General features: G+C 71.7%; 44 protein-coding genes and 1 tRNA gene (1 of these 45 running past the window's edge). 30 read left to right on the top strand and 15 right to left on the bottom strand.

The window, feature by feature from the left end; genetic code table 11:
- Positions 1-1,812, bottom strand: the 5' portion of a protein-coding gene (valS, locus tag BIU98_RS07620) for a valine--tRNA ligase (protein WP_071274250.1). It extends 786 nt beyond the left edge of the window; 1,812 of the gene's 2,598 nt are visible here — the first part of the coding sequence; the start codon lies at positions 1,810-1,812; its stop codon lies off the left edge, out of view.
- 259 nt (positions 1,813-2,071) lie between these two features.
- On the opposite strand from valS, the gene proP reads away from it, so the two are divergent.
- Positions 2,072-3,655 (top strand): glycine betaine/L-proline transporter ProP, encoded by a 1,584-nt coding sequence (gene proP / locus BIU98_RS07615; RefSeq protein ID WP_254787820.1) that lies wholly within the window; start codon positions 2,072-2,074, stop codon positions 3,653-3,655.
- Between the two features lie 183 nt (positions 3,656-3,838).
- Here the strand turns inward: proP and BIU98_RS07610 are convergent, their stop codons facing one another.
- From BIU98_RS07610 to BIU98_RS07595, 4 genes are read right to left on the bottom strand one after another with little or no spacing between them, the layout of a single operon-like run.
- Positions 3,839-5,545, bottom strand: coding sequence for an ABC transporter ATP-binding protein (locus tag BIU98_RS07610; protein WP_071274247.1), 1,707 nt, complete (start codon positions 5,543-5,545; stop codon positions 3,839-3,841).
- On the bottom strand, positions 5,542-6,411 hold the full coding sequence (locus BIU98_RS07605) for an ABC transporter permease (RefSeq protein ID WP_071274244.1): 870 nt from the start codon (positions 6,409-6,411) through the stop codon (positions 5,542-5,544). Before BIU98_RS07605 ends, BIU98_RS07610 begins: the two co-directional genes overlap by 4 nt.
- Positions 6,408-7,415 (bottom strand): ABC transporter permease, encoded by a 1,008-nt coding sequence (locus BIU98_RS07600; protein WP_254787819.1) that lies wholly within the window; start codon positions 7,413-7,415, stop codon positions 6,408-6,410. The genes BIU98_RS07605 and BIU98_RS07600 overlap by 4 nt, the downstream gene beginning before the upstream one ends.
- 4 nt (positions 7,416-7,419) lie before the next feature.
- Positions 7,420-9,063, bottom strand: coding sequence for an ABC transporter substrate-binding protein (locus BIU98_RS07595; RefSeq protein WP_083393080.1), 1,644 nt, complete (start codon positions 9,061-9,063; stop codon positions 7,420-7,422).
- A gap of 997 nt (positions 9,064-10,060) precedes the next feature.
- On the opposite strand from BIU98_RS07595, the gene BIU98_RS18450 reads away from it, so the two are divergent.
- From BIU98_RS18450 to BIU98_RS07575, 3 genes are all read left to right on the top strand, one after another.
- On the top strand, positions 10,061-11,473 hold the full coding sequence (locus tag BIU98_RS18450; protein WP_175481312.1) for an alpha/beta fold hydrolase: 1,413 nt from the start codon (positions 10,061-10,063) through the stop codon (positions 11,471-11,473).
- Positions 11,470-12,042 (top strand): hypothetical protein, encoded by a 573-nt coding sequence (locus BIU98_RS18900; protein ID WP_139200617.1) that lies wholly within the window; start codon positions 11,470-11,472, stop codon positions 12,040-12,042. Before BIU98_RS18450 ends, BIU98_RS18900 begins: the two co-directional genes overlap by 4 nt.
- A 390-nt stretch (positions 12,043-12,432) precedes the next feature.
- A complete protein-coding gene (locus BIU98_RS07575; RefSeq protein WP_071274235.1) occupies positions 12,433-13,032 on the top strand; it encodes a TetR family transcriptional regulator in 600 nt (199 codons plus the stop codon).
- A 75-nt stretch (positions 13,033-13,107) separates the two neighbouring features.
- Here the strand turns inward: BIU98_RS07575 and BIU98_RS07570 are convergent, their stop codons facing one another.
- Entirely contained in the window at positions 13,108-14,139 is a 1,032-nt protein-coding gene (locus BIU98_RS07570; protein WP_071274232.1) for a cation diffusion facilitator family transporter, read from the bottom strand.
- A gap of 247 nt (positions 14,140-14,386) precedes the next feature.
- Between BIU98_RS07570 and ileS the strand changes: the two genes are divergently transcribed.
- The 4 genes from ileS to ndk are packed head-to-tail and all read left to right on the top strand — an operon-like array spanning position 14,387 to position 19,983.
- A complete protein-coding gene (ileS, locus tag BIU98_RS07565) occupies positions 14,387-17,641 on the top strand; it encodes an isoleucine--tRNA ligase (protein WP_071274229.1) in 3,255 nt (1,084 codons plus the stop codon).
- Complete coding sequence (locus BIU98_RS07560; RefSeq protein ID WP_083393077.1) at positions 17,638-19,116, top strand: folylpolyglutamate synthase/dihydrofolate synthase family protein; 1,479 nt, start codon at positions 17,638-17,640, stop codon at positions 19,114-19,116. The genes ileS and BIU98_RS07560 overlap by 4 nt, the downstream gene beginning before the upstream one ends.
- Before the next feature lie 41 nt (positions 19,117-19,157).
- Positions 19,158-19,529, top strand: a complete 372-nt coding sequence (locus BIU98_RS07555; protein WP_083393076.1) for a DUF4233 domain-containing protein — start codon at positions 19,158-19,160, stop codon at positions 19,527-19,529.
- 34 nt (positions 19,530-19,563) lie between these two features.
- Positions 19,564-19,983 carry a nucleoside-diphosphate kinase gene (ndk, locus tag BIU98_RS07550; protein ID WP_071274223.1) on the top strand — a complete coding sequence of 140 codons (420 nt, stop codon included), beginning with the start codon at positions 19,564-19,566 and terminating at the stop codon, positions 19,981-19,983.
- A gap of 145 nt (positions 19,984-20,128) precedes the next feature.
- Here the strand turns inward: ndk and BIU98_RS07545 are convergent, their stop codons facing one another.
- Both BIU98_RS07545 and BIU98_RS07540 read right to left on the bottom strand, forming a co-directional pair.
- A complete protein-coding gene (locus BIU98_RS07545) occupies positions 20,129-20,995 on the bottom strand; it encodes a thioredoxin domain-containing protein (RefSeq protein ID WP_071274220.1) in 867 nt (288 codons plus the stop codon).
- 124 nt (positions 20,996-21,119) lie between these two features.
- Entirely contained in the window at positions 21,120-21,719 is a 600-nt protein-coding gene (locus tag BIU98_RS07540) for a vitamin K epoxide reductase family protein (protein WP_071274217.1), read from the bottom strand.
- 328 nt (positions 21,720-22,047) lie between these two features.
- Between BIU98_RS07540 and BIU98_RS07535 the strand changes: the two genes are divergently transcribed.
- Positions 22,048-25,089 (top strand): Rne/Rng family ribonuclease, encoded by a 3,042-nt coding sequence (locus BIU98_RS07535; protein WP_071274214.1) that lies wholly within the window; start codon positions 22,048-22,050, stop codon positions 25,087-25,089.
- Between the two features lie 2 nt (positions 25,090-25,091).
- Positions 25,092-25,904, top strand: coding sequence for a hypothetical protein (locus tag BIU98_RS07530; protein ID WP_071274211.1), 813 nt, complete (start codon positions 25,092-25,094; stop codon positions 25,902-25,904).
- 85 nt (positions 25,905-25,989) lie between these two features.
- On the opposite strand, the gene BIU98_RS07525 is transcribed toward BIU98_RS07530, so the two are convergent.
- Positions 25,990-26,262, bottom strand: coding sequence for a DUF4031 domain-containing protein (locus tag BIU98_RS07525; protein ID WP_071274208.1), 273 nt, complete (start codon positions 26,260-26,262; stop codon positions 25,990-25,992).
- 175 nt (positions 26,263-26,437) lie between these two features.
- On the opposite strand from BIU98_RS07525, the gene rplU reads away from it, so the two are divergent.
- The 15 genes from rplU to BIU98_RS07450 all read left to right on the top strand — a co-directional run bounded on the left by rplU (position 26,438) and on the right by BIU98_RS07450 (position 42,363).
- A complete protein-coding gene (gene rplU / locus BIU98_RS07520; RefSeq protein WP_071274205.1) occupies positions 26,438-26,746 on the top strand; it encodes a 50S ribosomal protein L21 in 309 nt (102 codons plus the stop codon).
- A 14-nt stretch (positions 26,747-26,760) separates the two neighbouring features.
- Entirely contained in the window at positions 26,761-27,021 is a 261-nt protein-coding gene (gene rpmA / locus BIU98_RS07515; protein ID WP_071274202.1) for a 50S ribosomal protein L27, read from the top strand.
- A gap of 117 nt (positions 27,022-27,138) precedes the next feature.
- A complete protein-coding gene (obgE, locus tag BIU98_RS07510) occupies positions 27,139-28,656 on the top strand; it encodes a GTPase ObgE (protein ID WP_071274199.1) in 1,518 nt (505 codons plus the stop codon).
- Positions 28,657-28,663: 7 nt separating this feature from the next.
- Positions 28,664-29,473, top strand: coding sequence for a glutamate 5-kinase (gene proB, locus BIU98_RS07505; RefSeq protein WP_071274196.1), 810 nt, complete (start codon positions 28,664-28,666; stop codon positions 29,471-29,473).
- Positions 29,474-29,547: 74 nt separating this feature from the next.
- Positions 29,548-30,813, top strand: a complete 1,266-nt coding sequence (locus BIU98_RS07500) for a glutamate-5-semialdehyde dehydrogenase (protein WP_071274193.1) — start codon at positions 29,548-29,550, stop codon at positions 30,811-30,813.
- Between the two features lie 42 nt (positions 30,814-30,855).
- Positions 30,856-31,056: a hypothetical protein gene (locus BIU98_RS07495; protein ID WP_071274190.1), complete on the top strand. Its 201-nt coding sequence runs from the start codon at positions 30,856-30,858 to the stop codon at positions 31,054-31,056.
- Positions 31,057-31,067: 11 nt separating this feature from the next.
- On the top strand, positions 31,068-31,667 hold the full coding sequence (gene nadD / locus BIU98_RS07490; protein WP_083393075.1) for a nicotinate-nucleotide adenylyltransferase: 600 nt from the start codon (positions 31,068-31,070) through the stop codon (positions 31,665-31,667).
- Positions 31,664-33,205, top strand: coding sequence for a hypothetical protein (locus BIU98_RS07485; RefSeq protein WP_071274187.1), 1,542 nt, complete (start codon positions 31,664-31,666; stop codon positions 33,203-33,205). Before nadD ends, BIU98_RS07485 begins: the two co-directional genes overlap by 4 nt.
- 120 nt (positions 33,206-33,325) lie before the next feature.
- Positions 33,326-33,721, top strand: coding sequence for a ribosome silencing factor (gene rsfS / locus BIU98_RS07480; RefSeq protein WP_071274184.1), 396 nt, complete (start codon positions 33,326-33,328; stop codon positions 33,719-33,721).
- 95 nt (positions 33,722-33,816) lie between these two features.
- Positions 33,817-33,889 (top strand) — tRNA-Ala (locus BIU98_RS07475).
- Positions 33,890-33,986: 97 nt separating this feature from the next.
- Entirely contained in the window at positions 33,987-34,910 is a 924-nt protein-coding gene (locus tag BIU98_RS07470) for an aldose 1-epimerase family protein (protein WP_071274181.1), read from the top strand.
- Positions 34,889-36,391 (top strand): anthranilate synthase component I family protein, encoded by a 1,503-nt coding sequence (locus tag BIU98_RS07465; RefSeq protein ID WP_071274178.1) that lies wholly within the window; start codon positions 34,889-34,891, stop codon positions 36,389-36,391. Before BIU98_RS07470 ends, BIU98_RS07465 begins: the two co-directional genes overlap by 22 nt.
- Positions 36,392-36,456: 65 nt before the next feature.
- Complete coding sequence (locus BIU98_RS07460; RefSeq protein WP_175481311.1) at positions 36,457-37,293, top strand: hypothetical protein; 837 nt, start codon at positions 36,457-36,459, stop codon at positions 37,291-37,293.
- A complete protein-coding gene (locus BIU98_RS07455; protein ID WP_083393073.1) occupies positions 37,290-38,912 on the top strand; it encodes a DNA polymerase Y family protein in 1,623 nt (540 codons plus the stop codon). The genes BIU98_RS07460 and BIU98_RS07455 overlap by 4 nt, the downstream gene beginning before the upstream one ends.
- 13 nt (positions 38,913-38,925) lie before the next feature.
- Positions 38,926-42,363: an error-prone DNA polymerase gene (locus BIU98_RS07450; protein ID WP_071274175.1), complete on the top strand. Its 3,438-nt coding sequence runs from the start codon at positions 38,926-38,928 to the stop codon at positions 42,361-42,363.
- Positions 42,364-42,891: 528 nt separating this feature from the next.
- On the opposite strand, the gene BIU98_RS07445 is transcribed toward BIU98_RS07450, so the two are convergent.
- Both BIU98_RS07445 and BIU98_RS07440 read right to left on the bottom strand, forming a co-directional pair.
- Entirely contained in the window at positions 42,892-44,373 is a 1,482-nt protein-coding gene (locus BIU98_RS07445) for a cell wall metabolism sensor histidine kinase WalK (protein ID WP_083393072.1), read from the bottom strand.
- Positions 44,374-44,383: 10 nt separating this feature from the next.
- The gene (locus BIU98_RS07440) at positions 44,384-45,061 is read right to left on the bottom strand and encodes a response regulator transcription factor (protein WP_071274172.1); all 678 of its coding nucleotides are present in this window, start codon (positions 45,059-45,061) and stop codon (positions 44,384-44,386) included.
- Between the two features lie 181 nt (positions 45,062-45,242).
- Between BIU98_RS07440 and BIU98_RS07435 the strand changes: the two genes are divergently transcribed.
- On the top strand, positions 45,243-45,560 hold the full coding sequence (locus BIU98_RS07435; RefSeq protein ID WP_071274169.1) for a hypothetical protein: 318 nt from the start codon (positions 45,243-45,245) through the stop codon (positions 45,558-45,560).
- Between the two features lie 107 nt (positions 45,561-45,667).
- On the opposite strand, the gene BIU98_RS07430 is transcribed toward BIU98_RS07435, so the two are convergent.
- On the bottom strand, positions 45,668-46,723 hold the full coding sequence (locus BIU98_RS07430; protein ID WP_071274280.1) for an aromatic acid exporter family protein: 1,056 nt from the start codon (positions 46,721-46,723) through the stop codon (positions 45,668-45,670).
- Between the two features lie 69 nt (positions 46,724-46,792).
- Between BIU98_RS07430 and BIU98_RS07425 the strand changes: the two genes are divergently transcribed.
- Both BIU98_RS07425 and BIU98_RS07420 read left to right on the top strand, forming a co-directional pair.
- Positions 46,793-48,049, top strand: a complete 1,257-nt coding sequence (locus BIU98_RS07425; protein ID WP_139200615.1) for an aminoglycoside phosphotransferase family protein — start codon at positions 46,793-46,795, stop codon at positions 48,047-48,049.
- A 501-nt stretch (positions 48,050-48,550) separates the two neighbouring features.
- The gene (locus BIU98_RS07420; protein ID WP_071274163.1) at positions 48,551-50,677 is read left to right on the top strand and encodes a DEAD/DEAH box helicase; all 2,127 of its coding nucleotides are present in this window, start codon (positions 48,551-48,553) and stop codon (positions 50,675-50,677) included.
- A 147-nt stretch (positions 50,678-50,824) separates the two neighbouring features.
- Here the strand turns inward: BIU98_RS07420 and BIU98_RS07415 are convergent, their stop codons facing one another.
- Positions 50,825-51,097, bottom strand: a complete 273-nt coding sequence (locus BIU98_RS07415; RefSeq protein WP_071274277.1) for a mycoredoxin — start codon at positions 51,095-51,097, stop codon at positions 50,825-50,827.
- Between the two features lie 59 nt (positions 51,098-51,156).
- Here BIU98_RS07415 and BIU98_RS07410 point away from each other — a divergent pair, with 59 nt between their 5' ends.
- The gene (locus BIU98_RS07410) at positions 51,157-52,686 is read left to right on the top strand and encodes a CYTH domain-containing protein (protein WP_071274160.1); all 1,530 of its coding nucleotides are present in this window, start codon (positions 51,157-51,159) and stop codon (positions 52,684-52,686) included.
- Positions 52,687-52,817: 131 nt separating this feature from the next.
- Here the strand turns inward: BIU98_RS07410 and BIU98_RS07405 are convergent, their stop codons facing one another.
- Complete coding sequence (locus BIU98_RS07405) at positions 52,818-54,989, bottom strand: S9 family peptidase (RefSeq protein WP_071274157.1); 2,172 nt, start codon at positions 54,987-54,989, stop codon at positions 52,818-52,820.
- Positions 54,990-54,998: 9 nt separating this feature from the next.
- Positions 54,999-56,300, bottom strand: coding sequence for a Fic family protein (locus BIU98_RS07400; protein WP_071274154.1), 1,302 nt, complete (start codon positions 56,298-56,300; stop codon positions 54,999-55,001).
- Between the two features lie 110 nt (positions 56,301-56,410).
- Between BIU98_RS07400 and BIU98_RS07395 the strand changes: the two genes are divergently transcribed.
- The gene (locus BIU98_RS07395; RefSeq protein WP_071274274.1) at positions 56,411-57,610 is read left to right on the top strand and encodes an amidohydrolase; all 1,200 of its coding nucleotides are present in this window, start codon (positions 56,411-56,413) and stop codon (positions 57,608-57,610) included.
- Positions 57,611-57,671: the final 61 nt, after the last annotated feature.

Raw genomic sequence — 57,671 nt, 5'->3', positions numbered from 1 at the left:
CTCGAGCACGGCCATCGGCGTGACGACGTTGCCCTTCGACTTCGACATCTTCTTGCGGTCGGGGTCGACGATGAAGCCCGAGATCGAGGCGTTCTTCCACGGCACGACGTCGGCTTCGAGCTGGCTGCGGAGCACGGTCGTGAAGAGCCACGTCCGGATGATGTCCTGGGCCTGCGGGCGGACGTCGTACGGGTACACCAGGTCGTAGAGCGCCGGGTCGGTCTCCCACTTGCCCGCGAGCTGCGGGGTCAGGGACGAGGTCGCCCAGGTGTCCATGACGTCCACCTCGCCGACGAAGCCGTTCGGCACGCCGCGCTGGTCGGACTGGTAGCCGGGGGCCGGCTCGGAGGACGGGTCGACCGGCAGCTGGGCCTCGGTCGGGACGATCGGCTGGTCGTACACGGGGTTGCCATCGGCGTCGAGCGGGTACCAGACCGGGATCGGCACACCGAAGAAGCGCTGTCGCGAGATGAGCCAGTCGCCGGACAGGCCGCCGACCCAGTTGTCGTAGCGGACGCGCATGAAGTCCGGGTGGAACGCGATCTCCTCGCCGCGGGCACGGAGCTTCGCCTTGAGGTCCTCGTCCCGCGCGCCGTTGACGATGTACCACTGGCGGGTGGAGACGATCTCGAGCGGCTTGTCGCCCTTCTCGAAGAACTTCACCGGGTGGTTGATCGTCTTCACGTCACCCACCAGGTCGCCGGACGCGGTCAGGGCGTCCACGACGACCTTCTTGGCGGAGAACACGGTCTTGCCGGCGAGCTCGGCGTAGAGCTCCTGGCCCTGCTCGGACTCGATCCAGGCGGGCTGCTCGGAGCGGACGCGGCCGTCGAAGCCGATCACCGCGCGGTTCGGCAGCTGCAGCTCGCGCCACCAGACGACGTCGGTGGTGTCACCGAACGTGCAGACCATGGCGATGCCGGCGCCCTTGTCCTTCTGCGCGAGGTGGTGTGCGAGCACCGGCACCTCGACGTCGAACAGGGGGGAGCGGACCGTCGTGCCGAAGAGGTCCTGGAAGCGCTCGTCGTCCGGGTGCGCGACGAGGGCGACGCACGCGGGGAGCAGCTCCGGGCGGGTGGTCTGGATGACGATGTCCCCGGAGCCGTCCGACTTGTGGAACGCGATGCCGTGGTACGCGCCCGGCATCTCCTTGTCCTCGAGCTCGGCCTGGGCCACGGCGGTGCGGAAGGTCACGTCCCAGAGCGTCGGGGCGTCGGCCTGGTAGGCCTCGCCGCGCTCGAGGTTGCGGAGGAAGGCACGCTGCGCGCTCGCACGGGAGGTCTCGTCGATCGTGCGGTACGACTGCGTCCAGTCGACCGACAGCCCGAGGGTGCGGAAGAGCTCCTCGAACTGCTGCTCGTCCTGCACCGTGAGCTGGTCGCACAGCTCGATGAAGTTGCGGCGGGAGATCGGCAGCTGGTCGGCGGCCTTGCTCGACTTGCCGTCGCCGCCCTCGAACGGCGGGGTGAAGTCGGGGTCGTAGGGGAGCGACGGGTCGCAGCGGACGCCGTAGTAGTTCTGCACGCGACGCTCGGTGGGGAGACCGTTGTCGTCCCAGCCCATCGGGTAGAAGACGTGCTTGCCGCGCATGCGCTCGAACCGCGCCTTGAGGTCGGTGTGCGTGTACGAGAACACGTGGCCGATGTGCAGCGAACCGGAGGCTGTCGGCGGCGGGGTGTCGATCGAGTACACGGCGTCGCGGTGTCCGGCGGCGTCGCGGTCGAAGCGGTAGGTGCCGTCCTGGTCCCAGACCGGTCCCCAGACCTGCTCGAGTCCGTCCACCGTGGGCTTGTCGGGCATGGGCTTGGTCATGGCTGCGCCTTTCGATCGGTATGTGCGGCACCGAGTCCGTGATGAGGTGCCTGAGTGTCCCGCGCGTGCTGCGCAGGTCGGTCAATGCTACCGGCCGTCACCGCCGCGTCTCGAGCGGGTAGCACACCCTCGTTTCGGGTCTGCCCGGAAGCCTGGTAGTCTTCCGGGGTTTGTCCGGCGAGCGCGGAGCTCGCAAGTGCTGCACCGTTGCCGTCCCGCCGGACGCCCGAAGGACGCTCAGCACACCGGAGGAACGAACTTGGCACCGAACACCGCACCCCACCAGCACGGCGATCGGCCCGTGCGGTCGAAGGGCGCTGCGAAGCGCGCTCGCCGTGAGATGACGAAGGACGACGTCACCGTCGTCGAGGAGTCGCTGCTCAAGCGTGCCGTGGCCGCCGCTGCGCTCGGCAACGCGATGGAGTGGTTCGACTTCGGCATCTTCGCGTACCTCACCGTCACGATCTCGCAGGTCTTCCTGCCGCAGGGTGACCCGGCGTCGAACATCGTCGCGACCTTCGGGTTCTTCGCGGCCGCGTTCATCGTCCGACCGATCGGTGGCGCCGTGTTCGGCCCGATCGGCGACAAGATCGGCCGGCAGAAGGTCCTCGCGCTGACGATGATCCTGATGGCCGCCGGCACGCTGATGATCGGCCTGATCCCGTCGTACGACACGATCGGCTTCTGGGCGCCGATCCTGCTGCTCGTGGCCCGCTTCGTGCAGGGCTTCTCGACCGGTGGTGAGTACGGCGGCGCCGCGACGTTCATCGCCGAGTACTCGCCCGACAAGCGCCGCGGGTTCATGGGCTCGTGGCTCGAGTTCGGCACCCTGGCCGGCTACGTGCTCGGCGCGTCGATCGTCACCGGCCTGCAGTTCGGCCTGTCCGAGGACGCCCTGCTCAGCTGGGGCTGGCGCATCCCGTTCATCATCGCCGGGCCGCTCGGCCTGATCGGGCTCTACCTCCGCCTCAAGCTCGAGGAGACCCCGGCCTTCCAGAAGCAGCAGGAGCAGGCCGCCGAGCGCGAGTCGCAGAAGACGCCGTTCCTCAAGCTCTTCGCCGAGAACTGGCGCTCGCTCATCATCTGCATCGGGCTGGTCCTGGTCTTCAACGTGACCGACTACATGCTCCTGTCGTACATGCCGACGTACCTCGAGCAGAACCTCGGCCAGAACGCCACGTTCGGGCTCATCCTCATCGTCGTCGTGATGCTGCTCATGATGGTCGTCATCACGTTCGGTGGCCGGCTGTCGGACCGCTTCGGCCGCCGTCCGGTGCTCGCCGCCGGCTGCATCGGCTTCATCCTGCTGTCCTGGCCGGCGCTCAAGCTCGTCCAGACGGGCACGGGCATCGGGGTCTTCTCCGGCCTGCTCATCCTCGGCGTGGTCCTGGTGACCTTCACCTCGACGATGCCGTCAACGCTGCCGGCGCTGTTCCCGACGATCATCCGCTACGGCGCCCTGGCCATCGCGTTCAACGTGTCGGTGTCGCTCTTCGGTGGGACCACCCCGCTCGCGACCGCCGCGCTCATCAACGGTGCGAAGGACGCCGGCTACGGCTGGGCCGAGGACATCCCCGCCTTCTACCTGATGCTCGCCGCCGTCATCGGCCTGGTCGCGGTGCACTTCACCAAGGAGACCGCCTCGACGCCGCTCATGGGTTCCGGCCCGACCGTCGGCTCCGAGGACGAGGTCGCCGGCGTCATCGACGACTACAACGACCCGACGTCGGACCTCGCGCAGTCGGACTGGGCCAAGGAGTTCTCGACGAGCGAGATCCCGGTGATCTCCGCCGACGGCTCCGGTCCCGCCGCGGACAAGGACACGGCGACCACCGGTTCCTGAGGCGTCCCGTCCACCGGCCTGGAGGCCCGACCTGCGTGAGCGGGTCGGGCCTCCGCCCGTCGGTGGGTGCGGTCCGGCGCCGAGGCTCGCTCCGGCGGACAGGGTGCGGCCGCGGGGCGGCGCAGGGTGTCCGGCTGGCCGAGTCTCGGCCAGGCACGCCGCGCGCTGCGCGGGCCCCGCGCGCTACGCGGCGGGACCCGCCGCCAGCCGCTCCGCGGCGGCGAGCAGCGCGACGGTCACGGGGTGGGTCGGGTGGGCGAAGACCTCGTGTGCGGGGCCATGCTCCACCGCGGCCCCGTCGTGCATCACCAGCAGGTCGTCCGCGATGCGTCGGACCGCCCGCAGGTCGTGCGATACGAACACCATCGCGACGCCGGTCCGCTCCCGCAGCCGTTCCAGCAGCGCCAGCACCGCGTCCTGCACGGTCGCGTCGAGCGCGGTCACGGGCTCGTCGAGCACGAGGACCGCCGGTTCGGTCGCCAGCGCCCGGGCGATCGCCAGCCGCTGCCGCTGCCCGCCGGAGAGCGTCAGGGGAGAACGGCTCCGGAGCGCGGGGTCGAGCTCGACCTGCCGCAGCGCCTGGTCCACCCGGTCGCCGAGGTCGCCCGTCGCACGTCGGGCAGCGCCGTTCGTCAGCGCGTCGGCGAGCACCCGCTCCACGCTCCAGCGTTCGTCGAAGGTCGCGCCCGGGTCCTGCACGACGGCGGAGACCCGTCGGCGCCGGGGTCGACGGTCCCGTTCGGGCAGCGGTGCCCACGGCTCGCCGTCGAGGGTCACGGTGCCGGTGTCGGGGTCCTCGAGGCCGAGGAGCATCCGGACGACGGTCGTCTTGCCCGAGCCCGATGCCCCGACGACGCCGAGTGACCTCCCGCGCTCGATGCCGAACGACACCCCGCTGACAGCGTCAACGCGGTCGTAGGCCTTCCGCAGGTCCTGCGCCGCGAGCACGGCCGCGCTGCCAGCCGGGTCGTGCGAGGTTGCACACTCCGTGCATGGGTCGGACCCCCGCACGGAGTGTGCAACCTCGCACCGGCCGACAGACCGCGCACCGTGCGCCGCACCCGCACCCGCGCCGGCAGCACCCGCACCGGCACCAGCCGCAGCACCCGCACCGGCAGCACCCGCACCCGCACCAGCCGCCGCGACGAGCGCCCGCGTCACCGGGTGCTCCGGCGCACGCAGGACCCGGTCGACCGACCCCGACTCGACGACCCGCCCGCCGTCCATCACGACGACGCGGTCGGCCCACCCGGCGACGAGTCCCAGGTCGTGCGTCACGACGAGCAGCCCTGCCCCCTGCTGCTGTGCCGCGCGCAGCTGCTCCATCACCCGGACGGCCACCCCGGCGTCCAGCGCCGTGGTGGGTTCGTCGGCCACGACGAGCGCCGGCCGACCGATCGTCGCCGCGGCGATGAGCGCCCGCTGCCGCATCCCGCCGGACAGCGTGCCGGCGAGCCGCCCGTCGGAGGCGATCGCGGGGTCGAGCCCGACGCCCTCGAGCGCGGCACGCACGGCGTCCAGCCGCTCCCTGGCGCTCATCTCGGTGTGCAGCCGCAGGGTGTCGGCGACCTCGCGCCCGACCGGACGCAGCGGGTCCAACGCGCCCAGGGCCTCCTGGCCGACGTAGCCGACCCGCGATCCGCGGACCGTCCGCCAACGCCGCTCGGTGAAGGCGCGGGCGTCGAGCCCGGCGACCTCGAGCCGGTCGGCACGGACGGCGGAGCCGGACGCGGAGAGCCCGAGCAGGGCCCGGACGGTGACGGTCTTGCCGGAGCCGGACGCGCCCACGAGGGCGACGCACTCGCCGGCGGCGACGTGCAGGTCGACGTCGTGGACGAGGGCGGTGCCGCCGATCGCGACCGACAGTCCATGGGCATCGAGGACGTTCACCGCAGCGCTCCTGTTCGTCGGAGTGCCCGGCCGAGCACGGTCACGGCGGTCGCGAGCACGACGATCGCCAGCCCGGGGAAGGTGCTCATCCACGGCGCGGTCAGCAGGTACGTGCGGCCGTCGGCCAGCATCGCGCCCCACTCCGGCGCCGGCGGCGGTGTCCCGACACCGAGGTAGCTCAGCGCCGAGGCCCAGACGACCGCCTGCCCGATGCCGAGCGTCCCCACGGCGACGACCGGCCAGAGCGCGGCGGGCAGCACGTGCCGGACGACGATCGCCGCGGGGGAGCGCCCGAGCAGCACCGCGGTCTCGACCACCTGCGAGGACCGCGCCGACCGCACGAGCCCTCGCACGATGCGCGCGTACCCGGGCGCGGTGGCGAACCCGACCGCGAGCATCGCCGGCACCGGACCCGGCCCGGTCACGGCGATCACGACGAGCGCGACGAGCAGCAGGGGGAGCGCGAACGCCACCTCGGTGACCCGCCCGACGACCGCGTCGACGACCCGTCCGCCGAGCCCCGCCACCACGCCGAGCACCACCCCGACGACCCCGCCGACCAGGGTCGCGACGACCCCGACGAGCAGGCTCGCACGGGTGCCGGCGACGACGCGCGCCAGGACGTCGCGCCCGGACTCGTCCGTGCCGAACGGACTCGACCAGCTCGGTGCCTGGAGTGCCTGCGCCGGGTGCACCGCGAGCGGGTGCGCGCCGCCGAGCAGCGCCGGCCACACGGCAGCGAGCGCCGCCAGCGCCACCACCGCAGCTGCCACCAGACCGGCCGGTCCGAGCGTCCCCCCACGGAACCGCTCGGACCGGTCGCGGACGGTGTCGGCCGGGAGGCTCGGCTCGGCGATCCCGCTCACCGCGCGCCCGCCCCGTGGCCGCGCGGGTCGACGGCGCGCTCGACGAGGTCGGCCACCGCGAGCACCACGACGTAGGCCGCCGCGGAGACGAGCGCGATGCCCGCCACGAGGGGCATGTCCCGCTGGGTGACGGCGGTCACGAGGGCGCGCCCGATGCCCGGGAGCGCGAACACCGACTCCACCACCACGGCACCGGACACCAGGGACCCGAAGGCCCAGGCGGACAGGGCGATGCCGGGCAGCGCCGCGTGCCGGAGCAGGTGGCGTCCGAAGAGTCCCGCGCGGGTCTCGCCCCGGCCGCGGGCGGCGAGCGCGAAGGCCGAGCGCTGGGCGTCGACCACGCCGTCGCGGACCGTCTCGGCGAGGTACCCGGCGACCGGCACCGCGACCGTCAGCACGGGGAGCACCCAGCCGCGGACGCTGCCGTCGCTGACCGCCGGCACCCAGCCGAGGGCGCTCGCGAAGACGACGATCAGGACGCTGCCGAGCCAGAAGTGCGGGGTGACGCTCGCCGTGACCGAGATCGCGCTCGTCAGGGCCGCAGCGACCCGGCCGCGCTGCGTGGAGCACCACGCGGCGACGATCGCGAGCACCCACGCGACCACGAGCCCCCCGACCGCGAGCGTCAGCGTCACCGGGAGCTGCTGCCCGAGGAGCGTCGCCACGGGCGTGCGGAACGCGTACGAGTCGCCGAGCTGCCCGGTCGCCAGGCGGCCGAGGAACACCGCGTACTGCACGAGCACCGGACGGTCGAAGCCGTAGTCCTGACGGACCTGCGCGACCGCCTCGGCCGAGGCCTGCGACCCCGGCCCGCCGAGCACCGCGAGCGCGGGGTCACCGGGGATGAGCCGGATGGCGACGAAGACGATCGTCGCCACCGCCCAGAGCACGCCGACGCCGCCGGCCGCACGGCGGAGCACCCAGCGCGACCAGTGCCCTGCGACCGCACCCGCGCCGGAGCGCTGCCGGTCCGTGGGACGCGCGGGGAGCCTCCTGTCCGTCACCGCGTCAGCGGTCGATCCAGGCGGTGCCGAACCACGGGGTGGAGACCGCGGTGGTCTCGATGCCGTGGACGGCCGAGCGGTACAGGAAGTGGTTCTGCTGGTCGTAGAGCGGCAGGACCGTGCCGCTGGCCAGGATCTTCTGCTGGGCGTCCTCGTACAGCGTGCCGCGCTCGCCGGAGTCGGACGTCCGTGCCGCACGCTGCAGCAGGTCGTCCACGGCCGGGTCGTCGAGCTGTGCGAGGTTCGCGAAGTAGCCGGACGGGGCCGGGGTGATGCTCGCGCTGTCGTAGAGGATGCGGAGCACGTCGGCGCCGACCTTCGTGTACGGGGCGCTCACGACGTCGTACTGGTTCTTCGCCAGGGCCGCGTACCAGCTGGACAGGTCGAGCTCCTCGAGCTGCACCTTGATGCCGACCTCGGCCTCGGACGCCTGGATCTGCTGGAACAGGCTGCGCTCGGCGGGGACCGACTGGTTCGTCGAGACCGGGAACGTCACCGTGAGCTGCTTGCCGTCCTTCTCGCGGATGCCGTCGCTGCCGACCTTCCACCCGGCGTCGTCGAGCAGCTGCTTCGCCGTGGACGGGTCGTACCGGAACAGCTTCCGGTCGGAGTACCCGTACGGCTCGACGCTCGAGAGCACCGAGTACGAGCGCTTGGCCGTGCCGAGGAACAGGGACTCAAGGCCCGGGTCGATCTCGGCCCCGGCGATGAAGGCCTTGCGGACCGCTTCGTCCTGGAACACCCCGTGCCCGGAGTTCAGCTCGAGGCGGTTCGACGCACCGGGGCGCGGGGCGTCGAGGTCGCGGATGGCGGCCTTCGCGGACGCGGCCTTGAGCTGGTCGGGCTGGGCGTTGTCGATGACGTCGACCTGGCCGGCCTGCAGGGCGGCGTAGCGCGAGGTGGCGTCGGGAAGGAAGCGCCACGTGATGCCGGACAGGCGGGGCTTCGTGGAGCCCCAGTACTTCGCGTTCTTCGTCAGCGTGACCCGGTCGCCGTGCTTCCAGTTCGTGATCGTGAACGGGCCGGTGCCGACGGGGGACTCGCAGTTCGCCGCCTGCGACCGGTCGAGTGCCTTCGGGCTCTCCATGCCGACCCACGGCTGCGAGAAGGACTCGAGCAGGGCGCTGTCCGGGCGGCTCAGCGCGAGCGTGACGGTGTGGTCGTCGGTCGCGGTCGCCTGCTTGATGGACTGCAGCGCGAGGTAGCCCGTGCTCGAGGCGGTCTTCGGGTCCTGCACGTGCTCGATGTTCCGCACCACGGCGTCGGCGTCGAACGGGGTGCCGTCGGTGAAGGTGACGTCGTCCCGGAGCGTGAACGTCAGCGTCGTGCCGTCGTCGCTCGTGGTCCACTTCGTCGCGAGGGCGGGCACGGGCTTGCCGTCCCGCAGGCCGACGAGCTCCTCGATGTACTGCGTCGAGAGCAGTGCCTGCGGATAGTTGCCGCCGACGTGCGGGTCCAAGCAGGTCGGCTCGGCGTCACCGGAGGCGTAGGTGAGCGTGCCGCCGGCGACGGGCGTGCTGCTCGTCGTGCTCGCACCGGAGCCCGTGCACGCCGTCAGGGCGAGGAGGATCGTCGCGGCGCCCGCGACGGCGCTGGCAGCTGAAGCACCACGGCGCCCGGGTTTCTGTACCGCGTCTAGTTCAGTCACAGCATGAGATTACATCTTCCGCCACGCCTTGACTTCGCGCGCACATGTCGGCAAAGTGTGATGTCGCAAGTACAGATGCAGAATTTCAAAGGCTAGCGGGTGACAGATGTATTCCGAACTGGACAGAAGAGTCAACATACAACTCGAGCGATCCCCACAGAAGGAGTTCCAGGTCGCTGTGGGTGCAGCGCAGCCCGTCTTGACGACACCACTGGCAGTTGCCGTGGGGTATGCCGCGGTTGTCGGCTATGCGGCCGAGGGTGCTGCATTCACGGCCGGCGCTGCCGCCGTCGTGGGGGCGTACACCGTAGGGAGGGCCGCAGGGTGAATCGCCTGGATGAGGAGGTGAATCGTCGCATCGCCGCTGTGCTTGGCGACTCGGCTGAGCAGGCGACCTTTCCCGGTGAGTGGAACGAACGGCCGACTCTGACGACGCCAGCATTCCTCGCGGGGATAGCGATCTGCTCGGCGGTTGTCAATGCCTACAACGCAGGGGTCAACGCCGGCTGAGGCAACATGCCGACCGCGCGACCATTGGCTGGGAGGAACGGAGGGAAGATTGGCAGATCGAGGAGGTCGACGTCGGCCGACGTTCAGAGCCCTGCGAGGGATGCTCTCACATCGACCGATTGACCCAGTGCGCACGCTCGACCAATCGCAACGGCTTGCGGCAGTGTCGGCGTTGATGGCTTCACTTGAAGGCATGGCGATGCTCATTGAGCGCTCGCATCGGGAAAGGTTGCGGCGCGAGTGGGAGCATTCGTGTCATTCCTTCGACAATGCGCCGCGTTTCATACGTCTGTTGGCGCGCGGCACTGCCCCATTCCCCGCTCGCTGTGCCTTACATGTGGTCCGAGCCGCGACATGCACTTACGTCATCGTCGCCCCGAGATCGGCCCCCGGGCGGGCGGGCGCAACGGTCGTCTCGGGTGTCGTGACGATGATTCTCTATCCGTCGCAACGGCTCGGTAGTGATGGGGCTGATCAAGTGACTGCTATGAGCCAGATGCTCATCGGGGTTGCGGGTCTCGTCCGGTCCGCGGCGGTCCGCGATGCGTTGATCTGGAGTCAGGCGATACAAGCCTCGATGTCGTACACCGTGGCGGGACTCGCGAAACTGGCCGGCCCGGACTGGCGATCCGAGAAGGCACTACTGGGTGTTCTGCGCACACACACCTACGGTAGTCCGGTGGTCTGGCGTCAGGCTTCGCGCTGTCCTCGGATCGTGCGAATCGTCTCAATGGGCATGCTGGCGTTCGAGTGCTTGTTCCCGTTCGCCTACTTGCCGATTGCCTGGGTGCCTCGACTGTTCATCGGCGTGGCGGTTGCATTCCACGGTCTCAACGCAGGGGTCATGGGACTGGGTCGTTTCCTCCCGAGCTTCATGTCCCTTCACCCCGCAGTTCTCTACACGTCGGCTGCGAACACTCATCGGCCGTCTCGACTGTTCCCGCTTCTCGCAGCCGGCGCATTCACCGCGGCGGTCGGCGTCATCACCTGTCAGAGGATCGCTGCCGACGCCCGACTGAGGAAGCGTGATCGGTCAAGGAAGACGCTCGGACTCGAAGATGGTCGTCAACTCGTCCTTGATCGACCAGGAGACGCTGGACGCGGCGTGGTGGTGCTCGTGGGTGGTCTCGGGACGCAGATGGACGAATTCGACTCGCTCAAGGGAGCGCTCGCCGCGATCGACATCATGGCCGTCACGTATCGGCGTCCTGTTGGTCGAGCAGCGCCAACCGGCCTTCTCGACGCTCACGCTCGCGATCTCGTCCGTCTTGTCGACGCGATCAGGTCAGAGAGTTCAGAGCCGGTGGTGCTCTTGGGGTATTCGCTGGGTGCGGAGATCGTTCGACGAGCAATCGATGACGTGAGCAACTCCGTTCACGGTGTCCTTGCTCTGGATCCTTCCCATCCAGGCGAGTTCGTGCGTTCCGACCGCAAGGCAGCTACCGTTCCTTCGATCACTGAATCACTGCGGATCTTCCGGATGGCAACCGCGGCCAGGCTCGGCGCGTTGCTTGATGCTCCGCCCTGGATTCAGTCGATTGCAGAGGAACATCGACGGAACGCTCTTGACGAATACCGCTCGGCTCGAACCTGGCGATCGGTGTGGGTGGAATGGAACGCCGCGCGACTGACCCTTGTTGACGAAAGTCCGCCACGGCCATCCGTGGTCCCGGTACGCGTGGTGGCGGCCGGGCGCACTGTCGCGGGTGACCCGATGCAAGCGATCATGTACAACGAACTCGCTCGAACAACTGCCACTGACGAGCGACCCGTCGCCGTGATCCCGGGCGTTGGGCATGATGACGTTCTTCAGGAAGATCGGGCGGTCCGAGTGGTCGTTGACGTCATCGTCGATCTGCTGTTCAAGGGGAGTTCAGGTGCAAGGAGGGAAGCATCGTGATGTCCACCCGGCGATGGGGAAGCGGAGCAATCGGTGGAACGGTTCTCGCATGGATCATCGTGACGATGCTCGCTCAGGTTCCGAGCCCTGCATTCGGACGCGCACGTAGTCGAGATTGGCTTGGACTGGTACCGAACTGGCGTTTCTTCGCTCCCAATCCTGCGCAGCACGACTTCGCGATCTACGTACGCCCGACCCGCCCTGTTGGGGAGCGTCAGGCACAATGGACTCGACCTCGTGTGGTCGCAGAGCGACGACTTCACCATGCCGTGTGGTTCCCGCAGCGGCGCGCGGACAAGGCTCTGTTCGACCTCTGCAGCGACCTTCTACCCGTCCTCGACAGCGAATTCCCACACCGCGTCGAGTCTCGGCCGGTGTTCAAAGTCCTACGGGCTTGGGCAATCGCCGATCTCCTGGCGCAGGGCGTTGAAGACGACTACTTCCAACTTGCTCTGGTGCGATTTGCCGGCAGTGATGACAGTGTCGATCCTGAGATCGTCTTCGTTTCCAGCCCGTTCAGCTTGAGCGTCGACGGCGCTGTCGACGGCGCAAGAGGCTGCCGTGGTTGACATCGCGACGGCCTTCGCCGGGATCGTCACCGTGGAGCTCGCTGTGGCGGTCCTCGTGCTCGCCCATGCGACTCTGGGGTTGCCCACCTCCGTCCGTCCCTGGGTGACGAGCTGTGCCACGGAGGAGAGGACTGGTCTCCGAGGACTGGCAGCCGGTGCGCCCGTCGGCGTCGCTGCCGTCGTCGGAGCTTTCTCGTTCTGGTGCCTCCGAGTTGACGGCAGCTGGGCGTGGGGGGTGGTGACGTCACTCGTGATGCTGTTCCTCGGGGTCTGGGGCGAGCCGTGGATCCACGAGCGGCTGGTTCGGGAGAAGGCGAACGAACCCCCCGCTCGCGACGTCGGGCGAGGGCATCGTGATGATGCCGACGCATGACGCGGCATGATCGTCGTATGGACGAACGCACCCGTCGCGGAGGACGACCGCGCCGCTCGAGCGCCGAGGTGCTCGCGGACGCGGCGGCGGAGCTGTTCCTCGAGCAGGGCTACGGCCGCACGACCGTGGACCAGATCGCCGCCCGAGCCGGGGTCAGTCGAGCGACGTTCTTCAACTACTTCCCGGCGAAGTCCGACGTGATGTGGCTCGAGCTCGACGCCGCCGTGGCCGCGCTGCCGGAACTGCTCGCGGCGTCCACCGAGGCCTCGGCCGTCCGTGCGGTGGAGGACGCCCTGCTCGCCGCCGCCCGCGCCCACGACCCGGAGCGCGTGCCGTGGGCGGTGGCCCAGGCCGAGGTGATGGGCATCGGTGCTGAGCTCGTCGCCAGCGTGGCGGCCCGGGTCATGGCGCAGCACACCGCGGTCGCCGCGTTCGTGGGGCGGCGGACGGGGGAGCAGGCCGGGGCGCTGTGGCCGCAGACGGTGTCGGGCGCGATGCTCGGCGCGGCTGCTGCGGCGTTCGGGGTGTGGGTCGCGGACGGGGTCGGCCGGCGCGCGCTCGTCGAGTACGTGGCGGCGGCGCTGACCCCGGTGGTCGCTGGGCTCGACGCACGCTGAAGAGGCCCTGCGCGCGCTGGGGCCCGGACACCCGTCCGGCCCCGGCGCACGAGCGCGGGGCGAGGGGTGGGCGCGTCAGGCCCGCAACGTCCCCGCGCCGCCCGAGGCCACGTCCTCCACGGTCCCGTCGCGCACCGTCTGCGGGATCGCGTCGCCGGTGGGCACGAGCGCCACGTCGTCCGGGTAGCTCAGGGTGAGGACCGCCTCCTCGATGTACTGGCTCTCCTCGAGCGACTTCTCGACGTCCCGCAGGCGCACGGCCACGTGGGACTCGTCCTCGTTCCCGGTGAGGTCGACCGCCGCCACGAGGTACACGCGGGACGGCCCGACGAACTCCAGGTGCAGGTAGGTCACGCGCTCGACCTGCTTGCGGGCGAGCAGCTCGACGAGCACCGCGTTCTCGAGCTCGGGGGAGGTGCTCTCGCCGAGCAGGAACCGGCGGTTGCGGTCGATGAGGACGATCGCGACGACGCCGAGCAGCAGGCCGACCGCGATCGACCCGATGGCGTCGAAGACCGCCAGGCCGGTGACCTGGTGCAGGAACACCCCGAGGAACGCGATGACCAGGCCGACGAGCGCAGCGGCGTCCTCGGCGAAGACGGCACGCAGCGTCGGGTTCGAGGACTGCAGCACGTGCCGCAGCACCGGCACCTTCCGCTTCGTCGCCGCGCCGTGCGCCTGGCGGTAGGCCTGCAGGAAGCTCGTGCCCTCGAGGCAGAACGACAGCGCGAGCACGACGTAGTTGAGCACGACGTCCTCGGCGGGCCCGGTCTCGCCGAGCTCGCTGATGCCGTGGTAGATCGACACGATCGCGCCGGCGGTGAACAGGCCGAACGCGGCGAACATCGACCAGATGTAGGTCTCCCGGCCGTACCCGAGCGGGTGCGCCGCATCACGCTTCTTGCCGCCACGCCGTTCGGCGATGAGCAGGAAGATCTCGTTGCCGGTGTCGGCCCACGAGTGCGCCGCCTCGGCCACCATCGACGCGGACCCGGAGATGAGCGCGGCGATCGACTTCGCGATGGCGACGAGCAGGTTCGCCCCGAAGGCGATGATGACGGTCAGCATGGACTCGGGACGGTCCTGCTGCTGTTCAGACGACGGCATCACTCAAGCATGCTCCCGTCCGGTAAAGTCGTGTTCCACAGGCATCGATCCGGCCATCACCGGGGAGTCATCCGGAAGAACGCGGACCGTCTCGACGGGCCGTCAGTAGAACCGGACGGGTTCGGGACCGTCACCATCCCCGACGACGAGCGGCCGCTCCGGTTCCACCGGAACGGCAAGCGAGGTGGTACCGCGGAGCCCTCGGGCCCCGTCCTCGTGGAGACGAACCGAACCCACAGGAGCCCCCGTGCGTTACCCGCTCACCTCGAACACCGACGGCGTCACCCCGTCGCCCTCCTTCCCCGCCGTCGAGCAGGGGATCCTCGCCTTCTGGAAGGGCGACGACACCTTCCGCGCGTCGATCGAGGCCCGCACCGGCTGCGACGAGTGGGTCTTCTACGACGGCCCGCCCTTCGCGAACGGCCTGCCGCACTACGGGCACCTGCTGACCGGCTACGCCAAGGACGTCTTCCCGCGCTACCAGACCATGCGGGGCAAGCAGGTACACCGCCGCTTCGGCTGGGACACGCACGGGCTGCCCGCCGAGCTCGAGGCCATGCGCCAGCTCGGCATCACCGAGAAGCACGAGATCGACACCATGGGCGTCGACGTCTTCAACGCCGCGGCGAAGAAGTCCGTGCTGCAGTACACCGACGAGTGGCAGCAGTACGTCACCCGCCAGGCGCGCTGGGTCGACTTCGAGGACGACTACAAGACCCTCGACGTCACCTACATGGAGAGCGTGCTGTGGGCGTGGAAGCAGCTCTGGGACAAGGGCCTGGCGTACGAGGGCTTCCGGGTCCTGCCGTACTGCTGGAACGACCAGACCCCGCTGTCCAACCACGAGCTGCGCATGGACGACGACGTCTACCAGATGCGCCAGGACCAGTCCGTGACGGTGTCCTTCCCGCTGCAGGGTGCCCGCGCCACGGCGCTGGGGCTCGACGGCGTCCGGGCGCTCGCCTGGACCACGACCCCGTGGACGCTCCCGACGAACGCCGCCCTGGCCGTCGGGCCGGCGGTCGCGTACGTGGTGCTGCCCGCTGGGCCGGGAGGCTCCGCTGACGGTGGCGTCGCCGGTGCGGTCTCGTACATGCTCGCCGCCGACACCGTGGCCGCCTACGCGAAGGACCTCGGCTACGAGACGGCCGAGGCCGCTGTCGCGGCCGTCACGCGCGAGCTGCAGGGCAGCGAGCTCGACGGCGTCGAGTACGAGCGCCTGTTCGACTTCCTCAGCGACACCGAGGGCATGGAGAACGGCTGGAAGATCCTGGTCGCGGACTACGTCGAGACGGGCGAGGGCACCGGCATCGTGCACCAGGCCCCGGCGTACGGCGCCGACGACCAGGTGGTGTGCGCCGCCGCGGGCATCCCCGTGGTGCTCTCCCTCGACGAGGGCGGCGTCTTCACGTCGCAGTTCGGCGACGTCGCCGGCATGCTGTGGTCGGACGCGAACAAGCCCCTGACCAAGGCCGTGCGCGACGCCGGACGGCTCCTCCGCCAGGCGTCCTACGAGCACAGCTACCCGCACTGCTGGCGCTGCCGCAAGCCGCTCATCTACAAAGCCGTCTCGTCGTGGTTCGTCCGCGTCACCGAGATCCGCGACCGGATGGGCGAGCTGAACCAGGACATCACCTGGGTGCCGGACAACGTCAAGGACGGCCAGTTCGGCAAGTGGGTCGGCAACGCCATCGACTGGTCGGTCTCCCGCAACCGCTACTTCGGCACGCCGATCCCGGTGTGGGTCTCCGACGACCCGGCGTACCCGCGCCAGGACGTCTACGGCTCGCTGGCCGACATCGAGCGCGACTTCGGCCGCCTGCCGGTGGACGCCGAGGGACAGGTCGACCTGCACCGCCCGTTCATCGACGACCTGACCCGCCCGAACCCCGACGACCCCACGGGGAACTCGACCATGCGCCGGATCACCGACGTGTTCGACGTCTGGTTCGACTCCGGGTCGATGCCGTACGCCCAGGTGCACTACCCGTTCGAGAACCGGGAGTGGTTCGACAGCCACAGCCCCGCCGACTTCATCGTCGAGTACATCGGGCAGACCCGCGGCTGGTTCTACGTCATGCACGCGCTCTCCACCGCGCTGTTCGACCGGCCCGCGTTCACGAACGTCATCAGCCACGGCATCGTCCTCGGCTCCGACGGCCAGAAGATGTCGAAGTCGCTCCGCAACTACCCGGACGTCTCCGAGGTCTTCGACCGCGACGGCGCCGACGCGATGCGCTGGTTCCTGATGTCCTCGTCGGTGATCCGCGGTGGCAACCTCGTCGTGACCGAAGAGGGGATCCGGCAGGGCGTCCGCGAGTTCCTGCTGCCGTTCTGGTCGACGTACTACTTCTTCACGCTGTACTCGAACGCGTCCGGGGAGTCCGGCTACCAGGCGTCGCGCCGCACGGACAGCACCGACGTCCTCGACCGGTACCTCCTCGCGAAGACCCGCGTGCTCGTCACCGACGTCACGACGCACCTCGACGCGCTCGACACCCCGCTCGCGGCGCAGGCCATCCGCGACTTCGCCGACGTGCTCACGAACTGGTACGTCCGCCGCTCGCGCGACAAGTTCTGGCTCGGCGCCGAGTCGTCGTCCTCGGCGAAGGACGCCTTCGACACGCTCTTCACCGTGCTCGAGACGCTCGCCCGGGTCGCGGCCCCGCTGGCGCCCCTGGTGTCGGAGGAGATCTGGAAGGGCCTGACCGGCGGGCGCAGCGTGCACCTCACCGACTGGCCGGACGCCGCCGAGTTCCCCGCCGACGACGCCCTCGTCACGGCGATGGACCGCGTGCGCGACGTCGCCTCGAAGGGCCTCGCGCTCCGCAAGGCGACGGGCAAGCGCGTGCGCCTGCCGCTCGCCACGCTGACGCTCGTGCTGCCGGACAGCGACGCCGTCGCGCCGTTCACGGACATCCTCCGCGACGAGCTCAACGTCAAGCGCGTCGTGCTCGAGGCCCAGGCCGAGGAGTCGCTGGCGCAGTACGGCATCGAGCGCAAGCTCACCGTCAACGCCCGCGCCGCCGGCCCGCGCATCGGCAAGGCCGTGCAGCAGGTCATCCCCGCCGCCAAGCGGGGCGACTGGGTGGCGACCGACACCGGCGTCACCGTCGGCGGCATCGACCTCGTCGAGGGCGAGTACACGCTCGACCTCTCCGTCGCCGATGCGTCGATCGCGGTCGCGTTCCTCGACGGCGGTGGGTTCGTGGTGCTCGACACCGTGACCACGCCCGAGCTCGAGTCCGAGGGGGTCGCCCGCGACGTCGTCCGCGCCGTGCAGCAGGCCCGTCGTGACGCCGACCTCGACGTCAGCGACCGCATCGTCCTGACGCTCGGCGCCGACACCGTGGCCGCGGCCGCCGTCCGGACCCACCAGGACCTCATCGCGGGGGAGACCCTCGCGACGACCATCGACGTGGTGCAGACCACGTTCGCCGAGGGCGAGGGCACCGTCGTCGGTGACGGTGCCAAGGTGTCCGTGGAGGTGGCACGCGCATGAGCGACAACAACCACGACCAGCACGACGACGGTCACGACGACGAGGTCCGCTACGACGCCGACGGGATCGAGATCCCCGTCGGCCCGCCCGCCGACACCCGCCCGACCGAGTCAGTGCCGTTCGGCGGCGACGACGACGAGGTCAAGCGCGTCGAGGCCGCCCTGTACGCCAGGATCGGCGAGCAGTCGCCCGAGCACCGGCTGACCGCGACCCGGCGCGCCGTCGAGCTCCTCGGCGACCCGCACCTGGCCTACCCGGTCGTGCACGTCACGGGGACGAACGGCAAGACCTCGACCGCCCGGATGGCCGAGAGCATCATCCGCGCACACGGGCTCCGCACCGGACTCATGACGAGCCCGCACCTGGTGTCGATCCGGGAGCGCATCGTCATCGACGGCGAACCCGTCGCGGCCGACCGCCTCGTCGAGAACTGGGACGACATCACCCCGATCCTCGACATGACCGACGCCGAGCTCACCGCCAAGGGCGAGCTCCCGCTGACGTTCTTCGAGGCCCTGACGGTGCTCGCCCTGGCGTGCTTCGCCGAGGCGCCCGTCGACGTCGCCGTGATCGAGGTCGGCATGGGCGGCGAGTGGGACTCCACCAACGTCGTCCAGAGCCAGGTGCAGGTCTTCACCCCGATCGCCATCGACCACGCCAAGCAGCTCGGCAACACGGTCGCCGAGATCGCCCGGACCAAGTCGGGCATCATCAAGCCGTCCTCGGCCGTCGTGTCGAGCGCGCAGGTGCCCGAGGCGCTCGCCGAACTCGAGCGCGCCGCCGAGCTCACCGAGTCGTCGCTCGCGGTCGAGGGCACGGGCTTCGGCGTGCTCGACGTCACCCCGGCCGTCGGCGGACAGCTCATCACCGTGCAGGGCGTGGCCGGCCGCTACGACGACCTGTTCCTGCCGCTGTTCGGCGCGCACCAGGCCCACAACGCCGCGGTCGCGATCGCAGCGGTCGAGTCGTTCATCGGGCGCGGGTCACAGCCGCTCGACCAGGACGTCCTCAGCGAGGGGCTCGCCGGCGCTACCAGCCCCGGGCGCCTGCAGCCGATCGCCCAGGACCCGACCGTCGTGGTCGACGCCGCGCACAACCCGCACGGCGCGAAGGCCCTGGCCGAGGCGCTGCCCATCGCGTTCCCCTCCGGACACGTCGTCGGCGTGGTCGGCATCCTCGCCGACAAGGACGCCCGGGGGTTCGTCCGCGCGCTCCGGGACACCGTCCGGACGTTCGTCGTCACCCAGCCGCCGGGGGAGCGGGCGCTCGACGCCGACGCCTTCGCGCGGATCGTGGTGGACGAGGTCGGCGGCGACCGCGTCGTCGTCGAGCCCGTGCTCGCACAGGCCCTGCAGGAAGCCCGCGACCTGGCGGACGAGGACGACGCCGACGACGCCATGGTGCTCGTCGCCGGGTCCATCGTCATGGTGGGTGCCGTCATGGAGCTGGTCCACCGGGAAGGCGGGACGAAGTGACGGACGCAGGGGGAGCCTCCCGGCCGGGTCGGCAGCCGCGCATGCGGCGACCGCGACGCGACCGCGGAGCCCAGGAGAGCCTGCTCTCCATCACGCTCGTGCTCGAGGCGATCATGTTCTTCTTCCCGATGCTCGTCGTGTTCGGGAAGCACACCCTGCCGGCCGGACTGGCCTTCGGTGGCGGCCTCGCCGCGATCGTCGTGCTGGCGCTGGCATCGCGTCTGACCGGCAGTCGTGCCGGTGTATGGTTCGGGTGGCTGCTCCAGGCAGCCATCCTCGCGACCGGCTTCATCGAGCCGTTCATGTTCGCGGTGGGCGCGGTGTTCCTGGCACTGTGGGTGTTCTGCTTCACCAAGGGCGCGCAGCTCGACCGCCAGAACGCCGCTGCACGACGTGCCGCCGCCGAGGACTGACCACATCCACCCCCGAACTCCAGGGAGCACCGCTGTGTCCGACTTCGAAGAGACCCTCGTCCTCGTCAAGCCCGACGGCGTCGCCCGCCAGCTCACCGGTGAGGTCCTGCGCCGCATCGAGGCCAAGGGCTACGAGATCGTCGACCTGAAGATGCTGACCGCCCCGCGTGACCTCCTCGACGCGCACTACGAGGAGCACCAGGGCAAGTCGTTCTTCGAGCCGCTCGTCGAGTTCATGCAGTCCGGCCCGGTCGTCGCCGTGCGCGTCGCCGGCAACGGCGTCATCGCGGGCTTCCGCTCGCTCGCCGGCACCACCGACCCGACCTCGGCCGCGCCGGGGACCATCCGGGGCGACCTCGGTCGTGACTGGGGCCTCAAGGTGCAGCAGAACCTGGTGCACGGCTCCGACAGCGCCGAGTCCGCCGCCCGCGAGCTGGGCCTCTGGTTCTCCTGACGCACTGACGGTCCTCCCCATCGAGGGAGCAGAAGACGTCGGGTCGCCCTCGGGCACCCGACGTCTTCTGCTCCCTCGATGTCATCAGCTCGCGCATGACGAAGGCCCCCGCACTCGATGAGTGCGGGGGCCTTCGTCGTGCGGGCTACTTGGTCGAGCCACCGTTCTGCTCGACGAACGCGGCGAAGGAGTCGGTGTCGCTCCAGGCGTTGGCGTTGTCGGCGTTGTACTGCTTGCCGTTGACGATGATCGTCGGCGTGCCGGTGAGCTTCGGGACGTCCGAGTTCGCGAGCGGCTCGGTGAGCACGCGGTTCGTGGCGTCGGCGACCCAGCTGGCGAAGCGCTGGTCCGTGATGCAGGACTCGACGTCCTTGTTCGTGGCGCCGGCGTCCTTCGCGATGTCCGCGAGCTTCTGGTTCGTCAGACCGCGGGTGCTCTCGGACGGCTGGTTGGCGTAGAAGGCCGAGTTGACGTCGAGGAAGGCGTCGGGGTCGTAGTTCGCGACGCAGGCGGCAGCGGCCGCGGCGCGGGTCGAGTACTTCGAGCCGAGCGAGACGCGGTCGAGCAAGTTGAACGGGTGGATCTCGAGCGTGGCCGAGCCGTCCTGCACCCACTTCTTGATCTGCGGCATGTTGCCGGTCTCGAACTGGTTGCAGACGGGGCACATGTAGTCCTCGTACACCGTGATGTTCGCGACCGAGTCGTCCTGCTTGGTGGCGGTCGGCTTGCCCTTCTCGGGGATCGCCTTCGTCTCCACGGGGACGATCTTGCCGTCCTGGCCCTGCAGCACGATGCCGTCGCTCGCCATGTTCTTCGGGCCGGGGCCGGCGGGCTGCACCGAGTTCGCGATGACCAGCACCACGACCGCGACGACCGCGAGGCCGGCGACGATGATGCCGCTGATCGTCAGCGTGCGGTTGCGGCGCTTGCGGGCCTTGTCCTTCGCGCGCTGGGCGGCGGCGCGCTCGCGGGCCGCGTTCCTGCGAGCCTTCTTGCTCTCGTTGTCGCTCATCGGGAACGAGCGTAACGGCTGCCGACGCGCCGACGGGGCGTCCTGGCTGGGAAGAGTCCAGGAATCAGGTGACGTGTCACCGAGTTCGCCCGGGCCTCCGCGACACCGAACGCGGGCGCACGCGTCACAGGAACGACAGGACCGTCGGGAACTTGACCAGGATCGTGACGACGATGAAGAGGTAGTTCGCCAGGGGGAACGCCCAGCAGAACGGCAGCAGGGCCGTCCCGACGCGACGGCCGCCGGCGCCGAACGTGCCACGGGAAAGGTTCCAGATGGTGAACACCCAGAACATCGGGATCGTCATCGCCCACACGAGCATGCACCACGGGCAGAGCGCGCCGATGAACCAGACGGTCTGCGTGAAGAGCCACGTGACGAACACCCACGCCAGGAACACGCCCGCGTTGAAGGCGACCCAGAACCACCTGGTGCCGCGGAACCCGGCGAGCAGCACCACGCCCACGGCGATCGGTGCCACGAAGCCCATCACGCCGATCAGCGGGTTCGGGAACCCCAGGAGGTGCCCCTGCGCACTCGTCATGACGTCCGAGCAGTTGACGAAGGGGCTCACGTCGCAGGAGAGCACGGCCTTCGGGTCCTCGTACTTGGCGAACTCGTCGAGCACCAGCCGGAACGCCGCGTAGAGCGCGACGGCGCCGGTGACGAGCAGGAGGATCGCGATCGCGACGGGACGACGGGTGGTGGGTGCTGTCGTGGTCACCGCGTCATCATGACACGGGCCTCCGACCGTTCTCCGTCGTCGCGTGCGACAATGACAGTCGTCGCGCGGCCGATCCGTGTGACGACGAGAGCTTTCCGGGCGACAGCCCGGACGAACAAGGCACGGTGACAGCGTGCCGTGACCGGACGACGCGTCACTTCCGACGCCGGACCGGGTGGGGCCGGGTGCCTCGCACGGGGCGGACACGAGATGTCGACGCCGGACGGTCACTGACCAGCGAGTGCGGGTGGCGTGGCCGCCGCCCGCCACAACCACAGAGTTCCCGCCACCCGAAGGGGCAGCGCGGGGTCGAGGAGTGCACCAGTCCATGGTGGAGCAGAGCGAACACAACGCGAACGACAACAACGACGACGCCGCACCGAAGCGACGGGGCCGCCTGTTCGGCGGACGCCGCGCCCGGTCGGGGCAGCAGACCGCCGGGGGCGTCCCGACGTCCACCGACACGGTCGAGACCACCGAGGCGGCCGAGCCGACCGCGCCGGAGACGACCGAGCCGGTCGTGACCGACTCGGTCTCCGTGCAGGTCGACGTCCAGACCGGCGCGACCGCGGTGGCCCATGACGTCAGCACCCTCACGGGTGACCTGCCCGTCGTGGACGCCGAGGCGGTCGCTGCCCGCGCCGCCGATGCCGAGGTCGCCGCGGTGGCCGAGGCCGCCGGTGCGGACGACGTGCCGGCCACCGACGCGCCCGACACCGTTGTCGCCGACACCGCCGCTCCGGCGGACGAGCTGGCGACGACGGAGGCCACCGCGGCCGCCGCCCGCAACGCGCTCCGCTGGTCCGACGAGGACGGCGACGCCGAGCCCGAGACCGACGACGAGACCGCGACGGACCCCGACACGGCAGCGAGCGACGAGCCCGCCGCACCCGCGGTCGAGGCCCCCAGGGCGACGTCCACGCTGTCGCTGATCTTCCACGCCCCGGTCCTGCCGGAGCTCCCCGTCCGTGGCGCCCGGTCCGACCGTGACGACCGCTGGGACGAGGACGACGACCAGGAGTCCGGCGGCAGCCGTCGTCGCACCCGTCGTCGTGGCAGCAGCGCCGACCGTGAACCCCGCGAGCCGCGCGACCACCAGGAGCCCCGCCGCCGCGAGGTCGAGTACATCACCGAGCCCCAGAAGGTGAAGGGCTCCACCCGTCTCGAGGCCAAGAAGCAGCGCCGCCGCGACGGCCGTGACGCCGGCCGCCGTCGCCAGGTCGTGACCGAGGACGAGTTCCTCGCCCGCCGCGAGAGCGTCGACCGCCAGATGATCGTCCGCTCCAGCGCGGAGACGATCGAGATCGGCGTGATCGAGGACAACGTCCTCGCCGAGCACTACGTCACCAAGTCCCAGAACGTGTCGCTCATCGGCAACGTCTACCTCGGCAAGGTGCAGAACGTCCTGCCCTCGATGGAGGCCGCCTTCGTCGACATCGGCCGCGGCCGCAACGCCGTGCTCTACGCCGGCGAGGTCGACTGGAACTCCGTCGAGACCGGCAACCACGGCCGCCGCATCGAGGCAGCGCTCAAGCCGGGCGACAAGGTCCTCGTGCAGGTCACGAAGGACCCGGTCGGCCACAAGGGCGCCCGGCTGACCAGCCAGGTCTCGCTGCCCGGTCGCTACCTCGTCTACGTGCCGAACGGCTCGATGAACGGCATCTCGCGGAAGCTCCCGGACACCGAGCGCGCCCGCCTGAAGAAGATCCTCAAGGCGGTCCTGCCGGAGCACGCCGGCGTCATCGTCCGCACCGCGGCCGAGGGTGCCACCGAGGAGCAGCTGACGCGCGACGTCCAGCGGCTCACCGCGCAGTGGGAGGCCATCCAGAAGAAGGTCGCGAACGGCCAGGCGCCGATCATGCTCCACTCGGAGCCCGACCTGCTCGTGAAGATCGTCCGTGACGTCTTCAACGAGGACTTCACGAAGCTCCTCATCGACGGCGACGCCGCCCGCGAGACCATCGACGAGTACCTCACCGCGGTCGCACCCGACCTCAAGGACCGCGTCGAGCTCTACGACGGCCCGGACTCCTTCGAGGAGCACCGGCTCAACGAGCAGATCGAGAAGGCGCTCGACCGCAAGGTCTGGCTGCCCTCCGGTGGCTCGCTCGTCATCGACCGCACCGAGGCCATGACGGTCGTCGACGTCAACACCGGCAAGTTCGTCGGCTCCGGGGGCAACCTCGAGGAGACCGTCACGAAGAACAACCTCGAGGCCGCCGAGGAGATCGTCCGTCAGCTCCGGCTGCGCGACATCGGCGGGATCATCGTCGTCGACTTCATCGACATGGTGCTCGAGTCGAACCGCGACCTCGTGCTCCGTCGTCTCGTCGAGTGCCTCAGCCGCGACCGGACGAAGCACCAGGTCGCCGAGGTCACCTCGCTCGGCCTCGTGCAGATGACCCGCAAGAAGATCGGTGTCGGCCTGCGCGAGTCCCTCGACGAGGTCAACGCGAAGGTCAACGACAACAACGCCGACCCGGGTCCGTCCAAGGGGCGTCGCAAGGGTCGCGGCAACGGCTCCGACGGCGGTTCGCCCGCCGGCGGCAGCGCGAACGGCTCGCGCGGGAACGGGAACGGCAACGGACACGGCAACGGGTCCGGGTCGAACGGTTCCGGCAGCGAGCAGAAGCCGTCGCAGGCGCACCAGATCACGGAGGACGTGAAGCACGCGTTGTCCCGGATCGCCGCGTCGACCATCGGCCACGAGGAACCGGCCGCATCGCCGAACGCTCCCGCGTCGACGACGTCCCCGGCCTCGGCACCGGCAGCTCCTGCGGCGTCCACGGCCCCCGCGGCCACCGACGCCCCCGAGTCGTCGACGGACGGCGGCCCCAAGCGTCGCCGTCGTCGCGGCGGTCGTGCCAGTTCCGAGCAGAGCACGCCGGCCTCGACCGACGGCGTCCTGACGCTGCCGGCCCCCGCCGCTGCCACCGCCGCCCCGGCGGTCGCTCCCACCGAGCGCACCGCCGAGCCGACCGAGGCCCCGGCCACGACCGCCCCGGCCGCGTCCGCAGCACCCGCACCGGAAGCGAGCGCCCCCGCGTCGAGCGCACCGGCCGCCACCGCCCCGGAGCAGCAGCCGACCACCCCGCCGACCCGTCGTCGGGCGTCGTCGTCCGCCACGGTCACCCCGGCGGACACGACGGTCGCCATCCTCGACATCCCCGTCGCGGTCACGAAGCGTGAGCCCCGCAAGGCCCCGGACGCGGACTCGCTCCTCGACTCGGTCCTGCAGGCGCTCCCGGAGCCGAAGCAGCCCGGCCAGGGTCGTTCCCGGTCGCGCCGTGTCTCGTCGGGCAGCATCAGCGCTCCGGCGACGACCGACGGCGACGCCACCGACGACGGCACCGTGATCCTGGGGAGCTGACGGTGTCGAACCCCGAGCGCCGCCCGCAACCGGAGGACCGCGGGTACTACGGCGCCGGGTGGCAGCAGCCCCAGCAGCAACACCCCCAGCACCACACCCAGCAACAGCCGCAGCCGCAGCCGCAGCCGCAGCAGCACGGCGGCGGTCCGGCCGGCGGCGGGTACCTCCCGCCCCGGCCGCCCCGGCGTGCGGGGGACCCGACCAGGGCCTTCGCGCCCGGTGCCTCCGGCGCTGCGGTCGCCGGTGCGGCCATCGCGGTCGTCGGGGTGCTCGCGGTGCAGGCGCTGTCCGGCCTCGTCGGGATGATCGGCACGAGCCTGTACGTCGGCCCGTTCGGCTCCTTCGGCGGTCACAACGTCGTGCTCAGCTTCGCCACGGCCGTCTTCCTGACGCCGTTCCCGTTCTACGCAGGTGCCTTCCTGGCCCTGGCGTTCCTCACGCCGATCACCCGGCGCAGCCCGCTCCCCGTCGTCCTGCTCCGCGCGCTCCTCGGCGGCGCGGCCGGCACGCTGGCGCTGGCGCTCGTCGGCATCGTCACGGGTGCGTACGGCGCCGTGGACGCGGGGCCCAGGCGCCTGCTGACGGACGTCCTGACGTCGCCGCTGCAGCGCGGCATCCCGCTGACCGCCATGCTCCTGGCTGCCGCCACGGTGGCGTGGCTCTGGCTCGGACGGCCCCGCGGCCGCACCGGACGCCCGACGTCCGGCACCCCCGGCACGGTGCGTCCGGCGGATGCCGTCCCGCCGGCGACCGTCCAGCCCCAGCAGTGGGCGCCGCCACAGCAGCAGCAGTGGGGGCCGCCCCCGGGTCGCTGACCCGACGGGTCCTGGTCAGGACCACCCACCGGACAGGAGGCTCGTGGCGACCCCGCCACGAGCCTCCTGTCCGTCCTGGGGCGGCTCAGGAGCCGCGCTTGTCCCGCTGGGCGACCCGCAGACCGCTCCGGATCAGGCGGAGCACCAGCTCACGCCCGGACACCGGGATCGCGCCGAGTGCGACCAGGTCGTCGTAGCGCGCCTGGGGCACGTCGTAGTGGTCGTGGTCGAACGCCCGGCGTGGCACACCGGCACGTGCTGCGAAGTCGTGGAGCTCCGCGTACGATAGGTCACTGACGAGGTGCGACCACACGGTTTCGTGGGCGGGCCACGTCGGTGGGTCGATCAACACGGACACGCGTCCATGCTAGGCGCGTGTCGCCGTTTGACCGGACCCATGCCCATCGAGTACGCTCGATCCCTGGTGTCAACGGGCCGTTCTGCCTGTGTCGCCGGCCACCGGTTCCGCTGGTGGTCGCGCAGGATCAGACACCCGAGACTTCCCTCAAGCAGAGTTACGTAAGGATTTCCACGTGGTTTACGCAGTAGTGCGCGCCGGCGGCCGTCAGGAGAAGGTCGAGGTCGGCACGATCCTCACCATCGATCGCAAGAAGGCCGATGACCAGGGCAACATCGAGCTCGCGCCCGTGCTCCTCGTGGACGGTGACACCATCACCTCCGCCGCGACCGACCTGGCGAAGGTGACCGTCACCGCCGAGGTGCTCGAGGACCTCCGCGGCAAGAAGGTCATCATCCAGAAGTTCAAGAACAAGACCGGTTACAAGAAGCGCCAGGGCTTCCGCGCGGACCTCACGCGCGTCAAGGTCACCAAGATCGCGTAAGGCGGGAGCAGACAATGGCACACAAGAAGGGTGCGAGTTCCACTCGCAACGGTCGCGACTCGAACGCACAGCGCCTCGGCGTGAAGCGCTTCGGTGGCGAGGTCGTCAACGCCGGTGAGATCATCGTCCGCCAGCGTGGGACGCACTTCCACCCGGGCGCGAACGTCGGCCGCGGTGGCGACGACACGCTGTTCGCCCTGGCCGCCGGCTCGGTCGAGTTCGGCACCAAGGGTGGCCGCAAGGTCATCAACATCGTCGACGCCGTGAGCGTCTGACGACACAGTTCTCTGGATGAGGGGCGGGCCGTGTGCCTGCCCCTCATTCGTGTTTCGACGGCCTCGGCCGTCACTGGCGGCTCCGGTCGCCTCTGGTCTACGGAGAGTGAACAACCGATGGCGACGTTCGTCGACGACGTGATCCTGCACCTCAGCGCGGGGAACGGCGGCAACGGCTGCGTGTCCGTTCGTCGCGAGAAGTTCAAGCCGCTGGCCGGTCCCGACGGTGGCGACGGGGGCGACGGTGGCGACATCGTGCTGGTCGCCGACCCGCAGGTCACGACGCTGCTCGGCTACCACCGCTCGCCGCACCGCTCCAGCCGCAACGGCCAGCCGGGCATGGGCGACATGCGCAGCGGCCTCAGCGGTGCCGTGCTCGAGCTCCCCGTCCCCGTCGGCACCGTGGTCTACGACGAGTCGGGCGAGGTGCTCGCGGACATGACCGAGCCGGGCATGCGCATCGTCGTGGCCCAGGGTGGTCAGGGCGGCCTCGGCAACGCCGCACTCGCCTCCACCAAGCGCAAGGCCCCCGGGTTCGCGCTCCTCGGCACCGACGGTGAGTCCAGCGACGTCCGGCTCGAGCTCAAGACGATCGCCGACGTCGCCCTCGTCGGGTACCCGAGCGCCGGCAAGTCCTCGCTCATCGCCGCGGTCTCCGCCGCGAAGCCGAAGATCGCGGACTACCCCTTCACCACCCTGACCCCGAACCTCGGCGTCGTCGAGTCCGGCGAGGTACGCTTCACCGTCGCCGACGTCCCCGGGCTCATCGAGGGCGCGTCGGAGGGCAAGGGCCTCGGCCTGGAGTTCCTCCGCCACGTCGAGCGGTGCGAGGTCCTGCTGCACGTCATCGACTGCGCCACGCTCGACCCGGGCCGCGACCCGATCAGCGACCTCGACGTCCTGCTCCGCGAGCTCGAGCGCTACCCGGTCCCCGAGGGCCAGCTGCCGCTGCTCGAGCGCCCGCAGCTCATCGCGCTCAACAAGATCGACGTCCCGGACGCCGCCGAGCTGGCCGCGTTCGTGACCCCGGAGCTCGAGGCCCGCGGCTACCGCGTCTTCCCGATCTCCACCGCGTCGCACCAGGGCCTCCGCGAGCTGAGCTTCGCGCTCGGCGGCATCGTCGAGCAGGCCCGGCTCGTCAAGGCGTCCGAGCCGGTCCCGGAGCGCATCGTCATCCGCCCGAAGGCCGTCGACGCCAAGGGCGGCTTCACCGTCCGTGCCGAGGGCGGCGAGGAGCACCGCTTCTACCGCGTCCGCGGGACGAAGCCGGAGCGCTGGGTGCAGCAGACCGACTTCACGAACGAAGAGGCCATCGGCTACCTCGCCGACCGGCTCGCCAAGCTCGGCGTCGAGGACGGCCTGTTCAAGGCCGGGGCCGTCGCGGGCTCGACCGTCGTCATCGGCGGCGACGGCGGCATGATCTTCGACTGGGAGCCGACCCTCACCTCGACCGCGGAGCTCATCACGAGCGCCCGCGGCACCGACGCGCGGCTCGACCAGACCGGGCGGCAGACGAGCAACGAGCGTCGTCAGAACTACTACGAGCGGATGGACGCCAAGGCCGCCGCCCGTGCCGAGCTCGAGCAGGAACGGAAGTCCGGCATGTGGGCCGACGACGAGGACGAGCAGGGCTGACCACCGCATGACCGACACGACCTCCCTCGGCCCCGTGCGCCGGCGCGCTGACGTCCCGCGTGCCCGGCGGATCGTGGTCAAGGTCGGGTCGTCGTCGGTCTCCGGCGACGCGGCCGGTCAGATCGGGTCGCTCGTCGACGCCCTCGCCGCCGCGTACGGCCGGGGGACCGAGGTCGTCCTGGTGTCGTCCGGCGCGATCGCGACGGGCTTCCCGTTCCTCGGGCTCGAGGGCCGACCGGACGACCTCGCCACCCAGCAGGCAGCGGCGGCCACCGGGCAGAACGTCCTGATGTTCCGGTACCAGCAGCAGCTCGACCGGCACGGCATCGTCGCTGCCCAGATCCTGCTGACGGCCGGGGACCTGCAGAACCCGACGCACCGCGTCAACGCGCAGCGGGCTATCGACCGGCTGCTCGCACTGCGGGTGCTGCCGATCGTCAACGAGAACGACACCGTCGCCACGCACGAGATCCGCTTCGGCGACAACGACCGGCTCGCTGCGCTGGTGGCCCGGCTCCTCGGTGCCGACGCGCTCGTGCTGCTCTCCGACGTCGAGGCCCTGTACACGAAGCCGCCCGAGCAGCCCGGGGCCGAACGCATCGACGAGGTCCCGTTCGGGGACGAGCTCGCCGGGGTCACGTTCGGGTCCGTCGGCGCGGCCGGGGTCGGCACCGGGGGAGCGGGCACGAAGGTCGCGGCGGCACGCCTCGCGGCCGAGGCCGGCACAGCCGTGCTCGTGACCGCGACGTCCCTGGTGGACCGGGCCCTGGCGGGGGAGCACGTCGGCACCTGGTTCCACGCGGCGCCGCGGGGCTGATCCCGCGTCACGCGGGTGGTGCCGGTCGCTGGCTGCCGCCGTCACGCGGGTGGTGCCGGTCCTACAATCGACGCATGTCGCTGACCGCCCCCGCTCCGACCCTCACCGACAAGCTGGTGGCGGCGCGCGCCGCGGCCGGCACCCTGGCGACGGCCACCACCGCCGTCAAGGACGCCGCGCTCCTGGCCGTCGCCCGCGCGGTGCGTGCAGCCACGGACGACATCGTCGCGGCGAACCACCTCGACCTCGTCGCGGGTGAGGACGGCGGACTCGCCGGGGGACTCCTCGACCGGCTCCGACTCGACCCCGGCCGGATCGACGCGCTCGCGGCGGCGGTCGAGCACGTCGTCGGACTCACCGACCCCGTCGGGCAGTCCGTCCGCGGCTCGGTGCTGCCGAACGGCCTGCAGCTCAGCCAGGTCCGCGTGCCCTTCGGCGTCGTCGGCGCGATCTACGAGGCCCGTCCGAACGTCACGGTCGACATCGCAAGCCTGGCGCTCAAGAGCGGCAACGCCGTCGTCCTGCGCGGGGGATCGGCAGCGGAGCGCACGAACGCGGTGCTCGTCGGGGTGCTGCAGGACGCGGTCGAGTCCGTCGGGCTCCCGCGTGCCCTCGTCCAGACGATCGACGAGTTCGGCCGGGCGGGGGCGACCGAGCTCATGCGCGCCAGGGGGCTCGTCGACGTGCTCATCCCGCGGGGCAGCGCATCGCTCATCCAGACGGTCGTCACCGAGTCCCAGGTGCCGGTGATCGAGACCGGTGCGGGGGTCGTGCACGTCTTCCTCGATGAATCGGCACCGCTGGCTCGGTCCGTCGACATCGTCCTCAACAGCAAGGTCCAGCGGCCGAGCGTCTGCAACGCGCTCGAGACCCTGCTCGTGCACCAGGCCGCCGCCGAACGGCTGCTGCCGACGCTGGCCGACCGGCTCCGCGCGGCCGGGGTCACCCTGCGCGGTGACGATGCGACCCGGGCGATCGTGCCCGGCGTGCTCCGGGCGACCGACGTCGACTGGGCGACCGAGTCGATGGACCTCGACCTGTCGATCCGGGTGGTGCCGGACGTCGACGCCGCGATGGCACACATCGCGCAGTGGTCGACGCACCACACCGAGTCGATCGTGACGAACGACGTCGACACCGCCGAGCGCTTCCTGCAGGCCGTCGACTCCGCCGTGGTGATGGTCAACGCGTCGACGCGGTTCACCGACGGCGGCGAGTTCGGCTTCGGTGCCGAGGTCGGCATCTCGACGCAGAAGCTCCACGCCCGGGGGCCGATGGGGCTGCCGGAGCTCACCAGCACGAAGTGGGTCGTGCGCGGACAGGGTCAGATCCGCGGCTAGACTGGCCCACAGCCTTCCTCGATCGATTCGGAGCACCGCACCATGACCCTCCTCGCTGAAGCCGCCGAGAACGCCTCGTCGGTCCCCGCGTTCATCTTCCCGGTCGTGGCTGCTGCGTTCTTCGCCTTCCTCGGTTTCGTCACGTGGTCGTTCCGTGACATCGCGTACCGCCACTCGAACAAGTTCGAGGCCACCCGCACCCACGAGACCGGTGTGGACGAGTACGGCCACACCAAGATCTGACGCGCCGCTCCATGCTCGAGAGCTCGGGGCGGCCCCGCATCGGTGTGATGGGCGGCACGTTCGACCCCATCCACCACGGCCACCTCGTCGCCGCATCGGAGGTCGCCAGGTCCTTCGACCTCGACGAAGTCGTCTTCGTCCCCACCGGACAGCCCTACATGAAGTCCGGTGTCACCGACGCGGAACACCGCTACCTGATGACGGTCATCGCGACCGCGTCGAACCCGATGTTCACCGTCAGCCGCGTGGACATCGACCGTCCCGGCCCGACGTACACGGTCGACACGCTCCGCGACCTCCACGAACAGCGGCCCGACGCCCAGCTCGTCTTCATCTCAGGTGCGGACGCCGTCCAGCAGATCGTCGACTGGAAGGACCATGATGGTCTGTGGGACCTGGCGCACTTCGTCGCCGTCACCCGTCCGGGCCACAACCTGAGCATCACCGGGCTCCCCGAGCGCGACGTCAGTCTGCTCGAGGTCCCGGCCCTGGCGATATCCTCGACCGACTGTCGTGACCGGGTCCGGCGCGGCAACCCCGTCTGGTACCTCGTGCCCGACGGTGTCGTCCAGTACATCACCAAGCACCACCTGTATCGGAGCGTTGCATGAGTCCGTCCGACGCGCAGCCGCCCCTGTCGCGGCGCCAGGCGCGCGAGCGAGAGCGCGCAGCCTCGGCCGGGGGCCAGCCCGTGACCCCGCCGCCGACCGTGGCCGCCCCCCAGCCCACCTCCGTCGACGGCGCACGTCGTCGTCCCGGTTCGCACGTCGCTCCGGCGGCCCCCGGTCCCGCGCAGTCCGCCGGGCCGGTCGTGCCGTCCGCACCGACGTCGTCCGCCGGCGTGCCGGACCAGCCCCCGGCCTCCGCAACGGAGATCGTGCCGGGGTCCGGCGGTCTCACCCGCCGACAGATCCGCCAGATGCGTGCCGCCGAGGGGCAGGCCACCGGTCCGGTGCCGCTGCGCAACCCGGCACCGCAGTCCTCGGACCGAACGGTGCAGGACGTCCTCGGCACGGTCGCCGAGCTGCAGGGCGACCAGGGCGGCACCACGCCGCCGACCGCGCCCGCCGGGTTCGCCGGCGCGACGCCGCCCGCATCGCCCACGGACGACGCTGCCGACGAGCAGTCCACGGACGCCCCGGCCCCCGCGCCGCTGCCGGACCCCGCGGCGGAGCCGTCGGACTGGCAGGAGCCCTCCGCCGAGACCACGCACCTCGACGAGGCCGCGGTCGAGCAGGCCACGTCTGCCGACGGGTCGCCCGACGCCCTCGAGCCCCTCGAAGAGGCCGCGGCACATGCCGAGGAACCGCGGCGCCACCGCTCGACCTGGGCACCGCAGTCCGGTGATGCGTCCTCCGACGAGGCCGTGTCCGGTGACGCTCCGTCCGGGGATGCCCGGAGCGACGCGAGCACCGACGGTGTCGCCGACCCCGACGGTCCCACGGAGCTGCCGGCCGGCGTCCTGACGGACACCACGGCTGCCCCGGATGCCGCTGCGGCGACGCCCGGGGTGTTCCCGCTGTCCCTCGACGACGACGACACGAACGAGGTGCCGGTCCAGAACGAGGACCGTCCGGCCTCGGCTGTCTCGTCGGCACCTGCACCGCAGTCGGCGCCGGGGGTGGCCTTCGTGCGACCGCCCGAGCCGAAGCCGATGACGACCACGTTCGCCACGCCCGTCGGTCACTGGTCAACGCAGGCGCACGACTCGAACGACACCGAGGTCCACGACGAGGCGACCGGCATCCGTCGAGTCGCTGAGACGGGCTCGAACGCGATCATCCTGCCGAACTCGGCGCTGGCGGACCCCACGGGTGCGCTCAACGCCACGGGCGAGGTCATCCTGACCGGCTCGATCGACCTGCCGGCGTCACTGTCCTCGACCGGTTCGCACCGGCCGATCGACGGCGCCGAGGTCGACCGCCTGCTCGAGCAGCACGACGAGCAGCCCGAGACGGACGCCAGCCCCGTGCGGGCGAGCCGTGCGGTGTCGAGCCACACGTCGACGCGGCAGGTGGTCCTCGCGGCCGCCAAGCCGAAGGAGTCGCGCGTGCCGATGGTCCTCGGGATCACCGTCGGCGGTGTCTGCGTCGCCGCGGCCACCGTCATCATCGTGGCGCTGGTCTCGACGAACTTCTTCGGGTCCTGACGTCCGCGTCATCCCGCTCCTGTCGACCCCCACGGTCGACCACCCCGCGCCGCCGTCGGTGGCGTGGCTTATGATCGTGTCCCGTCCGGTGTCCTGCCGGATGACAACCGGAAGGACTCCGTGACCGCTTCCACCCGTGCTCTGGAACTCGTGCAGGTCGCCGCTGGCGCCGCCGACGCCAAGCAGGCCGAGGACCTCGTGGCCCTCGACGTGACCGGCCCGCTGCAGCTGACCGACGTGTTCCTCCTCGCCACCGGGCGCAACGAGCGCAACGTGATGGCCATCGCCGACGAGGTCGAAGACCGCATGCTGCAGGCCGGCGCCAAGACGCTCCGCCGCGAAGGCCGGAGCGAGGGCCGCTGGGTCCTCATCGACTTCGGTGACATCGTCGTGCACGTCTTCCACGAGGAAGACCGCCAGTACTACTCGCTCGAGCGCCTCTGGTCGGACTGCCCGACCATCACGCTCGACGTCGTCGCCGCGAACGCCTCAGCGGAGACCACCGCCGACGCCTGACACCGACGCGCCCGGGGTGCTGCCGCGATTTCGCTCCCCGGGTCGGCCATGGTGTACGCTTCACTGGTGCCTCGGGGGAACCCGGGAAACGAAATGGGTCTGTGGCGCAGCTGGTAGCGCACCTGCATGGCATGCAGGGGGTCAGGGGTTCGAGTCCCCTCAGATCCACCCACGAAGCCCCGCTCTCCACACGGCGAGCGGGGCTTCACTCGTTCCGGCCGCTGCGGGCTCCGGGCAGATGCCGCCCGTTCGCTACGCTGAGCGCATGAGCAACGACGCCCCCCGCTCCGGCACGCAGCTGTCCATCGCCGCCGCCGGGTACACCGCCGAGATCGCCACCGTCGGAGCCACGCTCCGCGTACTCCGGCAGGGGGACCGCGACCTCGTCGTCCCGTTCGCGGCGGACGAGGTCCGCCCGGTCTTCCGCGGCGCCGTCCTCGCCCCGTGGCCGAACCGCGTCGTCGACGGCCGGTACTCCTTCGACGGGCAGGACCACGAGCTCGCCCTCACCGAACCGAAGCGCTCCCACGCCCTGCACGGCCTGGTCGCGTGGACGGACTTCGCCGTCGAGGAGCACGAAGCCGACCGCGTCACCCTGACGACGACCGTCCAGGCACAGGAGGGCTACCCCTTCCGCGTCGTCGTGCACGTGGAGTACCGCCTCGACGCCGAGGGCCTGCACACCACCGTCACCGGCACGAACACCGGTGACCGCCCGGCACCCTGGGGCACCGGCCCGCACCCGTACCTCTCCGCGGGCGCGGGGAGCGTCGACGACTGGACGCTGACGCTGCCGGCCGCCGAGGTGCTCGAGGTCACCGAGGACCGGCTCGTGCCCACAGAGCTCGTCCCCGTGCACGACGAGTTCGACCTCCGCACGGCGACGCCCATCGGGCCGCGGTTCATCGACCACGCCTTCACCGGCTTCGACCGTGACGCCGACGGCATCGCCGCGATCACCGTCACCGCCGCCGACGGACACGGTGTCCGCGTGACCTTCGGTACCGAGTGCGGGTGGGCCCAGGTGCACACGGCCGACCACGTCGTGCCGGAGTACCACCGCTCGGGCCTCGCGGTCGAGCCGATGACGTGCGCGCCCGACGCGTTCAACGCGGGCGAGGACCGCGGCCTCGTCGTGCTCGCCCCGGGCGCAGCGCACGCGGCCACATGGACGATCGCGGCCGTCTGAGCCCGAGGATCGCGTCCCGTCGCCTCGACGGGGTCGACCTCGCGTCCATCGTCCGATCGGAGGACGGCGACCTCGTCTGGTTCGACTCCGCCCTGCCGGACGATGCGCCCGCGTCGGCGACCCCCCGCGCCAGGTGGTCCGTCGTCGCCCCGTGCGACGGCCCGTTCGCCGTCCGGTTCCGGCACGAGGCCCGCTCCGCCGTGATCGACGTCTCACCCGCGGCACGGTCGTGGTTCGGCATCGTCCGATCGGAGGACCGCCCCGCCTTCGTCGTCCTCGACGACCTGCTCGCGGCCACGCCGCACCTCGACGAACCTCTCGACGGCCTCGGGTTCGCGCTCGGCTGGGTCGGGTTCCTCGGCTACGAGCTCGGCCGCGAGTCCGGCGGTCCTGACCGCACCGCCGACGGCCACGCGGACGCGGACCTGCGGTTCGTCGACCGCGCCGTCGTCGTCCGGGACGACGGCGCGGCATGGGCGCTCGCCCTGGTGAGCGACGCCGAACCGGCGGCCAGCGCCGCCAACCGGGCATGGCTCGACTCGGTGACCACCCCGGTACCGGCGGCCGACGTCGTGGACGTGCCCCCGAGCCTCCCGGCCGGGTCGGCGGCGACCGGACGCGTGTCACGCGCCGCCTACGAGACCGCGGTCGACGCGTGCCGCGCCGAGATCCGCGAGGGGAACGCGTTCCAGGTCTGCCTCACCACCGCCTTCGGCCTGCCCACGGACGGACGGGAGGCCCGGCTCGGCGCCGGCACGGACCCGCAGCTCGACGAGTACCTGCGGATGCGCGCGGCCAACCCCGTCCCGTTCGGCGCGTACCTGCGGCTCGGACCGCTGCGGGTGGCGAGCCGGTCGCCGGAGCGGTTCCTGCGCATCGACGCGGACGGCGGGGTGCTCGCCGAGCCGATCAAGGGGACGCGACGGCGGCTCGAGGACCCCGAGGCGGACGCAGCGGTGCGCGACGAGCTGGCAGCGAGCGTGAAGGACCGCGCCGAGAACGTGATGATCGTCGACCTGCTGCGGAACGACCTGCTGCGGACGGCGCTGCCCGGGTCGGTGCATGTGGACCGACTGTGCGACGTCGAGACGTACGCGAGCGTGCACCAGATGGTGTCGACGATCGGAGCCGTGGTGCCGGCTGGGACCTCGCGGGCGGCGGTGGTCCGGGCGGCGTTCCCGCCAGGCTCCATGACCGGTGCGCCCAAGATCAGCGCGATGGCCATCTCCGACCGGTTGGAGGATGTGCCACGCGGGGTGTACTCGGGCGCGATCGGGTACTTCTCGGCGAGCGGGGCGGCGGATCTGTCGGTGGCCATCCGGACACTGGTGACGGTGGTCGCTGCCGACGGCGTGCGCTCGCGGACGCTCGGCGCCGGCGGAGCGGTGACGTGGTCCTCGGTCGCCGAGGACGAGGCGGACGAGGTCGAGACGAAGACGCGGTCGGTGCTCGGGAGTGTGGGGGCGGCCGTCTCCTGGTGACCTGATCGAACGGGTGTTCGACCCGGTGTCCGCGAATGTCGGACGCGATTGACATCATCGAACACATGTTCGAATATGAGGGCATGCAGACGGCGACGGCACTCCGGTCGCCCGGGGACCGCGCAGAGCGCCCCGGGCGTCGTGACGCTGCCGTCAGCGGTGTCGGTGCGGCCGACCACGTCCGGGACGCCCGCGCGGCGCTCGACCGGATCACGTCGCTGCGGTCGCGGGTCGACGACATGCAGTCGACCCGTGTGGACACGGCGGGGCTCCCCACGGCGGCGGCGTTGGAGCCCCTGCTGCCCGGGGGCGCCATCCGGGTCGGCGGGACCTACGCGGTGCCCGAGTCCGTGCTGCTCGCGATGACCATGCTGCAGGCGGCCTCTGCGGCGGGGGCGTGGTGTGCGGTCGTCGGGGTGCCGTCCTTCGGGATCGAGGCCGCGGCGGCCGCCGGGATCGACCTGGAACGGCTCGTGCTCGTGCCCGACCCGGGCGACCAGTGGCTCGCCGTGACCGCGGCGATGGCCGACGTCGCGCAGATCGTCCTGACCCGCCCGCTCGGACGGGTCGTGCCCGGTGACGTCGCACGGCTGTCCGCCCGGCTGCGGCAGCGTGGGGGCGCGCTCGTCGCCCTCGGGTCGTGGCCAGGAGCCGACGTCACGCTGCGGGTGACCTCGTCCACGTGGTCGGGGATCGGACAGGGGCACGGCCACCTGACGGAGCGTCGGGCCACGGTGACGGCGACCGGTCGTGCCGGGGCGGTGCGGCCGCTCAGCGCCGAACTGCTGCTACCGGCAGCGGACGGCGTGGTCCGCACCGCGGTGCCGGTGCCGGTGGCGCTGCCCGGGGGCGGCGAGCACGGTGTGCGCGGCGACCTGCGGCCGGTGGCGGTGGCGTCGTGATCGGGCAGCAGCGTGTCCGCGTCGACGCGATCATCCGCGGTGGCGGGGCCCTGCCCGAGCCCCCGCCCACCAGGACCATCGTGCTCTGGTGCCCGGACTGGCCCGTCATCGCCGCTGCCCGGGCCGCCGGTGCGCCGCCGGAGCAGCCCTTCGCGGTGGTGTCGAAGGGCCTGGTGTACGCGAGTTCGGCGTCCGCCCGGCAGCACGGTGTCGTCCGGGGGCTCCGGCTGCGGGAGGCCCAGGCGCGCTGCACGGACCTCGTCGTGCAGCCCTACGACGACGGGCTCGACCACCGTGCGTTCGAGCCCGTCATCCGTGCCGTGGAGGCAGCGGTGCCCGGGGTCGAGGTCCTGCGCCCCGGCACGTTGGCCCTGCGCTCCCGAGGACCGTCGCGCTACTACGGCGGTGAACGCGCCGCAGCGGCCACGCTCGCCGGCATCGCCGCCGACCACGGTGCGCCCGGGGTCCGTGCGGGCGTGGCGGACACCCCGTTCGCGGCGGAGCAGGCGGCCAGGGCCCGTCCGGTCCGGCCGGGGGAGCGGGTGCGCATCGTGCCCGTCGACGGCTCGTCCGACTTCCTGGCGCCGCTGCCGCTCGGGGTTCTGGGCGACGCCGACCTGGCGGCCGTGCTCGACCGCCTCGGCATCACCACGCTCGGGGCGTTCGCCGCGCTGCGTGACGAACAGGTGCGCGACCGGTTCGGGCTCGCCGGGGCGTTCCTGCACCGGCTGGCGGGTGGCCGCGACCCGCGTGAGATCTCCGCGCGCGAGATCCCGCCGGAGCTCCGGACCGAGGCCTCCTTCGAACCGGCGCTCGACCGCGCCGACCAGATCGCGTTCGCCTTCCGCCGGTCGGCCGACGACTTCGCCGAACGGCTCCGCGCCGCCGGGCTGGTCGCGACGACCATCCGCGTGGGGATCCTCGACGAGCGGGACGTCCTGCTCGAGCGCACGTGGACGCACCCCCGTTGGTTCGACGCTGCCGACGTGGTCGACCGGGTGCGCTGGCAGCTCGCCGGCGGGGTCGACCCCACCGGGCTCGAGGCCCCGGTCACGTCGGTGGTCCTCGAGCCGGTCGCCGTCGACGACATGGCGAACCACGAGCGCGGGCTGTGGGGGTCGGGGCCGGACGAGCGGGTCCACCACGGGCTCGCCCGCGTGCAGGGCATGGTCGGGCACGACGGCGTGGTGACCCCGCGCATCGGCGGTGGCCGCACCCTGTCCGAGCGGATGGTGCTCGTGCCGTGGGGTGACGCCCCACCCGCCGACCTCGGTGCCGTGCGGGACCGTCCCTGGCCCGGCAAGCTCCCCGGGCCGCCTCCCGCCACCGTGCTCGAGCGTCCCCGACCCGTGGACGTCGTCACGGTCGACGGCGGCAGCGTGGACGTCGACGACCGCGGTGTGCTCTCGGGGACGCCCAGCCGGTTCCGGGCCGAGGGCGACCGTGGCGGTGGCTTCGGCGCGGTGACCGCGTGGGCCGGTCCCTGGCCGCTCGTCGTGCGCTGGTGGGACGCCGGCGGTCGGCGCCTGCACCGGTTGCAGCTCGTCGACGCCGAAGGACGGGCCTGGTACCTGGTCCTCGCCGACCACCGCTGGTGGGCAGAGGCGGTCGCCACGTGAACAGGAGCAGCTGATGGGGTACAACAACCCACCGATCCCGTGGTCGCAGTTCGAGCGGGCGCTGTCCGACAAGCGGAGCCCGGGGACCGCGCACGAGGGCGACGGCGGGGACAGCCCGGCGTGGTCGCGCAAGCGTGCGCCGTACGAACCGTCCGAGGTCGCCCAGGGCGGCGATGCGCCCACCGTGCCGTACGCGGAACTGCACGCGCACTCGACGTTCAGCTTCCTCGACGGCGCCAGCCAGCCCGAGCACCTGTTCGAGGAAGCCGCCCGGTTGCGTCTGCACGCCCTCGCGCTCACCGACCACGACGGCTTCTACGGTGCTGCCCGGATGGCGGAGGTCGCCGAGGCCTACCCGACCGTCGGCACCGTGTACGGCACCGAGCTCTCCCTCGGCCTGACCGAGCCGCAGAACGGCGTCCCCGACCCCGAGGGCTCCCACCTGCTGCTGCTCGCCGACGGGCAGGACGGCTACCACCGGATGGCAGGCGCCGTCACGAGTGCCCACCTCCTCGCCGGATCCGAGAAGGGCCGCCCGCAGTACGACCTCGACGACCTCGCCCAGCGGTCCGGCGGGCACTGGCGGGTGCTGACGGGCTGCCGGAAGGGCACCGTGCGACAGGCGCTCGAGCACGGCGGCGAGTCCGCGGCAGACACGGCCCTCCGCGCGCTGCTCGACCGCTTCGGGACCGGCAACGTGGTCGTCGAGCTCCTCGACCACGGCGATCCGCTCGACAGCGCCAGGAACGACGCCCTCGCAGCGTTGGCGACCGCGCACGCGCTGCCCGTCGTCGCGACCGGCAACGTGCACTACGCCACACCCGACCGGTTCCCCGTGGCGACGGCACTCGCGGCGGTGCGGGCACGGCGCAGCCTCGACGAGATCGACGGCTGGTTGCCGGCCGCCGACACCGCCCACCTGCGCTCCGGTGCCGAGATGGCCCGCCGGTTCGCGCGGTACCCGGGCGCGATCGAGCACAGCGTGACGCTCGCCGACGAACTCGGCTTCCGTCTGAAGACCGTGCAGCCCGGGCTGCCCGACATCGACGTCCCCGACGGCCACACCGCGATGTCGTGGCTGCGCGAGCTCACGTGGGACGGTGCCCGTCGCCGGTACCCGGGCAGCGCGGACGGCGTCGACCCGCACAAGCGGGAGCGCATCGAACGCGAACTCGCGGTGATCGAGGACAAGAAGTTCCCCGGGTACTTCCTCATCGTCCGCGACATGGTGCAGTACGCCAGGGGGCGGGGGATCCTCTGCCAGGGGCGCGGTTCGGCCGCGAACTCGGCGGTCTGCTACCTGCTGGAGATCACCGCGGTGGACTCGATCCGCTACGGACTGCCGTTCGAGCGGTTCCTGTCGGCGATGCGCGACGAGGAGCCCGACATCGACGTCGACTTCGACTCGGACCGCCGAGAAGAAGTGATCCAGTACGTCTACGACAAGTACGGCCGGTACAACGCCGCGCAGGTCGCGAACGTCATCACCTACCGGCCGAAGGGCGCCGTCCGGGACATGGCCAAGGCGCTCGGTCACAGCCCCGGGCAGCAGGACGCCTGGTCCAAGCAGGTCGAGCGCTGGGGGTCCGTCACCGAGAGCCAGGACCACGACATCCCGGCCGAGGTCGTCGGGCTGGCCAGCGACGTCCTCGGGTTCCCCCGACACCTCGGCATCCACTCGGGCGGCATGGTGCTCACCGACCGGCCGGTGGGCGAGGTCGTGCCGATCGAGCATGCCCGCATGGACGGCCGCACCGTGTTGCAGTGGGACAAGGACGACTGCGCGTACATGGGGCTGGTGAAGTTCGACATGCTCGGGCTCGGCATGCTCGCGGCGCTGCAGTACTCGTTCGACCTGGCGGCGGAGCACTGCGGGGAGCGCTGGGAGATGCACTCCATCCCGAAGGAGGAGCAGGGCGTCTACGACCAGCTGTGCCGGGCAGACACGATCGGGGTGTTCCAGGTCGAGTCCCGCGCACAGATGGGCACGCTGCCACGACTGCTCCCGCGCCGGTTCTACGACCTGGTGATCGAGGTCGCGCTGGTGCGTCCCGGGCCGATCCAGGGCGGTGCGGTGCACCCGTACATCCGTCGCCGCACCGGCGAGGAACCGATCACCTACATGCACCCGTCACTCGAGCCCGTGCTCGAACGCACCCTCGGTGTGCCGCTGTTCCAGGAGCAGCTGATGCAGATGGCGATCGCCGTCGGCAACTGCTCGGGCGACGACGCCGACCTGCTGCGGCGTGCCATGGGGTCCAAGCGCGGACACGAGAAGATCGACCGGCTGCGCGACAAGCTCTATGCGGGCATGGCGGACAACGGCATCCACGGTGCGGATGCCGACGCCATCTACGCGAAGATCCAGGCGTTCGCGAACTTCGGCTTCGCGGAGAGCCACTCGATCAGCTTCGCGCTCATCGTCTACGCCAGCGCCTGGATGCGGCTGCACTACCCGGGGGCCTTCCTCGCGGCGCTGCTCCGGGCCCAGCCGATGGGCTTCTACGCGCCGCAGACCCTGGTCGCCGACGCCCGCCGACACGGAGTCGAGGTGCTGCGTCCGGACATCCTGCGTTCGGCCGTCGACGCCACCCTGGAGCCCCTCGACGGGCACGCTGCTGGTCAGCACGGGCACGCCGCCGCTCAGCACGGTGACGATGCCTGTCTCGCCGCCGAGCAGCCACCGGTGCTGCCGTTCGACAAGACGCACCCCGACGACACGGCACAGCACCGGCGGGACGGCGCCTTCGCGGTCCGGCTCGGGCTGGCCGAGGTGGCCTCGCTCGGACGGAAGAGCGCCGAGCGGATCGTCACCGAGCGGGACGCCAACGGTCCGTTCAAGGACATGTCCGACCTCGCCCGTCGGGTCGGGCTGACGACGGCACAGCTCGAGGCCCTCGCCGCCGCCGACGCGTTCGCCCCGTTCGGGGTCGACCGCCGCGGGGGCATGTGGTCGGCTGCCCAGGCCGCGGCCGAGCGCCCGGACCAGCTGCCGGACACGCAGGTCGTCGTGCAGCCGCCGCTGTTCGGCCAGATGACGAGCGGCGACGTCCTCATCGCGGACATGTGGTCGACGGGCATGACGACGGACGACCACCCCGTCGGGCACCTCCGTGACCGGCTGCGCGCGAAGCGGGTGCTCAGCGTCGAGGACCTCGCCACCGCGGAGAACGGGCGACGGATCGAGGTCGGCGGCATCGTGACGCACCGGCAGCGTCCGGCGACGGCGTCGGGAATCACGTTCCTCAACGTCGAGGACGAGACCGGCCTGGTCAACGTCATCTGCAGCGTCGGGGTGTGGGGGCGGTACCGACGAGTCGCCCGGGAGTCACCGGCGGTCGTCGTGCGCGGGATCCTCGAGCGTTCGCAGGACGGCGTCGTGAACGTCGTGGCCGACCGCATCGAGCGACTCCCGCTGGCGGTCAGGACGAGGTCCCGCGACTTCCAGTGACGCGGGTGCCGCGGTGCCGCGGGCGCCAGGCACGGAGTGGATCTGAACAACCGATGTCGGCTCGCGCCGCCGACGTCCGTGGCGCGAGCCGACGTCGGTGGTGCGGAGCCACGCCGGCCAGCCGCCGCGCGGCCCGGAGCCGCGCCGCGCCAGGCCGACGCGAGTCGCGCCCCGCTGCGGACATCGCGCCCGCACGTACCGGGGCGCGATGTTCGCCAGGGGGCGCGACGCGAGTCGCGCCGGGCAGTGCGGCGCCGGCCGCACCGCGCACCGCACGCCGCACGCCGCACGCCGGACGCCGGACGCCGGACGCGGGCACGTACCGGACGGGAGGCACGGCGCGGGCTGGCACCGAGCCTCCCGTCCGGTGGTGGCCGCGGTGAGCGGTCGCGACACCCCGCTCAGCTCCGCCGACGGGTCACCATCCGTCGGTCCGGCCGGTCACCATCCGACGATCCCTGACCTCCCGGCGGAACGCACACGGGACGTCGTGACCACTCGAGGGAAGGCACCGGACGGCGCGCAGCGCTACCGCGCCACGGGCACCCGCACGGTGACCTCGAGACCACCGGAGCGGACGTTGCGGAGGGACGCGGTGCCTCCTGCCCGTTCGGCGACGGCACGGACGATCGCGAGTCCCAGGCCGGAGCCGCCCGGCAGGGGGATCGTGCCGGTGGCCGGGTCGGGAGCGGGGCGGGACTTCCTGGCCTCGTCGGGCCGGGTGAAGCGGTCGAAGGCCACGGGCACGAAGGACTCGGGCACGCCGGGCCCGTCGTCGGTCACCTGGAGCTCCCCGAACTCGGGTGTGCTCCGCCAGGTGACGAGGACGCCGCCGCCTCGGGGGAGTGCGGAGACCGCGTTGCCCGCGATGTTCGTCACGAGCTGGGCCATGCCGCCGGCGTCGAGCCGGTACCGGGCTTCGGCTGCACCCGAACCCGAACCCGAACCCGAACCCGACCCGGGTGTCGGGGACGCAGCCGGCGGCTCCAGGTCGAAGTCGACCGTGATGTCCTTCGTGCTCGCGATCAACCGGACCCGGTCGACTGCGGCCATGACCTCGTCGCCCAGGTCCGACCACGTCGAGAGCGCCTGCTGGTCGGTGTCGCCGGCGCGCTCCGACTCCTCGATCCGGGACAGCGTCAGCAGGTCGTTCGCCAGCCGGGACAACCGCGCGACGTTGTTCTTGGCCCGCTCGATGTGCTCGGCCAGCGCGGCGGCGTCGCCGGTGTCGAGCGAGGCGAGGTCGAGCTGCGTGGTGAGGATCGCGAGCGGTGTGCGCAGCTCGTGGCTGGCGTCGGAGACCATCTGCCGTTCGCGCTCGGTGGCCTGCCGAGTCCGAGCCAGGAAGGCGTTGAGGGTCATGGCGAGGGACGCCAGTTCGTCCTGCGCCGGTCCGACCGGCAATTCGGCGCGCTCGGGGGCGACGGAGAGCCGCTCGGCCTCGCGGCGCATCCGGTTCACCGGTCGGAGTGCGGCGGTGGCGAGGATCCACGACGCGACACCGAACGCGACGAGGATCGCCAGCCCGGTGACCGAGAGGGTCGTGGTGAGGTCGTCCACGACGATCGCCTCGGCCTGTGCGTTGCGGGCGGCGACGACGGTCCAGCGGCCGGCCTGGTTGACGGGGTGCTCGACGACGACGCGGTACTGCGACCCGGACACGTCGATGACGCTCGTGCCGGCGGCGGTCGTGGTCAGGCTGCCGAGGGCGTTCTCGACGCGGGTCGGCATCGTGGAGAGCACGATGTCGCCCTTCGGGGAGACGACGGCGACGAGTTGGAGGTTCCCCGGCGGCGAGAAGTCCGGGTCGCTGTCGACCTCGAGCGTCGCGACGTACGGGTCGGCATCGGCGTCGAGCAGCGTCCTGGTGGCCGACGCGACGACGCTGACCACCTGGAAGCGCATCACCAGGACGAGCAGCACGATCACGACCGCGGCGATCGCCGTCGAGCCGATCGTGATCCGCGACCGGAGCGAGAGCAGCCGGAGCGGCCGGATGAAGCGCAGCACGACGGGCGGGTCAGGACCCGAGCAGGTCGAGCCGGTAGCCGCGTCCGCGCACGGTGGAGATGGCGACGGTCGCCTCGTGCGACGTCAGCTTCTTGCGGAGGTACGAGATGTACTGCTCCACGACGTTCGGGTCGACGTGCTGCGAGCCGTCCCAGACCTCTTCCAGGATCTTGGGCCGGTCGACGACCGTGCCGACGGAGCGCGCGAGCAGCCGCAGCAGCGCGAACTCGGTCGGGCTGACGGCGACGCGCTGCCCCTGGATGGACACGCGGCGCGCCTCGGAGTCGATGGCGACGTCGCCGACCTCGATGACGCGCGGTGCGCCGGCGGCCTCGCGGCGGCCGAGAGCGCGGAGCCGGGCGGTGAGCTCGGCGAAGGCGAACGGCTTCGTCAGGTAGTCGTCGGCACCGGCGTCCAGGCCGAAGACCCGGTCGTCGACGCCGTCGCGGGCGGTGACGAGCAGGATCCGCACGGGGTCCTCTCGTTCACGGATGCGCCGCGCCAGCTCGAACCCGGACATGCCGGGCATCATCACGTCGACGACCGCCAGGTCGAAGGCGTTGTCCCCGAGCGCGATGAGCGCCTCGACACCGTTCTCGACCGCGGTGACGCGGTACCCCTCGGCGGCGAGACCGCGTTCCATGAGGGCGCGCATCTCGTCGTCGTCCTCGACCACCAACAGCCGCATAGTGACCTCCTGGGACCCATCGTGGCATCGAACCGGTGTCCGGTGGTGGACCGACGTTGATCCTGACTGAATCTCGTCACAGCGTGGCCCGCGATCGAGGGACGTGAGGACTGCTTGCTTCGTTGCTATGCTCCCCCGCGGACGGGATGTACCCGACAGACCGTCCTGTCTTGGGGGACCCATGAACGACCAGTCCGACCACCCGGCAGTCGTCCGACTGCGTGCCGAACTCGATGCCGCGTGGAAGGGCGTCGGAGCACTCGCGCAGCTCGAGGGCATCAGCCGCGACCGCGTCGTCGCCGAGCTCCGTGCCGCCGTCCCGGACGTCGCCGGCCGCGCCGCTCGCGAAGCCGGACGGGAGGCCGTGGTCGCCGAGATCCGTCGGTTCGCGGATGCCGAGGTGGTCGCCTCCGACCCCACGGTGCCGACCCGGGTGATCTGGGGCGACATCGTCGGTACCGCCACCGTGGCGGCGACCGCCACCACGACGCTGGCGTAGACCGCCGCACCGGCAGGGCACCGGCAGGGCACCGGCAGGGCACCGGCAGGGCGCCGGATCGGCGCACCGGCGCACCGGCGCGCGGCACCGGTCGCATGGCCGCGGGCTCAGTCGTCCTCGCCGAGGAGCTCCTCGCGCACCCGGCGGATGTCCTCGAGCAGGGCCCCGATGAGGACCCAGTGCCGAGAGTTCGGCCGGACGACCGCGAGCGGTGCCGTGAGGGCCGGCTCGGACTCCTCCGGGAACGCCTCCGGCTCCGCCTGCGCCAGCTCGGTCGACTCGACCTGCCGCCCCAGCGCCCGGACGTCGGCGCCGATCCTGGCCACCTCGGTCGCGATCCGCCCCACCATCGGGTCGGCGCGGAGGTCCGGCGTGGCGTTGTCGCGGATGGCCCGCGTCATGCCGGTGACCCGCGTGACGAGGACCCGCAGGTGCTCGGTCACGGCGACGTCCCGGTCGAGGATCGTCCGGTGCCGGCCGCCGCGCGGGTTCATCGTGAGCGACTCCCGCGCCGCGGTCAGTGCGGCGTCGGCCTTGGCATGCTGCTGTCGGAGCGCTCGTGCCCGGAGCAGGGCGTCGTGCCACCGGTCGTGGTCCCAGCCCTCGGTGAGACCGATCGCGACCCGTTCGAACGCCACGGCGGTGTCGCGTGCCAGTCGGGCGACCGCGAGGTGTCCGGGGCGGAGCAGCACCGGCGGAACGATGACGGCGTTCACGACGAGGGCCACCGCCGCGCCGAGCACGGTCTCGAGGACGCGGTCGGCCGAGTAGTTCGGCGTGACCACCCCGGCGGTCAGCACGAGCATCCCGCTGATGCCGACCTGTGTCGCCGACGTCGGGGTGAGCCGGAGCGCCCACGCGATGAGGATCGACACGACGATCGCGACGAGCACCACCCAGACCGCGTCGCCGAGCAGGAAGTGCAGTCCGGTCGCCAGCACGACGCCGAGCACGACGCCGGCGCTGCGCTCGAGGCCCTTCACGAAGGACTGGTTGATGCTCGGCTGGACGACGAGCAGCGCCGCGATGGCGGCGAAGGTCGGGAACGGCCCGCGGATGACGAGTTCGCAGAGCAGCACCGCCGCGACCACCGCGACCGCGGTCTTCACGACCTGCAGGAAGGGGGAGCGGCTCGAGCTGCGGAGGCGCGAGACCGGGTTCACGAGGACCACGCTAGCCACGCATCCGCACGCCGAGCCGTGCACGAACGCGACGAAACCGCACGGACACGGTTGACTGACCTCGTGTGGCCGAATCATGAGCGCGTCATCCCGGAGGCCTTCGTCGGCTCCGGGACCACTGTCGTGGCCGCGCGCGCGCACTCGGTCGAGCCCTCGGGCAACGGGTACCTCTACGGGTACGAGGTCGACACCCTCGACCGGAACAACCTGCGCGCCACCGTCCTGACCTACGTCGACACCGGCGGCACCCACGACCAGAACAGCGCCCTGGTCACCGACCCCGCGACGAACGAGCCGGTCTCGGTCTGGGCGTACCCGAACGACCCCGGGCTGCCGGTCCTGCCGCAGGTGACCTACCGCGACGCCGTGGCCGAGCTCCTCACCACCCTCGGGATGCCGGTGACGAACCCCGTGCTGACCGTCGCGGCCTACCGCCCGGGCAAGCGCGCCGTGGTCCGCGTCGACGCCCCCGAGGGCACGCTCTTCCTCAAGGTCGTGCGGCCGCACCGGGTCGCACCGATCGTCCGCACGCACGAGCAGTTCGTCGCGGCCGGGCTCCCCGTGCCCCGCGTGCTCTCCAGTCGCGGCGACGGCCTGCTCGTGCTCGAGCGCATCCGCGGCGTGCCGGCGGGCAGCCGCATCCTCGACATCGCCGACGACCCGCGCTTCGTCGCGTCCCTCGCGGCGTTGACCGGCCGGATCGCCACCGTGCCGATGACCCAGCAGGCCCGCGCCGACGCGATGGACCACGCGGACTGGCACCGGAAGACGCTCGTGACGGCGCTGCCGCAGGACGCGCTCGAGATCGACGAGCTCTACGACGCGATCGGCCGACGCTCGATCGGCTGGACCACGACGGACAAGCAGGTCGTGCACGGTGACCTGCACCTCGAGCAGGTCTTCGTCGACGAGGACGAACCCTGGCGCATCTCCGGCCTGCTCGACATCGACACCGCCGGCTGGGGCTACCCCGTGCGCGACATCGGTGCGGTGGTGGCGCACCTCGTCGTCACCGGGCTCTGGCACCGTTCCCGCGGCGACGCCGACCGAGGCGCCGCGGCAGAACGCCTCGCCGACGCGATCGCCCGCGACTGGGCCGCGCGGAACCCCGTCGCGGCCGAGCGGCTCGGACCCGCCATCGGCGCGCAGCTGCTGGCGCACGCCGGAGGCCAGGCGACCACGGGCTCCGCGAACGGCATCGCCACCGCGGAACAGCTGCTGCGGGCGACGCGGGCCGCGCTCGCGGAACCGGCCCCGAGCCTCCCGGCCGACGGTGCCGGCCGTCCGCGGTCCGCACCCCGCGTCTGAGACGCGCGTTCCCACCCGCCGCGCCTCGGGCGATAGGTCGGAACGCGCGTACCGGGTCAGAAGATCCGACCTGGCACGCGCGTTTCCGCTCACCACGCGCGTCCCCACCGCCGCCACGGCCTGGAGGCTCGACGCGCGCGGGGTGCGCCGAGTCGCCTCCGTCGGTGGTGCGGGAGTACACTGACCGCGCACGCACCGCGTGCTCGCACGTCGCGTCGATTCCGGACACGGCACTCGACCGGTTGGCCGAGCGGGCACCGGATCCGCGACCGCTCCCGGCGAGTCGCGTGCGTGCGACAGCGCCGGATCCTCCGCGCAGATCGAGCCCGTCGGACACCACCAGGGTGACCGCGACGGACACGGTCGACAGCCAGAACGTCGTGGGGATCGGCGCACCGGTGGGCCGCATCGGCCCGCCACGGCAGTGGTGCGACGGACGCACCGACGACTTCCGCCAGGACGGCGGCTCGCCCCGGTCTCGGGACGGAACAAGGAGGAGCCTTGGCTCGATCAGGCACGCGGCGTGCAGCCGGTGGGACGCGGACCGCGTCGCGCCGGACCCGGCCGCTCGACAACGACGGCGTCATCCCCGTGCTCGCCCGCGCGGTGCGCGAGGTCGAGGCGGCCGCCCAGCGCGGACCGCTGAAGGCGTCGAACCGCACGAAGTTCCAGGCGGTCGCGCTGCTCATGCGCGAGGAGCGTGCCCGCGTCAAGGCGGACACGACGCTCACCGACGCCCAGCGGGCCGAGCAGATGAAGCGGCTCGACGGCGTCGCGACCATCCTCGCCAAGACGGCGGCGCGTGACACCAGCGTCATCCAGCTCCTGGCCGAGGAGTCGCCCGTGACCGAGGCGACCCGCACCGTCAAGCGCGACATGATGATCGCCGGCGGCGTGGAGATGCAGCCGGAGGACCTCGTCATCGCAGCCGAGCCCGCGCCGGTGGTCACCGCGCAGGAACGTGCCGTCGTGCCGCAGGCCGTGGTGCAGCGCCAGCTCGCGAACCCGTTCCTGCCGCCCGACTTCGCCCTCGCCGACCAGCCCGTCGCGCACCCGCGGCGCCTGGCGAACTGGGAGCTCTTCGGCCCGCTCTTCAAGTCGTTCGAGTACGGCGCCGGTGGGGGATCGGCCTCGATGCCGCTGCCCGACCCGACCTCCGTGCAGACGATCTCCGGCACCACGTTGATGCAGCACCAGGCGGAACTCGTCGCCGCCGCAGCGCAGGGCCACCGCACGTTCCTGCTCGCCGACGAGCCCGGACTCGGCAAGACCGCGCAGTCGCTGCTCGCCGCCGAGGCCGCCGGGGCGTACCCGCTGCTCGTCGTCGTGCCGAACGTCGTCAAGACGAACTGGGCCCGCGAGGCCGCGCGCTGGGTGCCGAACCGCCGCGCCACCGTGATCCACGGCGACGGTGACGACCTGGACGGGTTCGCCGACGTCGTCATCGTGAACTACGAGATCCTCGACCGGCACTTCGGCTGGCTCGGGGCCTTCGGGTTCAAGGGCATGGTCGTCGACGAGGCCCACTTCATCAAGAACAAGGACTCGCAGCGCTCGAAGTTCGTGCTGCAGCTCGCCGAGAAGATCCGCGCACGCACCTCGTCGCCGCTGCTCATGGCGCTCACGGGCACCCCGCTGATCAACTCGGTGGAGGACTTCCGCACGATCTGGGAGTACCTCGGCTGGATCGACGACAAGAAGCCGCGCGCGCAGCTCATGAACGAGCTCGAGGACATCGGGCTGACCCCGGCCGACCAGGGCTTCTTCGCCGAGGCCCGGCGCGCCGTGATCGACATGGGCATCGTCCGTCGCCGCAAGGTCGACGTGGCCGCGGACATCCCCGCCCGCCGCATCGCCGACATCCCGGTGGAACTCGACGGCGACGAGGGCCGCTCGATCCGTGACGCCGAGCGCGAGCTCACCGCGAAGCTCGTCAAGCGCTACCACCAGGCGCTCGACGCCCGCACCGGCCAGGCGCCGGTCGAGGGCATCGACCACAAGCTCGTCCGCCAGGTCGCGCGGTGGGAGCTCGAGGACCAGGACGCGTCCTCGACCGGGGAGAACGTGTTCTCGATGGTCCGGCGCATCGGTCGTGCGAAGGCCCAGCTGGCGGCGGACTACGCGGCGCAGCTGGCGGCGAACGTCGGCAAGGTCGTCTTCTTCGCCAAGCACCTCGACGTGATGGACCAGGCCGAAGAGGTCTTCGCCCGCCGGCACCTGCGCACCGCGACGATCCGCGGCGACCAGACCGCGGCGCAGCGCACGGCCGAGATCGACTCGTTCGTGAACGACCCCGACGTCGCCGTGATCGTCTGCTCGCTGACGGCGGCCGGTGTCGGGCTGAACCTGCAGGTGGCGTCCAACGTCGTCCTCGCCGAGCTGTCCTGGACCAGCGCCGAGCAGACCCAGGCGATCGACCGCGTGCACCGCATCGGACAGGAAGAGCCGGTCACCGCGTGGCGCATCATCGCCGCGCAGACGATCGACACGAAGATCGCCGAGCTCATCGACTCGAAGGCCGGACTGGCAGCGCGTGCGCTCGACGGCTCCGACGAAAAGGTCGTCGACTCCGGCGACATCCAGCTCGACGCCATGGCGGCACTGCTGACGGAGGCGCTCGGCGGCTGAGCCGGCGGAGCTGCTCGGCGCCGTTCGGAGCTGCTCGGCGCCGAACGACGAAAACCCGCTCGAACCACGGACTTCCGCGGTTCGAGCGGGTTTCGGTCGTGCGGGGGCAGTCGGCGCCGCCGATGCCGACGTCGCCCGGGCTGCGCGTCAGATGCGCGACTGGACCTCGGCCAGCGACGGGTTCGTCGCGGTGCTGCCGTCGGGGAACACCAGCGTCGGCACGGTCTGGTTGCCGCCGTTGACCTCGGCGACGAGCTCGGCCGTGCCCGGCGTCTGCTCGATGTCGACCTCGGTGAAGGGCACGCCGGCCTTGGACATCTGGTTCTTCAGTCGTGCGCAGTAGCCGCACCAGGTGGTGGTGAACATGGTGACGCCGCCGGCCTGGGGCACGAACGCGTCGCGGGTGATCGTCTCGCTCATGTCCACAGGCTAACCCTCGGTGTCGTGAGCGCCCCGCGCACCCTGGTAGACAGGGGCATGTGACGGACACGCACCTCGAGATCGAGCGCACCTACGACCTGCCCGACGACGCCAGCATCCCCGACCTGATCGGGGTCGGCGGCATCATGCAGGTCGACCACCAGGAGCCCTTCGAGCTCGACGCCACCTACTGGGACACTGAGCGGTACGACCTCGTCGCCGCACACGTGACCGTCCGCCGGCGCACGGGTGGGAAGGACGCCGGCTGGCACATCAAGCGCGCCGAGTCCGACACCGTCCGGCACGAGGAGCACTTCCCGCTCACGGACGACGCCGACACCGTGCCGGTCGAGGTCCTCGCCGCACTGTTCACCGAGCGTCGCGGCCGCGGGCTCCGGCCGGTCGTCCGCATCACGACCACCCGCACGGTCACCCGGCTCCTCGACGAGGACGGCGACCAGATCGCCGAGCTCGCCGACGACCGCGTGAGCGCCGAGCGCCTCGACGCCGACGCCCCCGCCGACCCCCGCACCTGGCGGGAAGCGGAGGTCGAGACCGTCGAGGGCGTCGACCAGCAGGTCGCCCACGAGTTCCTCCGGTCACTCGACGGCCGCTTCGCCGCGGTCGGGGCCGGCCCCGCCGCCGTCGCGTCCAAGCTGGCACGCGGGCTGGCAGGAGCACCGGCACCGCGCCTCCAGTCCGCTGAGAAGCCGGACAAGGGAACCGTCGCCCGCGCGATCGCGAAGCGACTCAAGAAGCTGCGCTCCGCGCTCCTCAGCCAGGAGGCCCGGCTCCGCTCCGGCGACACCGCCGGCCTCCGCGAGACGGCCGAGACCGCGCTCGGGGTCGCCGCCGTCCTGCAGACGTACCGTCCGGCGTTCGCCGCGACCGAGGACCTGGACCGCGCCGCCGAGGCGGCGGACGCCCTGGCGGCCGTCACCGCCAAGGCCGCGCTGGCCGAGTACCTCATCGAGCGGCTGCCGCGTGCGTCGTCACCCGCGCAGGACGAGCTCGTCGACGCGATGACCCGCGAGCGCATCCTGGCGTCGACCCGGGAGCGCCGCGACCAGGCCTCCCGCGACGTCGTGGCGTTCCTGCACACCGAGGCGTTCCTGGAGCTCCTCGACGCCCTCGACGACGCCGTGGAGCGTCCCGCGCCGACCGCGTGGGCGCTGCGCTCCCCGAAGCACATCGCGCAGGACGTCTCCGCCATCGTGAAGCCCCACGTGCGCCAACTCGTCCGCGATGCCGTCGCCGACGACGTCTCGGACACCGCCGCTGCCCGCGAGGCGGCCGACCGTGCCACCACCGAGCTGGCGTGGCAGGCGACCATGCGTGCCCGGATGGCGATGGACCTGCTCAGGGACGACGCCTTCCCGCACGCGCTGTGGAAGCGCATCGGCGCCGCGGCGGACGTGCTGACGGAGCGGGTGCGGTCGCTGTACGCGCTCGACGCGCTCCGGGCGAACGCGGCCATCGCGGAGCGCGGTGGTGAGTCGACGTTCGGGTACGGCGTGCTGGCCGGTGACCGGGTGCGTCTGGCGGAGGAGTCCTACGACGAGGCGGTGCACGCGCTCAACCGCGTGTGAGGCACGGGCGGGCGGGCGTGTGCGCTCGTGCGTGCGCCCGCTCGTGCGCGGGTCGTCCATCGAGGGAGCAGACGACGTCGGGTGCCTGCTGGCGACTCGACGTCATCTGCTCCCTCGATGCTGTGCGGGGACTAGCCCGCGGCGATCGGCGCTGCCGAGGCCGCCGCGGGGGAGACGTCCGCCAGCCCGAGCGTGTCGAGGATCCACGCGAGCTCGAAGGCCCGCTCCTGCCACGAGGCGTAGCGGCCGCTGACGCCCCCGTGCCCGGCGGCCATCTCGGTCTTCAGGAGCACCGGGGCACCGACCTCGCGGAGCTTCGCCGTCCACTTCGCAGGCTCGACGTAGAGCACGCGGGTGTCGTTGATCGAGGTCACCGCGAGGATCGCCGGGTACTCGACGTCGGAGCGGACGTTCTCGTACGGGCTGTACTCGCTCATGTAGCGGTAGACCTCGGGGTCGTGGAGCGGGTCGCCCCACTCGTCCCACTCGATGACCGTCAGCGGCAGGTCCGGGTCGAGGATGCTCGTCAGCGCGTCGACGAACGGCACCGCGGCCACGATGCCGGCGAAGCGGTCCGGGGCGATGTTGGCGACGGCGCCCATCAGGAGTCCGCCGGCGCTGCCGCCCTCGGCGACGAGCCGGTCGGGGGTGGTGCGGCCGGTCGCGATGAGGTGGTCGGCGACCGCGACGAAGTCCGTGAACGTGTTCTTCTTCGTCAGGGTCTTGCCGTTCTCGTACCAGTGCCGGCCGAGCTCGCCGCCGCCGCGCACGTGGGCGACGGCGAAGACGACCCCGCGGTCGAGCAGCGACAGGCGCATCACGCTGAAGCCGGGGTCGATCGAGTACTCGTACGAGCCGTAGCCGTACAGGTGCAGCGGCGCCGGGGCCTCGGTGTCGACGGCGTCGCGGCGCCACACGAGCGAGACCGGCACGCGGGTGCCGTCCTCGGCCGTGGCCCAGTCGCGCTCCTGCACGTAGTCGTCGGGGTCGTAGCCGCCGAGGACGGGCTGGCGCTTCAGCACGGTGACCTCGCCGGTCGCCAGGTCGAGGTCGCTCACCTCGGACGGGGTGACGAACGAGGTGAACCCGATGCGGAGCGTCGGCTGGTCCCACTCGGGGTTGCCGCCGAGGCCGGCGGAGAACAGGGCCTCGTCGAAGGGGACCTCACGCGGCTCGCCGTAGCCGTCGCCCTCGATCGGGATGATCGCGACGCGCGGGAGGGCCTCGGCGCGGTACTCGACCGCGAGGTGGCCGGCGAAGGCGTCGGCGGACTCGATGCGGCGCTCGGTGTGGTGCGCGACGACCACGCGGCGGTCGGTCTCGGAGGTCGGGTCGTCAGCGGGGACGTCGACGAGCTCGAAGTTCTCGGCGCCGTCGTTGTGCAGCACGAGCAGGCGGTCGCTGCCACCGACGATGGCGTGCTCGATCTCGTACTCGACGCCCTCGCGCCGCGGCCAGACGACCTGGAACTCGCCCGTCGGGTCGGCGGCGTCGAGGACCCACGCCTCGGACGTGATCTTCGAGCCGAGCTCGATGACGATGTACTGCGACGACCGGGTCACGCCGATGCCGACCCAGTAGCGGTCGTCGGGCTCCTCGAACACGACGACGTCGTCGGTCGACGCGGTTCCGACCGCGTGACGCCAGATGCGGTCGGGACGCCAGGAGTCGTCGACGGTCGGGTAGAACACCCAGCGGCCGGAGGGGTCGAACGTCGCGCCGGAGCCGGTGTTCTCGACGACGTCGGGCAGGTCCTCGCCGGTGGTCAGGTCGCGGACGTGCAGCGTGTAGCGCTCGTCACCGGCGACGTCGACGCCGTACAGCAGCCGGGTGCCGTCGTCGGAGATGTCGTAGGAGCCGAGCGAGAAGAACTCGTGCCCGTCGGCCAGGGTGTTGCCGTCGAGGACGACCTGCTCGCCGGGGAGCGTGGCCGCGCTCGCCTCGAGCGAGGGCGGGGTCCAGTCGTCCGGATCGCTGATCGGGGCACGGCACTGGACGCCGTACTGGCTGCCCTCGGCGGTGCGCGTGAAGTACCACCACTGCCCCATCCGCACCGGGACCGAGAGGTCGGTCTCCTGCACGCGGCCCTTGACCTCGCCGAACACCCGCTCGCGCAGGGCGGCGAGGTGGTCGGTCGACGCGGCGGTGTGGGCGTTCTCGGCTTCGAGGTACGCGATGGTGTCCGGCGACTCCTTGTCCCGGAGCCACTCGTAGTCGTCGACGAAGTCGATGCCGTGGTGGGTCCGGGTGACGGGCCGCTTGTCGGCGGTGGGCGGGGTGGTCGCTTCGTGCTCGATGCTCACCGCTCCACCCTAGGCCGCGACCTCGTGCACGAGGTCGCGGACCGCGCCGTCGCGCACCCCGACGGCGACGCGCTCGGCGAAGGCGTCGAGTTCGGTGGCGACCCCGGTGACCAGCCACGCGCGGCCACGGCGGCGCTGCGTCACCGGACGGACGGTGCCGGTGCGCTCGAGCGTCCGGACCAGCGCGTCGACCGATCGCGGCGCGGACCCCGGCGAACGCCGACGGAGCGCGACGACGAGGTCCTCGGCGTCGTCCTCGGTGAGGACGGCGTCGCGCGCGAGCTCGGGGAGCGGCCAGGGGAGCCGACGGCGGGTGTCCTCGGCGTGCTCGTCGAGCAGCAGGGCCACCAGCGCCGCCTCGTCGCAGACCGTCCCGATCGCCGCCGCGAGGTCGGCGACGAAGCCGTGCACGGACCCGGAGCGGTACCGGACCAGGTGGTCGAAGTACCGCGACCGGTCGGCGACGAGCGCGCTGGCGACCGGCACCGTGATCGTCGTGGTGAGCCCGCGCCGGCGGAGGACCGCGCCGATCAGCGCCCGCCCCACACGACCGTTGCCGTCGGTGAACGGGTGGACGGACTCGAACTGGGCGTGGGCGATCGCCGCCTGCGCGATGGGGTGCAGGTCGTCGCGCTCGAGGAACGCGACGAGGTCGGCCATGGCGTCGGGCACGAGCTCGGGCGGTGGCGGGACGTACGCCGCGAGCCGTGGGCTGCTGCCCCCGCCGATCCAGTTCTGCACGGTGCGGTAGCGGCCGGCGTCACGGCCGTCGAGGGGGTCGTCGCGCAGCAGGTCGCGGTGCGCGGCGAGGATCGAGCGCTCGGTGATGCGTCCGGCCCCGGCCCCAGCCCCGACCCCGGCCCCAGCCCCGACCCCGACCCCGACCCCGGCGCCGGGGCTGGCATCGGCAGTCAGCCGCCGGAGCGCGGTCGTGGCGGCGACCATGAGCGTCGCGCTGCCGTTGGCCCGCACACCGACCACGGCGCGGGCGTAGTCGTCGAGGCCGGCGTGCTCGTCCTCGATCCGGGAGGACGCGACGGCCTCGGTCCGTGCCAGCAGTCCGCCCAGTGCGCCGAGCCGGTCGCCGTGGTGCTGGTCGAGGCTCCGGAGCGCCGCCGCTGCCCGGTCGAGCAGCGCGACGTCCGCTGGCACGGGGTCGTACCGACGGTCGGCGATGCGCGGGGGCACCGACGCCGTGACCGAGGAGCAGAGCCGGTCGGCACGAGGACCCCGACGCGCGCTGCGCCACGGCCGCTCCGTGGTGCCGTGGACCGCCCACTCCCGGGCGTGACCGGAACCGTCGTCGTCCATGTGTCCTCCTGTCGTCCCTCCGACCGTAGGCACGTCGTCGCCACCACCGCGCATCCTCGGGATGTCGTATCTCGCCTCCCTGGTCACCGGCTGCCGTTACCGTGGACGACATGACCAACTCGTTCGCGATCACCGGTGCCCACGTCGTCCCCGTCACGTCCCAGGAGTTCGACGGGGGAGCCGTCGTCGTGCAGGACGGCCGCATCACCGCGATCGGCCCGGACGTCACGCCGCCGCCCGGCATCCCCGTGGTCGACGCCGCGGGTGCCTGGCTCGTTCCGGGCTTCGTCGAGTCGCACGGCCACGTCGGCATCCACGAGGAGGCCAACGGCTCGGCGGGCAACGACACGAACGAGCTCACCGGGCCGAACATGGCCGGGGTGCGGGCGATCGACGCCGTCGACATCGACGACGAGGGCTTCCGCGACGCGCTCTCCGGAGGCGTCACGAGCATCGTCGTGAAGCCCGGGTCCGGCAACCCGATCGGCGGCCAGACCGTCGCCATCAAGACCTGGGGCGGCCGGACCATCGACGAGCAGCTCATCTCCGACGCGGTGAGCGTCAAGAGCGCCCTCGGCGAGAACCCGAAGCGCGTCTACGGCGAGAAGGGCCAGACCCCGTCCACGCGGCTCGGCGTCGCGAAGGTCATCCGCGACGCCTTCGTCGACGCGCAGAACTACCGTGCCGCACGTGACGCCGCCGCGACGAAGGGCGAACCGTTCGCCCGTGACCTCTCCAAGGAGACCCTGGTCCGCGTACTCGACGGCGAGCTCGTCTGGGACCAGCACACGCACCGGCACGACGACATCGCCACCGCGATCCGGCTGTCCGAGGAGTTCGGCTACCGACTCGTCGTGAACCACGGCACCGAGGGCCACAAGATCGCCGACGTCCTGGCGGCGAAGGACATCCCGGTGATCTACGGCCCGCTCTTCACCAGCCGGTCGAAGGTCGAGCTCCGTGACCGCGGCATCCCGAACCTCGCGGCGCTCGCCGCTGCCGGTGTCCGCGTGGCCATCACCACCGACGCGCCCGTCGTGCCGATCAACATGCTCGTCACGCAGGCGACGATGGCGGTCCGCGACGGTCTGCCGCGCCAGACGGCGCTCGAGGCCCTCACCGTGAACCCGGCGACGTTCCTCGGGTTCGGGGACCGCGTCGGACGCCTCGAAGCCGGCTGGGACGCCGACCTGGTCCTGTGGTCGGGCGACCCGCTGGACGCCACCAGCCGCGCGACCCGGGTGTGGATCGAGGGCGAGCAGGTCTTCGCGTGGGCCGACGGCGTCGGCACCACCACGCCGCGCTGGTAGCGCGTCCCAGCCGGGAGGCCCGGGTCGCGACGCGCGCGCACGTCGCGACCCGGGCCTCCCG

Source organism: Curtobacterium sp. MMLR14_010, from assembly GCF_001865015.1.
Taxonomy (GTDB): domain Bacteria; phylum Actinomycetota; class Actinomycetes; order Actinomycetales; family Microbacteriaceae; genus Curtobacterium.
This window is presented reverse-complemented; position numbering and strand designations above follow the sequence as displayed.

Bases quoted from the DNA above. Each gene is read 5' to 3' on its own strand.
- BIU98_RS18450 (WP_175481312.1), top strand. From the start codon at position 10,061: ATGAGCCAGATGCTCATCGGGGTTGCGGGTCTCGTCCGGTCCGCGGCG.
- BIU98_RS07575 (WP_071274235.1), top strand. From the start codon at position 12,433: ATGGACGAACGCACCCGTCGCGGAGGACGACCGCGCCGCTCGAGCGCC.
- BIU98_RS07570 (WP_071274232.1), bottom strand. From the start codon at position 14,139: ATGCCGTCGTCTGAACAGCAGCAGGACCGTCCCGAGTCCATGCTGACC.
- BIU98_RS07560 (WP_083393077.1), top strand. From the start codon at position 17,638: ATGAGCGACAACAACCACGACCAGCACGACGACGGTCACGACGACGAG.
- BIU98_RS07555 (WP_083393076.1), top strand. From the start codon at position 19,158: ATGCGGCGACCGCGACGCGACCGCGGAGCCCAGGAGAGCCTGCTCTCC.
- BIU98_RS07545 (WP_071274220.1), bottom strand. From the start codon at position 20,995: ATGAGCGACAACGAGAGCAAGAAGGCTCGCAGGAACGCGGCCCGCGAG.
- BIU98_RS07535 (WP_071274214.1), top strand. From the start codon at position 22,048: ATGGTGGAGCAGAGCGAACACAACGCGAACGACAACAACGACGACGCC.
- rpmA (WP_071274202.1), top strand. From the start codon at position 26,761: ATGGCACACAAGAAGGGTGCGAGTTCCACTCGCAACGGTCGCGACTCG.
- obgE (WP_071274199.1), top strand. From the start codon at position 27,139: ATGGCGACGTTCGTCGACGACGTGATCCTGCACCTCAGCGCGGGGAAC.
- proB (WP_071274196.1), top strand. From the start codon at position 28,664: ATGACCGACACGACCTCCCTCGGCCCCGTGCGCCGGCGCGCTGACGTC.
- BIU98_RS07500 (WP_071274193.1), top strand. From the start codon at position 29,548: ATGTCGCTGACCGCCCCCGCTCCGACCCTCACCGACAAGCTGGTGGCG.
- BIU98_RS07495 (WP_071274190.1), top strand. From the start codon at position 30,856: ATGACCCTCCTCGCTGAAGCCGCCGAGAACGCCTCGTCGGTCCCCGCG.
- nadD (WP_083393075.1), top strand. From the start codon at position 31,068: ATGCTCGAGAGCTCGGGGCGGCCCCGCATCGGTGTGATGGGCGGCACG.
- BIU98_RS07485 (WP_071274187.1), top strand. From the start codon at position 31,664: ATGAGTCCGTCCGACGCGCAGCCGCCCCTGTCGCGGCGCCAGGCGCGC.
- BIU98_RS07470 (WP_071274181.1), top strand. From the start codon at position 33,987: ATGAGCAACGACGCCCCCCGCTCCGGCACGCAGCTGTCCATCGCCGCC.
- BIU98_RS07465 (WP_071274178.1), top strand. From the start codon at position 34,889: ATGGACGATCGCGGCCGTCTGAGCCCGAGGATCGCGTCCCGTCGCCTC.
- BIU98_RS07460 (WP_175481311.1), top strand. From the start codon at position 36,457: ATGTTCGAATATGAGGGCATGCAGACGGCGACGGCACTCCGGTCGCCC.
- BIU98_RS07450 (WP_071274175.1), top strand. From the start codon at position 38,926: ATGGGGTACAACAACCCACCGATCCCGTGGTCGCAGTTCGAGCGGGCG.
- BIU98_RS07440 (WP_071274172.1), bottom strand. From the start codon at position 45,061: ATGCGGCTGTTGGTGGTCGAGGACGACGACGAGATGCGCGCCCTCATG.
- BIU98_RS07435 (WP_071274169.1), top strand. From the start codon at position 45,243: ATGAACGACCAGTCCGACCACCCGGCAGTCGTCCGACTGCGTGCCGAA.
- BIU98_RS07415 (WP_071274277.1), bottom strand. From the start codon at position 51,097: ATGAGCGAGACGATCACCCGCGACGCGTTCGTGCCCCAGGCCGGCGGC.
- BIU98_RS07400 (WP_071274154.1), bottom strand. From the start codon at position 56,300: ATGGACGACGACGGTTCCGGTCACGCCCGGGAGTGGGCGGTCCACGGC.
- BIU98_RS07395 (WP_071274274.1), top strand. From the start codon at position 56,411: ATGACCAACTCGTTCGCGATCACCGGTGCCCACGTCGTCCCCGTCACG.